General features: G+C 71.6%; 55 protein-coding genes and 1 tRNA gene (1 of these 56 only partly in view). 29 read left to right on the plus strand and 27 right to left on the minus strand.

The annotated features are described in order from the left end of the window. The first annotated feature begins 46 nt into the window (after positions 1–46). Positions 47–1,600: a dynamin family protein gene (locus tag DC432_RS09615; protein WP_116537710.1), complete on the plus strand. Its 1,554-nt coding sequence runs from the start codon at positions 47–49 to the stop codon at positions 1,598–1,600. Here DC432_RS09615 and DC432_RS09620 read toward each other — a convergent pair. The 4 genes from DC432_RS09620 to DC432_RS09635 form a co-directional block, all read right to left on the minus strand. Next, positions 1,532–2,227: a hypothetical protein gene (locus tag DC432_RS09620; RefSeq protein WP_133177913.1), complete on the minus strand. Its 696-nt coding sequence runs from the start codon at positions 2,225–2,227 to the stop codon at positions 1,532–1,534. The two genes, DC432_RS09615 and DC432_RS09620, sit on opposite strands and share 69 nt — an antisense overlap. Continuing rightward, entirely contained in the window at positions 2,214–2,957 is a 744-nt protein-coding gene (locus DC432_RS09625; RefSeq protein WP_116537712.1) for an IniB N-terminal domain-containing protein, read from the minus strand. Before DC432_RS09625 ends, DC432_RS09620 begins: the two co-directional genes overlap by 14 nt. 115 nt (positions 2,958–3,072) lie before the next feature. Then, positions 3,073–5,613: a helix-turn-helix transcriptional regulator gene (locus DC432_RS09630; RefSeq protein ID WP_116537713.1), complete on the minus strand. Its 2,541-nt coding sequence runs from the start codon at positions 5,611–5,613 to the stop codon at positions 3,073–3,075. A 31-nt stretch (positions 5,614–5,644) separates the two neighbouring features. Continuing rightward, a complete protein-coding gene (locus DC432_RS09635) occupies positions 5,645–7,594 on the minus strand; it encodes an Hsp70 family protein (protein WP_116537714.1) in 1,950 nt (649 codons plus the stop codon). A 373-nt stretch (positions 7,595–7,967) separates the two neighbouring features. Here DC432_RS09635 and groES point away from each other — a divergent pair, with 373 nt between their 5' ends. From groES to DC432_RS09650, 3 genes are all read left to right on the plus strand, one after another. Beyond that, positions 7,968–8,264: a co-chaperone GroES gene (gene groES / locus DC432_RS09640; protein WP_013583903.1), complete on the plus strand. Its 297-nt coding sequence runs from the start codon at positions 7,968–7,970 to the stop codon at positions 8,262–8,264. Between the two features lie 125 nt (positions 8,265–8,389). Next, entirely contained in the window at positions 8,390–9,331 is a 942-nt protein-coding gene (rarD, locus tag DC432_RS09645) for an EamA family transporter RarD (protein WP_116537715.1), read from the plus strand. A gap of 205 nt (positions 9,332–9,536) precedes the next feature. Continuing rightward, positions 9,537–10,820 (plus strand): ABC transporter substrate-binding protein, encoded by a 1,284-nt coding sequence (locus DC432_RS09650; protein WP_108319228.1) that lies wholly within the window; start codon positions 9,537–9,539, stop codon positions 10,818–10,820. An 82-nt stretch (positions 10,821–10,902) separates the two neighbouring features. On the opposite strand, the gene DC432_RS09655 is transcribed toward DC432_RS09650, so the two are convergent. The 5 genes from DC432_RS09655 to DC432_RS09675 all read right to left on the minus strand — a co-directional run bounded on the left by DC432_RS09655 (position 10,903) and on the right by DC432_RS09675 (position 15,733). Beyond that, positions 10,903–11,634 carry a hypothetical protein gene (locus DC432_RS09655; RefSeq protein WP_116537716.1) on the minus strand — a complete coding sequence of 244 codons (732 nt, stop codon included), beginning with the start codon at positions 11,632–11,634 and terminating at the stop codon, positions 10,903–10,905. A gap of 101 nt (positions 11,635–11,735) precedes the next feature. Beyond that, the gene (locus DC432_RS09660) at positions 11,736–12,518 is read right to left on the minus strand and encodes an ABC transporter ATP-binding protein (protein WP_108319224.1); all 783 of its coding nucleotides are present in this window, start codon (positions 12,516–12,518) and stop codon (positions 11,736–11,738) included. Next, positions 12,518–13,450, minus strand: a complete 933-nt coding sequence (locus DC432_RS09665) for an ABC transporter ATP-binding protein (protein ID WP_108319222.1) — start codon at positions 13,448–13,450, stop codon at positions 12,518–12,520. Before DC432_RS09665 ends, DC432_RS09660 begins: the two co-directional genes overlap by 1 nt. Then, entirely contained in the window at positions 13,443–14,423 is a 981-nt protein-coding gene (locus tag DC432_RS09670) for a branched-chain amino acid ABC transporter permease (RefSeq protein WP_116537717.1), read from the minus strand. Before DC432_RS09670 ends, DC432_RS09665 begins: the two co-directional genes overlap by 8 nt. A gap of 11 nt (positions 14,424–14,434) precedes the next feature. Beyond that, positions 14,435–15,733, minus strand: a complete 1,299-nt coding sequence (locus DC432_RS09675) for a branched-chain amino acid ABC transporter permease (RefSeq protein WP_116537718.1) — start codon at positions 15,731–15,733, stop codon at positions 14,435–14,437. Positions 15,734–16,035: 302 nt separating this feature from the next. Between DC432_RS09675 and guaB the strand changes: the two genes are divergently transcribed. From guaB to DC432_RS09710, 7 genes are all read left to right on the plus strand, one after another. After that, complete coding sequence (guaB, locus tag DC432_RS09680) at positions 16,036–17,538, plus strand: IMP dehydrogenase (protein ID WP_116537719.1); 1,503 nt, start codon at positions 16,036–16,038, stop codon at positions 17,536–17,538. Positions 17,539–17,635: 97 nt separating this feature from the next. Further along, positions 17,636–18,307, plus strand: a complete 672-nt coding sequence (locus DC432_RS09685; protein WP_116537752.1) for a TMEM175 family protein — start codon at positions 17,636–17,638, stop codon at positions 18,305–18,307. A gap of 15 nt (positions 18,308–18,322) precedes the next feature. Then, on the plus strand, positions 18,323–19,438 hold the full coding sequence (locus DC432_RS09690) for a GuaB3 family IMP dehydrogenase-related protein (protein WP_076673877.1): 1,116 nt from the start codon (positions 18,323–18,325) through the stop codon (positions 19,436–19,438). Positions 19,439–19,451: 13 nt separating this feature from the next. Continuing rightward, on the plus strand, positions 19,452–20,345 hold the full coding sequence (locus DC432_RS09695; RefSeq protein WP_116537720.1) for an SURF1 family protein: 894 nt from the start codon (positions 19,452–19,454) through the stop codon (positions 20,343–20,345). A gap of 10 nt (positions 20,346–20,355) precedes the next feature. Next, entirely contained in the window at positions 20,356–20,877 is a 522-nt protein-coding gene (locus DC432_RS09700) for a DUF3817 domain-containing protein (RefSeq protein ID WP_108319211.1), read from the plus strand. Next, complete coding sequence (guaA, locus tag DC432_RS09705) at positions 20,874–22,454, plus strand: glutamine-hydrolyzing GMP synthase (RefSeq protein WP_116537721.1); 1,581 nt, start codon at positions 20,874–20,876, stop codon at positions 22,452–22,454. Before DC432_RS09700 ends, guaA begins: the two co-directional genes overlap by 4 nt. Before the next feature lie 151 nt (positions 22,455–22,605). After that, complete coding sequence (locus tag DC432_RS09710) at positions 22,606–23,970, plus strand: glycosyltransferase (RefSeq protein ID WP_116537722.1); 1,365 nt, start codon at positions 22,606–22,608, stop codon at positions 23,968–23,970. A gap of 57 nt (positions 23,971–24,027) precedes the next feature. On the opposite strand, the gene DC432_RS09715 is transcribed toward DC432_RS09710, so the two are convergent. Then, the gene (locus DC432_RS09715; protein WP_116537723.1) at positions 24,028–24,741 is read right to left on the minus strand and encodes an MBL fold metallo-hydrolase; all 714 of its coding nucleotides are present in this window, start codon (positions 24,739–24,741) and stop codon (positions 24,028–24,030) included. A gap of 72 nt (positions 24,742–24,813) precedes the next feature. Between DC432_RS09715 and DC432_RS09720 the strand changes: the two genes are divergently transcribed. Beyond that, positions 24,814–25,368 (plus strand): TetR/AcrR family transcriptional regulator, encoded by a 555-nt coding sequence (locus tag DC432_RS09720; RefSeq protein ID WP_116537724.1) that lies wholly within the window; start codon positions 24,814–24,816, stop codon positions 25,366–25,368. Here DC432_RS09720 and ligD (DC432_RS09725) read toward each other — a convergent pair. Together ligD (DC432_RS09725) and DC432_RS09730 are read right to left on the minus strand one after the other, a co-directional pair. Beyond that, entirely contained in the window at positions 25,335–26,564 is a 1,230-nt protein-coding gene (gene ligD, locus DC432_RS09725; RefSeq protein WP_116537725.1) for a non-homologous end-joining DNA ligase, read from the minus strand. The genes DC432_RS09720 and ligD (DC432_RS09725) overlap by 34 nt on opposite strands. Positions 26,565–26,881: 317 nt before the next feature. Further along, positions 26,882–27,751: a Bax inhibitor-1/YccA family protein gene (locus tag DC432_RS09730; RefSeq protein ID WP_116537726.1), complete on the minus strand. Its 870-nt coding sequence runs from the start codon at positions 27,749–27,751 to the stop codon at positions 26,882–26,884. A 142-nt stretch (positions 27,752–27,893) separates the two neighbouring features. On the opposite strand from DC432_RS09730, the gene DC432_RS09735 reads away from it, so the two are divergent. The 4 genes from DC432_RS09735 (at position 27,894) to DC432_RS09750 (ending at position 32,133) form a co-directional block, all read left to right on the plus strand. Next, on the plus strand, positions 27,894–28,889 hold the full coding sequence (locus DC432_RS09735; RefSeq protein WP_116537727.1) for a glycerophosphodiester phosphodiesterase family protein: 996 nt from the start codon (positions 27,894–27,896) through the stop codon (positions 28,887–28,889). Positions 28,890–28,970: 81 nt separating this feature from the next. Then, positions 28,971–29,900: an NAD(P)/FAD-dependent oxidoreductase gene (locus DC432_RS09740; protein ID WP_116537728.1), complete on the plus strand. Its 930-nt coding sequence runs from the start codon at positions 28,971–28,973 to the stop codon at positions 29,898–29,900. A 161-nt stretch (positions 29,901–30,061) separates the two neighbouring features. Beyond that, entirely contained in the window at positions 30,062–31,045 is a 984-nt protein-coding gene (locus DC432_RS09745; RefSeq protein ID WP_116537729.1) for an ABC transporter ATP-binding protein, read from the plus strand. Then, positions 31,042–32,133: an ABC transporter permease gene (locus tag DC432_RS09750; protein ID WP_116537730.1), complete on the plus strand. Its 1,092-nt coding sequence runs from the start codon at positions 31,042–31,044 to the stop codon at positions 32,131–32,133. Before DC432_RS09745 ends, DC432_RS09750 begins: the two co-directional genes overlap by 4 nt. A gap of 152 nt (positions 32,134–32,285) precedes the next feature. Here DC432_RS09750 and DC432_RS09755 read toward each other — a convergent pair whose 3' ends face one another. Together DC432_RS09755 and DC432_RS09760 are read right to left on the minus strand one after the other, a co-directional pair. Beyond that, complete coding sequence (locus tag DC432_RS09755) at positions 32,286–32,504, minus strand: hypothetical protein (protein ID WP_116537731.1); 219 nt, start codon at positions 32,502–32,504, stop codon at positions 32,286–32,288. A 104-nt stretch (positions 32,505–32,608) separates the two neighbouring features. Further along, positions 32,609–33,604: a GTP-binding protein gene (locus tag DC432_RS09760; protein ID WP_116537732.1), complete on the minus strand. Its 996-nt coding sequence runs from the start codon at positions 33,602–33,604 to the stop codon at positions 32,609–32,611. A 79-nt stretch (positions 33,605–33,683) separates the two neighbouring features. Here DC432_RS09760 and ykgO point away from each other — a divergent pair, with 79 nt between their 5' ends. Together ykgO and DC432_RS09770 are read left to right on the plus strand one after the other, a co-directional pair. After that, positions 33,684–33,806: a type B 50S ribosomal protein L36 gene (gene ykgO, locus DC432_RS09765; protein WP_108317939.1), complete on the plus strand. Its 123-nt coding sequence runs from the start codon at positions 33,684–33,686 to the stop codon at positions 33,804–33,806. Between the two features lie 148 nt (positions 33,807–33,954). Beyond that, a complete protein-coding gene (locus DC432_RS09770) occupies positions 33,955–34,251 on the plus strand; it encodes a hypothetical protein (RefSeq protein WP_207770794.1) in 297 nt (98 codons plus the stop codon). Between the two features lie 69 nt (positions 34,252–34,320). Here the strand turns inward: DC432_RS09770 and DC432_RS16620 are convergent, their stop codons facing one another. The 4 genes from DC432_RS16620 to DC432_RS16400 form a co-directional block, all read right to left on the minus strand. Continuing rightward, positions 34,321–34,722, minus strand: coding sequence for an antitoxin (locus DC432_RS16620; protein WP_207770795.1), 402 nt, complete (start codon positions 34,720–34,722; stop codon positions 34,321–34,323). Further along, the gene (locus DC432_RS09780) at positions 34,719–35,189 is read right to left on the minus strand and encodes a helix-turn-helix domain-containing protein (protein ID WP_116537733.1); all 471 of its coding nucleotides are present in this window, start codon (positions 35,187–35,189) and stop codon (positions 34,719–34,721) included. The genes DC432_RS16620 and DC432_RS09780 overlap by 4 nt, the downstream gene beginning before the upstream one ends. Positions 35,190–35,235: 46 nt before the next feature. Next, on the minus strand, positions 35,236–35,460 hold the full coding sequence (locus DC432_RS09785) for an RNA-binding S4 domain-containing protein (protein ID WP_116537734.1): 225 nt from the start codon (positions 35,458–35,460) through the stop codon (positions 35,236–35,238). 51 nt (positions 35,461–35,511) lie between these two features. After that, positions 35,512–35,584, minus strand: a tRNA-Met gene (locus DC432_RS16400). Between the two features lie 161 nt (positions 35,585–35,745). Here DC432_RS16400 and DC432_RS09790 point away from each other — a divergent pair. Genes DC432_RS09790 through DC432_RS09810 form a run of 5 tightly spaced genes read left to right on the plus strand, consistent with a single transcriptional unit; the run spans position 35,746 to position 38,565 of the window. After that, positions 35,746–36,138 carry a YbaB/EbfC family nucleoid-associated protein gene (locus tag DC432_RS09790; protein WP_116537735.1) on the plus strand — a complete coding sequence of 131 codons (393 nt, stop codon included), beginning with the start codon at positions 35,746–35,748 and terminating at the stop codon, positions 36,136–36,138. Next, positions 36,135–36,452 carry a hypothetical protein gene (locus DC432_RS09795; RefSeq protein ID WP_116537736.1) on the plus strand — a complete coding sequence of 106 codons (318 nt, stop codon included), beginning with the start codon at positions 36,135–36,137 and terminating at the stop codon, positions 36,450–36,452. The genes DC432_RS09790 and DC432_RS09795 overlap by 4 nt, the downstream gene beginning before the upstream one ends. After that, positions 36,449–37,864, plus strand: coding sequence for a DNA/RNA non-specific endonuclease (locus DC432_RS09800; protein WP_116537737.1), 1,416 nt, complete (start codon positions 36,449–36,451; stop codon positions 37,862–37,864). The genes DC432_RS09795 and DC432_RS09800 overlap by 4 nt, the downstream gene beginning before the upstream one ends. Before the next feature lie 14 nt (positions 37,865–37,878). Next, the gene (locus tag DC432_RS09805) at positions 37,879–38,313 is read left to right on the plus strand and encodes a hypothetical protein (RefSeq protein WP_116537738.1); all 435 of its coding nucleotides are present in this window, start codon (positions 37,879–37,881) and stop codon (positions 38,311–38,313) included. Between the two features lie 18 nt (positions 38,314–38,331). Then, positions 38,332–38,565, plus strand: a complete 234-nt coding sequence (locus DC432_RS09810; RefSeq protein ID WP_116537739.1) for a hypothetical protein — start codon at positions 38,332–38,334, stop codon at positions 38,563–38,565. A gap of 202 nt (positions 38,566–38,767) precedes the next feature. Here the strand turns inward: DC432_RS09810 and DC432_RS09815 are convergent, their stop codons facing one another. Together DC432_RS09815 and DC432_RS09820 are read right to left on the minus strand one after the other, a co-directional pair. After that, positions 38,768–39,433 (minus strand): GntR family transcriptional regulator, encoded by a 666-nt coding sequence (locus DC432_RS09815; RefSeq protein ID WP_116537740.1) that lies wholly within the window; start codon positions 39,431–39,433, stop codon positions 38,768–38,770. Beyond that, positions 39,414–40,334 carry a DMT family transporter gene (locus DC432_RS09820; protein WP_116537741.1) on the minus strand — a complete coding sequence of 307 codons (921 nt, stop codon included), beginning with the start codon at positions 40,332–40,334 and terminating at the stop codon, positions 39,414–39,416. Before DC432_RS09820 ends, DC432_RS09815 begins: the two co-directional genes overlap by 20 nt. A 298-nt stretch (positions 40,335–40,632) precedes the next feature. Here DC432_RS09820 and DC432_RS09825 point away from each other — a divergent pair, with 298 nt between their 5' ends. The 4 genes from DC432_RS09825 (at position 40,633) to DC432_RS09840 (ending at position 46,163) form a co-directional block, all read left to right on the plus strand. Beyond that, the gene (locus DC432_RS09825) at positions 40,633–41,571 is read left to right on the plus strand and encodes a hypothetical protein (protein WP_133177914.1); all 939 of its coding nucleotides are present in this window, start codon (positions 40,633–40,635) and stop codon (positions 41,569–41,571) included. 107 nt (positions 41,572–41,678) lie between these two features. Beyond that, complete coding sequence (locus tag DC432_RS09830; protein ID WP_116537743.1) at positions 41,679–42,155, plus strand: general stress protein; 477 nt, start codon at positions 41,679–41,681, stop codon at positions 42,153–42,155. A 126-nt stretch (positions 42,156–42,281) separates the two neighbouring features. Beyond that, the gene (locus DC432_RS09835; RefSeq protein WP_116537744.1) at positions 42,282–44,711 is read left to right on the plus strand and encodes an ATP-dependent helicase; all 2,430 of its coding nucleotides are present in this window, start codon (positions 42,282–42,284) and stop codon (positions 44,709–44,711) included. 363 nt (positions 44,712–45,074) lie between these two features. Continuing rightward, a complete protein-coding gene (locus DC432_RS09840) occupies positions 45,075–46,163 on the plus strand; it encodes an SseB family protein (RefSeq protein WP_116537745.1) in 1,089 nt (362 codons plus the stop codon). A gap of 85 nt (positions 46,164–46,248) precedes the next feature. Here DC432_RS09840 and DC432_RS09845 read toward each other — a convergent pair whose 3' ends face one another. Next, positions 46,249–46,875: a DUF1684 domain-containing protein gene (locus tag DC432_RS09845; RefSeq protein WP_108317451.1), complete on the minus strand. Its 627-nt coding sequence runs from the start codon at positions 46,873–46,875 to the stop codon at positions 46,249–46,251. 327 nt (positions 46,876–47,202) lie between these two features. On the opposite strand from DC432_RS09845, the gene ligD (DC432_RS09850) reads away from it, so the two are divergent. After that, positions 47,203–48,228 carry a non-homologous end-joining DNA ligase gene (gene ligD, locus DC432_RS09850; protein ID WP_116537746.1) on the plus strand — a complete coding sequence of 342 codons (1,026 nt, stop codon included), beginning with the start codon at positions 47,203–47,205 and terminating at the stop codon, positions 48,226–48,228. A gap of 304 nt (positions 48,229–48,532) precedes the next feature. Here ligD (DC432_RS09850) and DC432_RS09855 read toward each other — a convergent pair whose 3' ends face one another. The 4 genes from DC432_RS09855 to DC432_RS09870 all read right to left on the minus strand — a co-directional run bounded on the left by DC432_RS09855 (position 48,533) and on the right by DC432_RS09870 (position 53,135). Then, a complete protein-coding gene (locus tag DC432_RS09855; RefSeq protein WP_243393090.1) occupies positions 48,533–49,576 on the minus strand; it encodes an ATP-dependent DNA ligase in 1,044 nt (347 codons plus the stop codon). 5 nt (positions 49,577–49,581) lie between these two features. After that, a complete protein-coding gene (locus DC432_RS09860; protein ID WP_116537747.1) occupies positions 49,582–50,754 on the minus strand; it encodes an AI-2E family transporter in 1,173 nt (390 codons plus the stop codon). 245 nt (positions 50,755–50,999) lie between these two features. After that, a complete protein-coding gene (locus tag DC432_RS09865) occupies positions 51,000–52,241 on the minus strand; it encodes an acyl-CoA dehydrogenase family protein (protein ID WP_116537748.1) in 1,242 nt (413 codons plus the stop codon). A 225-nt stretch (positions 52,242–52,466) separates the two neighbouring features. After that, positions 52,467–53,135: a TetR/AcrR family transcriptional regulator gene (locus tag DC432_RS09870; protein ID WP_108319754.1), complete on the minus strand. Its 669-nt coding sequence runs from the start codon at positions 53,133–53,135 to the stop codon at positions 52,467–52,469. Positions 53,136–53,254: 119 nt separating this feature from the next. Between DC432_RS09870 and DC432_RS09875 the strand changes: the two genes are divergently transcribed. Next, the gene (locus tag DC432_RS09875; RefSeq protein WP_116537749.1) at positions 53,255–54,730 is read left to right on the plus strand and encodes an FAD-dependent oxidoreductase; all 1,476 of its coding nucleotides are present in this window, start codon (positions 53,255–53,257) and stop codon (positions 54,728–54,730) included. 12 nt (positions 54,731–54,742) lie between these two features. On the opposite strand, the gene DC432_RS09880 is transcribed toward DC432_RS09875, so the two are convergent. Beyond that, on the minus strand, positions 54,743–55,375 hold the full coding sequence (locus DC432_RS09880) for a LysE family translocator (protein ID WP_116537750.1): 633 nt from the start codon (positions 55,373–55,375) through the stop codon (positions 54,743–54,745). Positions 55,376–55,422: 47 nt separating this feature from the next. Next, positions 55,423–56,166, minus strand: the 3' portion of a protein-coding gene (locus DC432_RS09885) for an FAD-dependent oxidoreductase (RefSeq protein WP_116537751.1). Its footprint extends 822 nt past the window's final position; the window shows 744 of its 1,566 coding nt (coding positions 823–1,566); its start codon lies beyond the right edge, outside the window — the gene reads right to left on this strand; the stop codon is at positions 55,423–55,425.

The following is a 56,166-nucleotide window of genomic DNA, read 5'->3' on the forward strand; positions in this document are numbered from 1 at the left end:
ACCCGCGCTCATCGGGTGACCGCCCCGCGCGCGCGGCGGTCACCCGATGAGCGCGGGTCTTCCCGAGGTCGCCCGCATCGTCGACGACGCCCTGGGCGTGTACGCCGACGACGCGGCTGCCGTCGAGGTGCTCGAGTCGTTCCGCGCGCGCCTGCGCGAGCCCCTGCGGCTCGCCGTGGCCGGCATCGTCAAGGCCGGCAAGTCGACGCTGCTGAACGCCCTGATCGGCGAACGCATCGCCCCCACCGACGCGGGGGAGTGCACCCGCACGATCACCTGGTACCGCTACGGCTCGACCGCCCGCGTCGACCTGCGGCTGCACGACGGGCGGCGCATCTCGCGCCCCGTCCGCCGTGACGAGGGGCGCCTCGTGCTCGACATGGGCGGCTACACCGCCGAAGAGGTGGCGTGGATCGACGTGGCGTGGCCGAGCGAGAGCCTGCGCTCCACCGTGCTCATCGACACGCCCGGCATCGCCTCGCTGACGGTCGAGAACTCCGCCCGGTCGACGGACTTCTTCATCCCGAAGGACACCCCCACGGCCGCGGATGCCATCATCTACCTGCTGCGTCACGTGCACGCCGAGGACCTCAAGTTCCTCGAGGCCTTCCGCGACACCGCCGCGGGCGAGTCGCAGACGGTCAACGCCCTCGCGGCGCTCTCGCGCGCCGACGAGATCGGCTCGGGCCGGATCGACTCGCTGCTGTCGGCCGCGAAGATCGCCGACCGCTACCGCCGCGACGGGGAGCTGCGCTCGCTCGCGCTCGACGTCGTCCCGGTCGCGGGGCTGCTCGCCGAGGGCGGCCGCACGCTCCGCGAGAGCGAGTTCATCGCCCTGCGCCACATCGCGATGATGGACCGCGCCGCTCGCGACCGTCTGATGCTCACGGTCGACCGCTTCACCCGCGCCAGCGACGACACCGCCCTCAGCGTCGACGTCCGGCGGGCCCTGCTGCGCCGGTTCGGCCTGTTCGGCGTGCGCCTGGCGGCGGCCCTCATCCGCGGCGGGGCGAGCACCTCGTCGGCGCTGTCGGACCGCCTCGTGCAGCAGAGCGGCCTGGTCGAGGTGCAGCGCTTCGTCGAGGACCAGTTCCGCGGCCGGGCCTTCGCGCTCAAGGCACGCGGCATCCTGCACAGCGTCGAGCGGCTCGTGCGCGAGCGCCCGCGTCCGAACACGGCGGGACTGCTGGCATCCATCGAGCGCCTCACGGCCCAGAGCCACGACCTGCGGGAGCTCTCGCTGCTGGCCGAGCTGCGCACGTCCCCGCCCGAGCTCGACGCCGCGGTCCTCGCCGAGGCCGAGCGCATCGTCGGGGGTGCGGGACTGGCGCCGGCGCGACGTCTGGGTCTCGGCGACGATGCCGAGCCGGCCGCCCAGCGCGAGCGTATCGACGGTCTGATGACCACGTGGCGCTCCCTGGCGGAGTCGCCCCTCACCGACCGCCACACGGCCGATCTGTGCCGCGGTGTCGTGCGCAGCGTCGAGGGGGCGGCATCCGACCTCTTCGGATCGGATGCCGCCCCCTCGAGTTCAGAGCTCGGCGGTGGTGCCGCTGGTGGTGCCGCGTCGGATGTCGTGCTTTCGGGCGGTCCAGCGTAGAGCCGCCGGGATCACCGAGAACAGCAGACCCAGGGCCGACAGACCCAGCTGGATCAGCAGCAGTCGGTCCAGGGGGACGCCGCGGTCGCCCACGGCCACGAACTGGCGCGCGGCCAGCACGGTGACGGCGAGGAAGACCAGGATGCCGAGCATCCACCACCGCGCGTTGTTGCGGCGGTTGTTGAACGACACCAGTGTCGTGATCTGCACCAGCAGGACCGTCACCATCGCGCCGAAGACGCACCAGAAGACGATGTCGGCCGCGGAGCTGATGGTCTCGGAGGGACGGGTGGTGTCGACCTCGCGCACGATCGCCTCGATGTCGGGGTCGATCGACTGCCGGATGATGAAGAGGTAGCCCACCGCGATCGCGCCGACCACCAGGCTCAGCACCCAGCTGATCTGCGCCAGCCGCACGGCCGCCGGGGGCGGCATCTTGACCATGACCGGGGCGGCGGCTTTGTCGTGCAGGGCCGGTCGCTCGGGCTTCGCGGCTTTGGGGGGCGGTTCGTACGGCGGGGGCGCGGGCGAGCGGCGCACCTGCGACTGCGGGGCGGACGCGCCGGAACGGCGGGTGAGCTCCTGGGAGCCCACCCGCCGTTCCGAGGGGGTGTCAGAACTGGTCATCCGACGTGTCTTCGATGACGGTCTCGTTGCCCGAGTCGAACACCACGGTGGTGTCCTCGTCGACGTCGGTGTCGATCGTCGTGTCGGTGGTGTCGTTGAACGAGTCGCCGACCGCGACGTCGGTGGACGAGTCGTTGGCCGAGTCGGTCAGGTCGATGTCCGTCGAGTTGTCCGTCGTCTCGGTGTTCTCGGTGTTCTCGTTGTACGAACCGTCGATGTCGGTGTTCGTCTCTTCGTTGCCGATGTTGACGTCGTTGCCGGCGCCGATGTTCGTCGAGTGGTCCAGGGTGGTGTCCTGGTCGACGTCGTTGCCCGCGGCGATCGACTTGTCGCCCGAGGCGACGACGGCCTCGTTGCCGAAGGTCTGGTTGACGTCGCCGTTGGCCCAGATGTTCTGGTTCACGGACTGGTCGATGATCGTGTCGCGATCGTCGATGTGGGTGTACTGCAGCGAGTTGGTGATCGTCTTGATCTCGCGCACGACCGGGTTGCTGTGCTCCGGGCGGTCGTAGTGGACCGGGGCCGGGGTCGGGTTGGGAGCGACCGACGGCTTGTCCGCGATGACCGGGGCCACCGAGCACACGTCCGCGTAGGAGACGTTGTTCAGCCCACGGGCCGCCATCGCGCCTTCCGGGTCCTCCTCGAACTCGGCCGCAGCCTGCGGGTCGCGCAGAAGGCTCAGGATGAATTCGATCAGCGCATCTGCCATGGTCGCCAGCGTGACGCTCATTGGGGTCTCCTCACGGTTGTTCCTTGGTTCGACGGTATGTCGAAGGGGTACGGATCCGCGTCGGGGGGAACCCCCATAGCGCGGGACGGGTCATAGGGGTTTGCCGAACGCATGGTCAGCCCACGCGTTCGGGCAGGGCGACGGGCGCGCGCACGTCGTCGTCGAGGGCCGTGCGCAGGCGCGCCATCAGGTCGGAGCGCGACGTCGCGCCCAGGCGTCGGCGGATGCGCGCGATGTGGTGCTCGGCGGTGCGCGGAGAGATGAAGATGGCCTCGCCGATCTCGGCGTAGGTCTTGCCCTGCAGCACCAGTGCCGCGACCTCGCGCTCGCGCTCGCTGAGGACGCCGTGGCTCTCGGCCGGCCGCGTCGGGGTGGTCACCGGTCCCGTCTCGGCGATCGCGGGGGCCGTGGGCACCGCCTCCGCGCGCTCGCGCGGGTGCAGCTGACGGGCGCACGCCAGCAGACGGGCGATGACGCGGCGATCGTCGGACTTGTTCGCCCCGTGGCTGGCCAGCCGAGCGCCGTCCCATGCGAAGCCGCAGGCCGCCAGTCCCGCCGCCGCCTCCTCGATCGCGTCGGCGTCGACCACCCCGGTGAGCACGTCGGTCCACACCCGACCCGCGCGGGCGAGGCGCGCCGCGAGGGGGGAGTGTTCCGCGGCCGCACGCAGGGCGCGCGCGTGCAGGGTGAGCTCCTCGGGGCTCCCGAGCAGGATGCTGGCGTGCAGGGCCGACCACTGCAGGCTCGCCGCCCACAGCGCCGGCTGCCCGAGGTCGGCGAGCAACCGCTCGGCCTGCTCCACCTGCGACCGGACCGCCGCGAACTCGCCGAGCTTCGCCGCCGAGACGGCGAACTCTCCCAGCGGCACGAGGGTGAAGAGGTCGATCTGCGCGCGCAGCAGCGATTGCTGCGCCCGCGCCCAGACCGGGCCGAGCTCGGAGGGCTGACCGTTGCGGCGCACCAGGCCCAGCTCGACGGCGTCGGCCAGCAGTCGGTCGCGCGCGGCCAGCGGACGACCGCTCGTGGTGGCGGTTCGCAGCGCGACCTCGGCCTCGGCGGCGTGCTCGCTCTGCACGGCGACCCAGGCGCGCCACAGCATCAGACGCGGCGCGGCCCAGGACCCTCCCTGCCCGCCGGCGATCGCGGCGTCCAGCACGCGTTGCGCCACCGCCGCTTCACCCAGGTGCAGCGCGACGAGGGCGGCGACGACGGCGGGCAGCTCGGGCAGGGGAGCGTCGGACCCGGATGCCGTGTACATCTCGCTCGCGCGGACGAGGTCCTGCAGCCCGTCGCGGTCCGTGGTGTCGAGCGAGGAACGCAGGCCGCGCGAGAGCAGTTCGAGCGAGACGCCGTGCGCGGTCGGGATCGACCGGGCGGCGGCGCCGACCGAAACGGTGGCGGGATCGGGGTGCCCGGAGCCGACGGCGGCGATCAACCATTTCGCGCGACTCTCCGCGGTCTGCGGCAGTCCGCCGGCGTAGACCTGCGCGCCGAGGCTCATGTCGCCGCGCAGGGCCCACACGGCCGCGGCCATGTCGAGCGCCTCATCGCCGGGTGCCTCGGGGGCCGAGAACATCCGATCGACGAAGGCGCCCGCGGCATCCACGTCTCCGACGGCCCACGCGGCGCGGGCGCGGCGCAGCGGCAGGTCGTCCGCCGAGGCGCCGGCGCGGTCGGCGGCGTCGTACAGCTCCGCGGCCCGGCGGGGATCGCGAGTCAGCTCGCGATCGCCGTCGGCGAGCAGGGCGGCGGCCACGCGGTCATCGGTCGCTCCGCCGAGAAGGGCCTGCACGGTCGAGGCGTCCTTGACCAGGCGGGCCGAGTAGAGGTCGAGCAGACGGTCGGGCGTGAGGCGAGCCCGCACCGCCTCGCGCACGACGGGGACGGTGCGTCCGCCGCGCTGCAGCAGACCCGCGTCGTAGCCCGCGGCGCACGCCGCGCCCGCGTTGGCGTCCAGGGCGGACCGCTCGTCGAGGCACAGGGCCTCGACCGCGAGTCGCAGAGCGGGATCGAGGGAGTCGATGCGGTGCGAGATGAGGTCGTGCAGCGACCGCGCGATCTCGTCGCGGTCGCAGCGTCCGTCGCACATCGCCTCGCCGTGCAGGACGAGCGCCTCGGAGGTCAGCCAGGCCAGGCCGCCCGTGGCCTCGAACAGCGTCGACACGCAGTCGCGGCCGGCCCCGGTCGGCGTGGTGCCCAGGTGCGCGAGCGCGTCGGGGATCGAGACGTGCCCGAGCAGCACCGGGGGCTGGTGGCGCTCGATGTCGTCGATGAGGGAGCGCAGGACGACGGATGCCGGGTCGGGTCGCGTCGACAGCAGCACCGTCGCGGTCCCTTCGCGCAGGCGTCCGGCGACCCGGCTCAGCAGCGCGTCGTCGAGCAGGTGCGCGTCGTCGATGAGGACGACCGCCCCCTCGGCAGCGGGCAGGTCCGAGGGGTGCGCGAGCGCGACGGGCGCCGCGCCCGCCTCGCGCAGAGCCGCGAAGACATGGCGGAGCACCCGGGACTTGCCCGAACCCGCCGTGCCGATCACCGCGAGGGGGAGCGGGACGGCCGTGCTGGTGTAGGCGTCGAGGAGCGTGCGCGCGACGCGGGGCAGCAGCAGTGACTCGAGGTCACCGTGCGTCGTATCCGTGGACGTGTGCGAGATCGACATCGGTGTGTGCTCTCGTTCCGGCGGCCGCGGGTCAGATCTCGCCGCCCGAGGTGGTCGAGGGATCGGGTGTCGAGCTCTCCGCGGGCGGAGCCGAGGTCTCGGCCGGCTGTTCGGAAGACGGGGGAGTGGTCTCGGTGGGGGTGGTCTCGCTCGGCGCCGGGTCCTGGGTGGGCTCCTGCGTCGGCTCCTGCGTGGCGGGCGGCTGCGTCGACGGCGCGGTCGTGGCGGTCTCCGAGGGGGACGGGTCGACCGGGGCCGGGGCGCTCGTCGACGGCTCGGTCGATGCCGAGGGCGCCGAACTCGACGGCTGCTGCGCGGGCTGCTGGGCGGGCTGAGCGGGCGCCGGGTTCGACTGGCCGCCGCCTCCGCCCCCGCCGCCACCCTGCTGCTGCGGAGCCATCGACGGGGTGCGCTCCTCCGCGGTGCGCGGAGTCAGGCGCTGCGGGGTGCGCTGACGCGGCTCGCTCTTGGCCGAGGGCTGGGTCTCGTCCGGCACCGCGGCCTGCGGGGCGGCCGGCTGCTCGACGGCGGGCGTCACGCCCGGTGCGGCGATGCTGGCGGGAGGAGAGGAGGGCAGGTCGAGGGGCTCGAACATCAGCAGCTCCTCGTCGGCGGCGAGGGGCTGCGAGGTGATGCCCACACCGGAGCGGGCGAGGATGCCGACACCCATCGCCGGGACGCTCACGACGCCCACGCCGACGGCCAGCGCCGTCACGCCCGCGGCGACATAAGCCGTCGCCGGCACGCGGCGGAACCACGGTGCGCGCTTCTCGGCGCGGGTCGCGGTGAAGCCCGGCCCGTCCATCGCGTCGTCATCGTCGTCATCGTCGTCGAGGTCCGTATCGTCGTCGGTGCCCACGGCATCCAGGGTCACGGGGACGAAATCGCCCGCCGCCACGCCGGCCGCTGTGCGCGCGGCGCCGAGGGCGATGATGGCCTTGGGGTCGGCGTCGACGGCGATGGGCCGGTCGAACCGCTCGGAGAGCAGCTGCGCGACACGGGGGATGCGCGAGGTACCACCCGTGAGCAGGATGGCGTCGAGGTCCTCGGGCGTCAGGCCGGACTGCTCGAGGGCGATCTCGAGGACCTCGACGGTGCGCTCGATCTCGGGCTCGATCATGTCCTCGAACTCGGCGCGCGTCAGGCGCACCGCGCCGTGGCCCTCGCCGACCAGGACGGGCACCACGGCCTCGCCGTCGAACGACAGCGATTCCTTCGCCTCCACGCACTCGCGGCGCAGCGACGCCAGGGCCATGCGCATGCCGGGGTCGCCGGCGGCCGAGGTCAGGGCCGAGGCGGGGATGCCCGCGGCCTTGACGGTGTGTCGCAGGACGATGTCGTCGAAGTCGGCGCCACCCAGATCCGGGATGCCGACGGGCGCGCCGACGAAGTCGACGCGGCCGTCGATGGTCTTCTGCAGGATGACGGTGTCGAAGGTGCCGCCACCGAAGTCGTAGACCGCGAGCGCGCGGCCGATGTCGAGCGGGTGCGTCGACTCGTAGTGGCGCGCGGCCGCCTCGGGCTCGGTGATGACCTGGACGTCGTTCCAGCCCAGGCGGCCGACCGCGTCCTGCACCAGCCGCGTGCGGTATTCGCCCCAGGTGACGGGGACCGAGACGGCGATGCCGGCGGGGTGCTGGCCCTCGCGTTCGACCGCGGTCCCGATGACCCAGCCGACCATGAGCGCGTAGAGATCCTGCGGAGAGAACCGGCGGTCGCCGGCCACGATGGGCACGTCGTCGCCGATGCGGCGCTTGAACTCGCGGACGAGTCGCTCGGGCTGGGCGGTGCCGCGTCGCTCCGCGGCATCGCCGAACAGCAGGCCGCTGTCCGAGACGAAGACCGTGGTCGGCGTGTTGTCGGCGTTGCGCCCCAGGGGCAGCGAGGCCGCCACCAGAGCACCGTCAGGAGCGGTGCGCGCGATCGCGGCCGCCGTCCTGCTCGTTCCGACATCGATCGCCAAGAAGTACGGCGTTGCCATGTGATTCGACCCCCCGAAGGCATGCAGGAACGCCGAAACGCCCCTGAATCCCCCGATTCCTCGGGCTCGACGACGAGCCCCATTTTCGTTCCGCCCGCAGGTACCCCCTGTACCCGACCGGCGCTGGTGCCACGAGTGTGTCACACCTGGGAACCGGATGAAAGAGTGGGTGACGCCGCATTGCGCTCTGTGATAGTGCCCCTTCGCCCGGCAGGTGATGTGCTCGAGGCGATTCCCGCTCGACCGGAGGGCGTGGTGCGGGTTGTGCTGGCACTCGCGTTGCGGGAGTGCCAGCGCTTCTCTACACTCGCATTAGCACTCTCCCCGCGTGAGTGCTGAAAAGTCTTCTGTAACGAGAAAGAAGAGGTAGACCGTGTCGGTTTCCATCAAGCCGCTCGAGGACCGCATCGTCATCAAGCAGGTCGAGGCTGAGCAGACCACCGCGAGTGGTCTCGTCATCCCCGACACCGCCAAGGAGAAGCCGCAGGAGGGCGAAGTCGTCGCCGTCGGCCCCGGCCGCATCGACGACAACGGCAACCGTGTCCCCCTCGACGTCGCCGTCGGCGACCGCGTGCTCTACAGCAAGTACGGCGGCACCGAGGTCAAGTTCGGCGCCGAAGAGTACCTCGTGCTCTCGGCCCGCGACGTCCTGGCGGTCGTCGTCCGCTGATCGCGACTCCACGCAGACCCCGGATGCCCTGGCATCCGGGGTCTTCGTCTTTTCTCCGCCGCATCGTGGCAGGAAAGAGCGGTCCCGGGCCGCCCCGTGTCGAAGGGCGCGCGTAGGCTGAATCGGTGACCCCGTCTCCTGCCGCTACGACCGGCGGGACCACCCGCGGCGCGCTCTACGCCCTCGGGGCCTATCTGCTGTGGGGCGTGCTGCCCGTCTACTTCCTGCAGCTCAAGCCGACCGGCGCGTTCGAGGTCGTGGCGTGGCGCATCGTCTTCGCGTTCGTCTTCTGCCTGCTCCTGCTCACCGTGCTGCGCGCCTGGCCCGCCTTCCTGCGCATCGTCCGGCAACCCCGACTGATGGGCCTCACGGCGCTCGCGGGCGTCCTCATCTACGTCAACTGGCAGACCTACCTTTACGGGGCGCTCAACGAGCACGTCATCGAGACGAGCCTGGGCTACTTCATCAACCCGATCGTGACCGTGCTGCTCGGCGTGATCGTTCTGCGCGAACGCCTGCGCGTGCTGCCCTGGGTCGCGGTGGGCATCGCCGTGCTGGCGGTCGTGATCATCGTGGTTGGGTACGGGTCCTTCCCCTGGATCGCCCTGACGCTGGCCTTCTCGTTCGGCTTCTACGGTCTGGTCAAGAAGCAGATCGGACCCTCGGTGGATGCCGTCAGCGGACTGACCCTGGAATCCTTCTGGCTGCTGCCGGTCGCCGGCATCCAACTCGCCGTGGTCGCGAGCACCACCGGCATCACGCTCGGCACCGCGGGTCCCGTGCACACGATCCTGCTGCTGCTCGCGGGTGCGGTGACGGCCGTCCCGCTGCTGATGTTCGCCTCGGGCGCTCGCCGCGTCCCGCTCACGGTGATCGGTCTGCTGCAGTTCATCGCGCCGATCCTGCAGTTCATCATCGGTGTCTGGGTGCTGCACGAACCGATGACGACCGAGAGGTGGATCGGTTTCGGTCTGGTCTGGGTGGCCCTGGTCGTCCTGAGCGTCGATTCGCTCGTCGCCGCGCGCCGTCACCGTCCCGTCGTCGAGGACGTCGCCGAACCGGTCTGAGCGGCCCGAGGCTGCGCTTCGCGGCCGTCACGCCGTCGCGCCCTACCGTGTCCGGGACCGCCGCGGGAGAACCGTTATGGGGCCGTGATCGCGGCGACGCACATCGTTAACGAACGGCAACATGCGCAAAACCTGCACCCGATTAGGTTGGGGACACCAGGTGACCCGATGGGTCGCCCAACGTTCATTCACAGCAAGGAGCACTATGAACGTCTTCCCGCGCACGCGCAGCGCCCGCATCCTGGGCGGCATCGCCCTGGTCGGCGCCAGCGCGCTCGTCCTCGCCGGCTGCTCCGGCGGCGGCAGCGACGCCGCCGCCCCCAGCGCCTCCTCCGGCGGGGGCGCCACGTCCACGGCCGACGGTACGTTCCACGTCGGCACGATCCTCCCGGCCACGGGTAACCTCGCCTTCCTCGGCCCGCCCGAGGTCGCGGGTGTCAAGCTCGCAATCCAGGACATCGAGGCGACGGGCGACGCGTTCCCCTTCACGACCGAACTGACCGAGCGCGACTCCGGTGACACCACCACCGACATCGCCACCCAGTCGGCCACCGAGCTCGTCGACGCCGGTGCCGACGTCGTCATCGGTGCGGCCTCCTCGGGCGTGTCGTTCACGTTCATCGACCAGCTGGTGAACGCGGGCATCGTCCAGATCTCGCCCGCCAACACCTCGCCCGACTTCACCACCTACGCCGACGACGGGTACTACTGGCGCACCGCCCCCTCCGACGTGCTGCAGGGTCGTGTGCTCGGCAACCTGATGGTCGGTGACGGTGCCGCCAACGTCGGCATCATCTACATCAACGACCCGTACGGCATCGGCCTCAAGGACAACGCGACCACGGCCATCGAGGCCGCCGGTGGCGAGGTCTCGGCCGCCGTGCCGTACAACCCGGGCGACACCGTCTTCACGTCGCAGGTGGACCAGGTCCTCGCGTCGCAGCCCGACGCGATCGCCGTCATCGCCTTCGAGGAGACGTCGTCGATCATCCCGCAGCTCGTCAGCACGCAGGGCTACGCCGCGTCGAAGGTGTACTTCGTCGATGGCAACCTGTCGAACTCGTACGAGTTCCCCGCCGGCACGCTGCAGGGCGCCAAGGGCACGCTTCCCGGCAACCCCGCCGACACCGACTTCCAGAGCCGTCTCAAGCAGGTCGACCCCGCGCTGACCGACTTCAGCTACGCTCCCGAGTCCTACGACGCGGTCATCGTGGCTGCTCTCGCCGCGGCTCAGGCCAAGGACGACTCGGGCACGGCCATCCGTGACAACCTGCAGTCGGTCTCGGAGGAGGGCGAGAAGTGCACCACCTTCGCGGACTGCCTCGCGCTCATCAACGAGGGCAAGGACATCGACTACGACGGTGTCTCGGGCCCGATCACCTTCGACGCCAACGGTGACCCCACCGAGGCGTACATCGGTATCTACCAGTACGGCGCCGACAACAAGTACACGCTCCTGAACACGGAGTTCGGTTCGCTCAACGAGTGACCTGAGAACGCGGAAGGCCCGGATCCTCGGATCCGGGCCTTCCGTCGTGTCCGGCGCGCCCCCGCCCCCGGTGCCCGCAGCTCTACGGCGTCAGGCCGCAGGTCCTCGCGGTGAAGGCGAGCAGGGCCTCGGCGACGGCGCGCGGACGCTCCAGAGGGACGACGACCTTGCGGCCGTCCACGCGGGCGACGAGATCGAAGAGCGTCCCGACCTTGTCCTCGGCGATCGCGTGGGCGTCGCAGCGCAGCGGCGTCACGGCCACGCGGACGGTGGACGGCGCGTCATCCGGGCCCACCGACACCCCGAGAGCGCTGCTCGCGCCGTCCGCGAACCGCAGCAGGGGAGTGCCCCGCAACGCGACGAGCTCGAGCCGACCCGCCTCGGCGACGCCGGTGGGATGGATCGAGACGACCAGCTCCGCGGTCCCGTCCGCTCCGGGCGACAGGTCCGACGCCGATACCCGCGCCACGGATGCCACCGCCTCGACGTCGCAGCGCTCGGCGGTCAGCCGCGCGACGACGTCCAGCGGGTCGTCGAGCGGGTGGACGGTCTCGACCCGGACGCCGCCGTCGCGCAGCAGGAGCCGTACGGTGGGGGAGCCGTCGGCATCCGTGCACTGCAGCCCCGTCAGGGGAACGGGCACGTCGGTGGTCTGACCCGGGCCGATACGAAGCGGGCGGGCAGTGTCGCCACCCGCGGGCGCGGTGAGCGCGGCGGACTCGACGATCGCCGAGACGAGGGTGACGGGGACGTCCGACGTGTTGGTGACCCGCACCTGAGCGCGTTGCACGGCGATGTCGCCGCGCTGCTGCACCAGGACGGTTTCGAGCGCGGGCGGCGGGGGTGGGGCCGAACACGACGCGAGTGCGACGCCCACCACGGTGAGCGCCGCACTCGCGACGTACGGCAGGCGGATCAGGCCTCGGGCTCCTTGCGGTCCCGCTTGGCGTCCTCATCGGCGGCCAGGGTTCCGAGGTACAGCTCGATCACGCGGGGATCGGTCAGCAGCTCGCGACCGGTGCCGGTGTACGCGTCCTTGCCCTGGTCGAGCACGTACGCGCGGTGGCAGATCTGCAGGCACCGACGGGCGTTCTGCTCGACCATGATGATGGTCACACCGGCGCGGTTGATCTCGGCCACGCGCAGGAACGTCTCGTCCTGGCGGACGGGCGACAGGCCGGCCGACGGCTCGTCGAGCAGCAGCACGGACGGGTCCATCATGAGGGCGCGACCCATCGCGACCATCTGACGCTCACCGCCCGAGAGCGACCCGGCACGCTGCTTGCGGCGCTTGGCGAGCTCGGGGAACAGCCCTGAGACGAAGTCGAAGCGCTCGGCGAACACCTTCGGCCGCTGGAACAGACCCATCTGCAGGTTCTCTTCGATCGACAGGCTCGGGAACACGTTGTTGTTCTGCGGGACCATGCCGACGCCCTTGGCGACGAGCTTGTCCGCCTTCAGCGAGGTGATGTCTTCGCCGTTGAGCAGAACGGCTCCGCCGCGGATCTTGACCTGACCGAAGATCGCCTTGAGCAGCGTCGACTTACCCGCGCCGTTGGGGCCGATGATGCCGATCAGATCGCCCTGGTAGGCGTCGACGGTGCACCCGTTCAGGATGTTGACGCCCGGGAGGTAGCCGGCGACGAGGTCGTCGGTGCGCAGCACCGGGGTGCGCGTGGCGGTGGCGGTGTCGGTCATCAGAGCTTCCCGTCCTTCTCGTCGGCGATGAGCTCCGCCTCCGCCTCGGCGGCGGCTTCGGCCTGAATGGTCTCCAGCTGCGAGGTGGTCATGTCGCCCAGGTCGGTGTCGTGGTGCGCACCGAGGTACGCGTCGATCACGGCCTGGTCGGTCATGACCGTCTCGGGCGGTCCCTCGGCGACGACCCGGCCCTCGGCCATGACGACGACCCAGTCGGAGATGTGGCGCACCATGTGCATGTCGTGCTCGACGAAGAGGACGCTCATCCCCTCCTTCTTCAGGTCGAGGATGTGCCCGAGCAGGCTCTGCGTGAGCGCCGGGTTGACGCCGGCCATGGGCTCGTCGAGCATCACCAGCTTCGGGTCGCTCATGAGCGCCCGCGCCATCTCGAGCAGCTTGCGCTGTCCACCGGACAGCGACGCGGCGAAGTCCTCGCGCTTGGCATCCAGCTTGAACCGGCGCAGCAGGTCGTCGGCGCGCTCGGTGTTCGCCTTCTCCTGCGAGCCCCAGATCGAGGGGATCAGGGCGCGGAAGATGTTCTCGCCCTTCTGCCCGCGCGCGCCCAGGAGCATGTTCTGCAGCACGGTCAGGCGACCCAGCGACTTCGTCAGCTGGAAGGTGCGGACCATTCCCTTGCGCGACACCTTGAACGCCGGGACGTTCGCGAGGTTGTCGCCCTCGAAGCTCCAGCGGCCCGTGTTGGGCTTGTCGAAACCGGTGAGCAGGTTGAACAGGGTGGTCTTGCCCGCACCGTTCGGTCCGATGAGCGCCGTGATCTGGCCGCGGGGGATCTCGAGGTGCTCGACGTCGACGGCTTTGAGGCCGCCGAACTGGCGGGTGACGCCGTCGGCGACGACGATCGGGTCGACCTTGGCGCAACCGGGTCGGACGTCGCCCTTGACGAGCGGGTGGGTGACGGTCGTGTCAGACATTGAACGACAGCTCCTTCTTGTTGCCGAAGATGCCCTGTGGCCGGAAGATCACCAGGAGCATGAGGCCGATGCCGACGAGGATGAAGCGGACCTGACCGGTCTGCGTGCTGGACATGAAGCCCAGGATGCCGACATCGCGCAGTCCCACGATGATGCCGTTCGACAGCGACAGCAGCACCCAGAACAGCATGGCGCCGACGATCGGTCCGAGCAGGGTGGCCGCTCCGCCCAGCAGCAGGGCGGTCCAGATGAAGAACGTCAGCGCCGTCCCGTAGTTACCGGGCTGCACGGCGCGGGGAAGGATGAACACGACGCCCGCGAGGCCGCCCATGACGCCGCCGAGGACGAGCGCCTGCATCTTGTACGAGTAGACGTTCTTGCCGAGGCTGCGCACGGCATCCTCGTCCTCGCGGATGCCCTTGACGACGCGGCCCCAGGGGCTGCGCATGAGCAGGAACACGAGCAGGGTGGCGATGATGACCAGGCCCCAGCCGAAGACGCGCACCCACCAGTCGTTCGCCGAGTAGGTCCACGGCCCGATGCCGTAGGTGCCGGCCGGCAGGGGGTTGATCGCCTGGAACTCGCGGTTGTAGCCGTTCAGGCCCTGCGAGCCGCCGGTGACGTCGGTCAGGCCGACGGTCGAGACCACGTACCGCACGATCTCGGCCGCGGCGATCGTCACGATCGCCAGGTAGTCCGCCCGCAGGCGCAGGGTCGGGATGCCGAGCAGGAACGCGAACAGCACCGAGGCGACGATCGCGACGAGGATCGCCAGCCACACGGGCGCCGCGAACGACAGGGTCGCGATGGCGAAGGCGTAGGCGCCGACGGCCATGAAGCCCGCCTGGCCGAAGTTGAGCAGTCCCGCGTAGCCGAAGTGCACGCTGAGGCCGATCGCGGCCAGGGCGTAGGCCGCGGTGGTCGGGCTGATGAGCTCGCCCGCAGCGTTGTTGAAGATCGAAAGCCAGTCCATGTCGTCTTTCCTCAGCCGATCCGCTCTTTACGACCGAGCACACCCTGCGGCCGGAAGAGCAGCACGCCGATGAGCACGATCAGGGCCACCGCGTACCGGAGATCCGGCGGGATGACGATGGTGGACAGTTCCGTGATGATGCCGATGATGAGCGAGCCCACCAGTGCGCCGAACGCGCTGCCGAGGCCACCCAGGGTGACGGCGGCGAACAGCAGCAGCAGGATCGCGAAGCCCATGTCCCACGTGACACCGCGGTAGAGGCCGTAGAGCACGCCCGAGAGTCCCGTGAGGGCACCGGCGAGCACCCACACGATGCGGATGACGCGGTCGACGTTGATGCCCGAGGCCGCGGCGAGCGAGGCGTTGTCGCTCACGGCGCGCGTCGCCTTGCCGATGCGGGTGCGCGTGAGGAAGTAGGCCACGAAGGCGAGCATGACGATGCTCACCCCCATGCTGATGATCGAGGTCAGCGTGACGGTCACCGGGCCGATGGTCACGTTGTCGGTGATGCCGGTGTCGATGTTGCGCGTGCCGCCGTCGAAGAAGTACAGGTACAGGTAGCGCAGCACGATCGACAGGCCGATGGTGACGATCAGGACCTGGACCAGACCGACGCCGCGCTTTCGCAGCGGTTTGAACAGCACGGCATCCTGTGTCCAGCCGAGGGCGGCGGACAGTGCCACGGTGAGCAGGATCGCCAGCAGGATGTTCCACCCCATCGCCGTGAAGACGTAGAAGATGATCGCGCCGAAGGTGAGCATCTCGCCGTGGGCGAAGTTGTTGACGCCCGTGGTGCCGAAGATCAGCGAGATGCCGATCGCGGCGAGGGCGAGCAGCAGACCGAAGTTCAGGCCGTAGAAGAAGCGCGAGAAGAGCGTGTCCCAGATCGATCCGGACGCGGCCGTGCCCTCACCCGTCGGGAACAGCACGTTCACCGTGTTGGTGGTGCCGATCGTCACGTCGCGGGTGACGTTGTCGGGGTCGCGCGGGGCGACGCCGTCCGGCAGGGTGTCGACCTGCAGGGTGGCCGTGTAGGCACCGGGACCCGGGACCGCGACGGCCCAGCGTCCGTCGGCGCCGGTCGTGCCGACCTCGGAGAAGCCGGAGCCCTCGACCGAGATCTGCACGCCCTCGACCGGCTCGTCACCGGCGCGGATGATGCCGCCGATCGAGTACTGGGTCGAGACGTCCCCCGTCCCCGCGGAAGTCGCGGGGGTGGGGGCCGGCGTGGTCTGCGCGTTCGCGGGTGTCGCGAACAGCAGGCTGAGGACGGCGATCGCGGTCGCGAGCAACGACACGATGACGGCCATGCGGGGAAGGGTGCGCGATCGTATCGCGGTGGGGGAGGAATGACCCACGGAGTCTCCAGTTCGGCAGCGCTGACGAAGTCGTCCCGTCAGCTTCGACGGTCGACGCTACGAGCGTAATGTGTCGCGAGTGTTTCGCAGACCCCGTCGTTAGCGAACCGTGTCCCGGCGACTGCGCATCGGGGCCGTCGCCCGCGGGGAACAAACCCGGGCGCTCGACGCTTAGAATTCATGTCGGAGCGCTCCGCGCGCTCCGGCCGACGTCGTCCTTTACCCGAACAGGCGCCGCGCGCGCAGGAGGATCCATGGAACAGCACGACCCCTTCGGTTTCATCGGACTGACCTACGACGACGTTCTGCTGCTGCCCGGGCACACCGACGTCATCCCGAGCGAGGCCGACACCTCGTCGCGCCTCACCCGGCGAATCACCGTGGCGACGCCGCTGCTCTCGAGCGCGATGGACACCGTCACCGAGGCGCGCATGGCGATCGCGATCGCACGCCAGGGCGGCATCGGCATCGTCCACCGCAACCTCTCGATCGAGGACCAGGCCGGCATCGTCGATCAGGTCAAGCGCAGCGAGTCGGGCATGGTGTCGAACCCGATCACCACGAACCCGGATGCCACCGTGGCCGAGGTGGACGCGATGTGCGCGCAGTACCGCATCTCGGGTCTGCCCGTGGTCGACCCCGACGGGGTCCTCGTCGGCATCGTCACCAACCGCGACATGCGGTTCGTGTCGGGCTTCGAGCGTCAGACCACGAAGGTCAAGGACGTCATGACCAAGGACGGGCTGATCACCGGGCACGTCGGCATCCACGCCAACGACGTCATCGCCACCTTCGCCAAGCACCGCGTCGAGAAGCTCCCTCTCGTGGACGACGAGGGCAAGCTCGCCGGTCTCATCACCATCAAGGACTTCGACAAGAGCGAGAAGTACCCCCTCGCCACCAAGGACGACCAGGGTCGACTGCGCGTCGGCGCGGCCATCGGCTTCTTCGGCGACGCGTGGCAGCGCGCCGAGGCCCTGCGCGACGCGGGGGTCGACGTCCTCGTCGTCGACACTGCGAACGGCCAGTCGGCCGGTGTCATCGACATCGTGCGCCGGCTCAAGGCCGACGCCTCGTTCGACCACATCGACGTCATCGGCGGCAACGTCGCGACCCGCGACGGCGCCCAGGCGCTGATCGACGCGGGCGTGGATGCCGTCAAGGTCGGCGTCGGACCGGGCTCGATCTGCACCACGCGCGTCGTCGCCGGCGTCGGCGTCCCGCAGGTCACCGCGATCTACGAGGCCTCGCTCGCCGCGGTCCCCGCCGGGGTGCCGGTGATCGCCGACGGCGGATTGCAGTACTCGGGCGACATCGCCAAGGCCCTCGTCGCCGGTGCCGACACCGTCATGCTCGGATCGCTCCTCGCCGGGACCGACGAGTCGCCGGGCGAGATCGTCTTCCAGGGCGGCAAGCAGTTCAAGCAGTACCGCGGCATGGGCTCGCTCGGCGCTCTGCAGACCCGCGGCAAGAAGACGTCCTACTCGAAGGACCGCTACTTCCAGGCGGATGTGCCGAGCGACGACAAGCTCATCCCCGAGGGCATCGAGGGTCAGGTCCCGTACCGCGGTCCCGTGGCGGCGGTGGCCTATCAGCTGATCGGCGGCTTGCGGCAGTCGATGTTCTACGTCGGCGCCCGCACCGTCGAGGAGCTCAAGGCCAAGGGCAAGTTCGTCCGCATCACCTCGGCGGGGCTCAAGGAGTCGCACCCGCACGACGTGCAGATCGTCGTCGAGGCGCCGAACTACAAGAAGTAAGCGCTCTCCGAGGGGCCGGGCCGCATCGGTCCGGCCCCTCGTCGTTCCCGGATGCCGGGCCCTGCCCCGCGCCGGATCCCGCCGCTACGCTGTGCGCATGCTCGGTCGGCGCAGTCACCCCGACGCGTCGCTGTCGGCGCGTCGCACCGAGGCGTTCACCGATGCGGTCTTCGCGATCGCGGCGACCCTGCTGGTGCTCGGCCTGACCGACCAGTCGCTCGGCTCGGTGCGGACGGACGCCGACCTCGCCGCGGGGCTGGTTTCGCTCGCGCACCCGGTGTTCTCGTTCGTCATCAGCTTCCTCATCCTGTGCGTGATGTGGATGACGCACGTGCGGCAGTTCGAGTGGATCGTGCGCATCGACGACACGGGGATGTGGATCAACAACGTCCGCCTGCTGCTCGTGGTGCTGGTGCCCTTCACCTCGTCGCTCGACACGCTGCACGCCGATCTGCTGCTGGGACGCGTGCTGCTGCCGATCAACTTCTTCCTGGCGATCGTCATGGGGTGGCTGCAGTGGGGGTGGGCGGTGCGCTCGGGCGCGATCGCCGATCTGACCGCGGACGACGCGCGCCGGCTCGGCCGGGCGGGCCTGAGCGCCGTCATCCTGAGCGGGGCGGCGATGCTGGCGAGTCCGCTGGTCGGGTCGCTCGGCTTTCTGCTGCTCGCGTTCGACGGTGCCCTCACCCGGTTGCTGCGCGGGGCGGACGCCCCCGCATCACCCGTTCGGGAACCCCGCGCCGGCGGGGATGTCGGAGGGCGCGGGTAGGCTGGTCGGGTGACCATGGAGATCGATCTCGGCCGAGCCAAGCGTGCCCGCCGCGCGTACACCTTCGACGACATCGCGGTCGTGCCGTCGCGGCGCACGCGCAATCCCGAAGACGTCTCGACGGCGTGGACGATCGACGCGTTCCCGTTCGAGATCCCGGTGCTGGGTGCACCCATGGACTCCGTGGTCAGCCCGCGCACCGCGATCGAGCTCGGTCGCCTCGGCGGCCTCGGCGTGCTCGACCTCGAGGGGCTCTGGACCCGGTACGACGACCCCGAGCCGCTGCTGGCCGAGATCGCGACGCTGCCCGAGGCCGATGCCACGCGTCGCATGCAGCAGCTGTACTCCGAGCCCATCAAGCCAGAGCTCGTCCGCGACCGCCTCGCCGAGGTGCGCGCGGCGGGGGTCACCGTGGCGGGCGCCCTCACGCCGCAGCGCACGCACGATCTGTACGAGACCGTCGTCGCCGCGGGCGTCGACCTCTTCGTCATCCGGGGTACCACCGTGTCGGCCGAGCATGTCTCGAGCGTCGCCGAGCCCCTGAACCTCAAGAAGTTCATCTACGACCTCGACGTCCCCGTCATCGTGGGCGGTGCCGCCACCTACACCGCGGCGCTGCACCTCATGCGGACGGGCGCCGCCGGCGTCCTCGTCGGATTCGGCGGGGGGGCGGCATCCACCACGCGTGCGACGCTGGGCCTGCACGCGCCGATGGCCACCGCCGTCGCCGACGTCGCCGGTGCCCGCCGCGACTACCTCGATGAGTCGGGCGGTCGCTACGTCCACGTCATCGCCGACGGCGGAGTGGGCACCTCGGGCGACATCGTCAAGGCGCTCGCCATGGGCGCCGACGCCGTCATGCTCGGCGTCGCCCTGGCACGTGCCACCGACGCGCCCGGCCGCGGGTTCCACTGGGGCCCCGAGGCGCACCACGCGAAGCTGCCGCGCGGCCGCCGCGTCGCGGTCGACCGCGTCGGCCCGCTCGAGCAGATCCTGTACGGTCCGGCGCCCGTCGCCGACGGCACGGCGAACCTCATCGGCGCGCTCAAGAAGTCGATGGCCACGACCGGGTACTCCGACCTCAAGGAGTTCCAGCGCGTCGAGGTCGTCGTCGCCCCCTACGGGCACTGACTCCCGCAACCCGATGACGTCCGCCCCCGTGACCCAGCCGCTGCCCCCGCAGGTCTTCCCGCCGACGCTGCGCGAGGTCATGCTGCGGCCGCGGTGGATCGCGCTGCTGGCGTTCTCGCTCGTCGTGGCCGGTGTGCTCGCCTGGCTCGGCCAGTGGCAGCTCGGGCGCGCCGTCGACACATCTCCGCCCGAGCCGGGTCTCACCGAGGTGGTGCAGCCCCTCGATCAGGTCGTGCAGCCCGGCGACTATCTGCCCGAGCCGCTCGTCGGCCAGCGGGTCGAGGTGAGCGGCACGTGGGTGGCATCCGACTTCATCGTGGTGTCGTCGCGTTTCAACGACGACGTCGAGGGGTACTGGGTCACCGGTCAGCTCCGGGTCGCGGGCGCCGCCGCACCGACGTCGATCGCCGTCGCGGCGGGCTGGACGTCCTCGCTCGACGCGGCGAACGCTGCCGCCGACGAGCTCGAGCGCCAGGTCTCGGCCGACCCCACCGCGGTGGTCCAGGTCACGGGCCGCCTGATCTCCGACGAAGGCCCCTCGGTGCCGCCGTCGGGCGCCGACCCCCTCACGATCACGCGCATGTCGCCGCCGATGCTGCTCGGCCGCTGGCACGACACCGCCGAGCTGAACGTCTATCGGCAGTACATCGCGTCGCAGACCGCGATCGGCCCGCTCGACGACATCTCCTCCCCGGCACCCGACGAGCGTTCGCGGGTCAACTGGCTCAACATCTTCTACGCGGCCGAGTGGGCGATCTTCGCCGGCTTCGCGCTCTACCTCTGGTATCGCCTGGCCCGCGACGCGTGGGAGAAAGAGGTCGAAGACCTCGAAGACGAGCAGGCCGAGGCTCTGGCCGAAAGCTCCACGTCGAGCAGTGCGACGGGTGCCGCGGAATCCCGCGGGTAGACTGGCATCCATGCCCCGCGCCCCCAAGCTCGCCTCGTTCCCGGCGATCCGCGGAGCCCTGAAGTTCTACCAGATCTGCTCGATCATCACCGGTATCGGCCTGCTGCTGCTGGTCGCCGAGATGATCCTGAAGTACACGCCCATTCACGTGGAGCTGTTCCTGGGCGGATCGGGCGGCTTCCTGTGGTTCGCGGATGCCGTGCCCGGCCCCGACTGCCAGTGGTTCTCGCTGTTCGTGCCCGGCGGCAACGGCTGCGAGATCCTCTCGACCGGTGACGGCGTGAACGTCTCACTCGCGATCCTCGTCGCGCACGGCTGGTTCTACGTCGTCTACCTGATCTCGTGCTTCCGCGTGTGGAGCCTGATGCGGTGGCCGTTCCGTCGGTTCGTGTTCCTCGCCCTCGGTGGTGTCGTGCCCTTCCTGTCCTTCATCCTCGAGGTGCGCACCGCCCGTGGCGTGCGCGCCTACCTCGCCGAGCGCGAGGCCGCCCAGGCCTCGGCTCCCGTCCCCGCCCCGGAAGGCAACCGGTGACCGAACAGACCGAAACGTCCCAGCGCCCCGTCCTCGTCGTCGATTTCGGCGCGCAGTACGCGCAGCTGATCGCCCGCCGTGTCCGTGAGGCCGGCGTGTACAGCGAGATCGTGCCGCACACCGCCTCGGCGGATGAGATCGCGGCGAAGAACCCCGTCGGCATCATCCTGTCGGGCGGACCGTCGTCGGTGTACGAAGACGGCGCGCCCAGCCTCGACACGGGCGTCTTCGACCTCGACGTGCCCACGCTCGGCATCTGCTACGGCTTCCAGGTCATGGCCAAGGCGCTGGGCGGAGAGGTCGCCAACACGGGTCTCCGCGAGTACGGGGCGACGGATGCCACGGTCGTCACCGAGGGAACGCTGCTGCAGGGGCAGCCCGCCGAGCAGAACGTGTGGATGAGCCATGGCGACCAGGTGTCGCGCGCGCCCGAGGGCTTCGACGTGCTCGCCCGCACGGCGCACACGCCCGTCGCCGCCTTCGCGAACGACGCCCGTCGCATGTACGGCGTTCAGTGGCATCCCGAGGTCAAGCACTCCGACCACGGGCAGAACGTGCTCGAGAACTTCCTCCACAAGGCCGCGGGCCTGCCCGCCGACTGGAACAGCGGCAACGTCATCGCCGAGCAGGTGGAGCGCATCCGCCAGCAGGTCGGAACCGGCCGCGTCATCTCGGCGCTCTCGGGCGGCGTCGACTCCGCGGTGTCGACCGCCCTCGTGCACGAGGCCGTCGGCGACCAGCTCATCGCGGTGTTCGTCGACCACGGACTGCTGCGCAAGGGCGAGCGCGAGCAGGTCGAGAACGACTACGTGGCCTCGACCGGCGTGAAGCTCATCACCGTCGACGCGCGCGAGACGTTCCTCAACGCCCTGGCCGGTGTGAGCGACCCCGAGCAGAAGCGCAAGATCATCGGTCGCGAGTTCATCCGCGCGTTCGAGCAGGTTCAGGCCAACCTGGTCGCCGAGGCGAAGGCCGAGGGCGAGCAGGTGCGTTTCCTCGTCCAGGGCACGCTCTACCCCGACGTCGTGGAGTCGGGTGGCGGCGCGGGCACGGCCAACATCAAGAGCCACCACAACGTCGGCGGCCTGCCCGAGGACCTGCAGTTCGAGCTCGTCGAGCCGCTGCGCACCCTGTTCAAGGACGAGGTGCGCGCGATCGGTCGGGAGCTCGGCCTGCCCGAGGCCATCGTGGGGCGCCAGCCCTTTCCGGGGCCCGGTCTTGGCATCCGCATCGTGGGCGAGGTCACCGCTGACCGTCTCGAGATCCTGCGTGAGGCCGACGCCATCGCCCGTGCCGAGCTGACCAAGGCCGGCCTCGACGACGAGATCTGGCAGTGCCCCGTCGTGCTTCTCGCCGACGTGCGCTCGGTGGGTGTGCAGGGCGACGGACGCACCTACGGCCACCCCATCGTGCTGCGTCCCGTCTCGTCCGAGGACGCGATGACCGCCGACTGGACGCGCCTGCCGTACGACGTGCTGTCGAAGATCTCGAACCGCATCACCAACGAGGTGCGCGACGTCAACCGCGTGGTGCTCGACGTGACGTCGAAGCCCCCGGGGACCATCGAATGGGAGTGACCCGCGGCTGACTTCTCGCGGTGACCGGCGCCGCCGTCCGATTTCGGGCGGCGGCGCCGTCGTTCCGCCACCGGGCCCGCGAGACCGCAGCTGTTTCCCCGGGGCGTTCGCCGCGCGGGTGGGGACGGCGCGGGTGGGGGAGGATGGGGGCGTGACTTCGGCCGACTTCCCCGACGCGTGGTACCTCATCCTGTCGAGCCGGCTCGTGCCCGACCTCGACGGCGGCTACACCATCTCGACGCTCGCCCGCGCGCGGCAGATGCGCGCCGCCGGCGCCGATGCGCTTCTGCTGACCGTCGACCCCGCCGAGGCCGACGCGCACGCCGCTCACCGGGCGACCTTCGAGGAGCGGGGGGTGGCGGCATCCGAGAGCTTCCTCAACCTGTTCGACGAGGCGGTCGACGCCGACGGAGGGGCCGCACCGTGGGTGCGCGCGGCCGCACGAGCCGGAACCGCGGACGCGTCGCTGGAGTACCGCCGCGTCGCCGGCGGCGCCGTCGACCTGCCGGTCGTGATCGACCCGGACTGGCACCTCAGCACGGCGCCGATCGTCGTGCGCGATGCCGCGAGCCAGCCCGTCGGCGTGGTCGACGGCTTCGGCGCGCTCTACCGGGCGTGGCTCACGCACGTGTCGGCGCGGCTGCGCACGCGGCGCGACCGTCCCATCGTCGTGGTGTGCGAGTCGCGGCAGCTGGGCGAGCTCATCGTCGGGTGGGGCGACGACGACACGCGGATCCTGCACACGATCCACACGATCCACCTCGACGCGCCCTACACCGCCGAGGCTCCGCTCAACGGCCTGTGGACGAGGTGGTTCGCCCTCGCCGACCGGTTCGACGCGGTGCTCTGGCCGACCGCCCACCAGCGCGACGACGTGCGCGCACGCTTCGGGCGCGCCGCGAACGACATCGTCGCCCCGCACGCGGTCGAGGGGCCGGATGCCGTGGTGCCCCCGTCGGCGCGCGAACCCGGACTGATCGTCGCGGTGGGGCGGCTGGCCCCCGGGAAGCGGCTGGATCGCGCCATCCGCGCCTTCGCCCGGGTGCGCGCCGACGTGCCGTCCGCTCGGCTCGAGCTGTGGGGAGCCGGGGCGCGGCGCGAGGCGCTCGAGGCCCTGGTCGTCGAGCTCGGCCTCGACGGGGCGGTCGCGCTACGCGGTCTGACGAGCGACCCCGGGGCGGTTCTCGACCGGGCCGCGGTCTACCTCACCACCTCGGCGTTCGAGGGGCAGGGGCTGGCGCTCGCCGAAGCCCTCGCGCACGGGACGCCCGTCGTGGCGTGGGATATCCGCTACGGCCCCCGCGACATGCTCGCGGCGGGGGGTGGCATCCTCGTTCCGGACGACGACGACGAGGCGCTCGTCGCGGCGCTGCGGAACGTGCTGACGGATGAGGCGTTGCGCGAGCGGCTCGCCCGAGAAGCGCGGGATGCCGCGCACACCCTGACTCCGGAACGAGCGATGCGGACGCTGGCCGACGTCAGCCGCGGGGTGTTGGAGCGTCCGCGACGGCGCTGATCCCCGGGGCCCTGCCTCAGGCCCTCGCGGCCGCGCTAACGGCGGAGGGGCCCTGCCTCAGGCCCTCGCCGCTGCCCGCACGGCGGAGACCGCGGCCGACGGTGACCCGCGGAAGGCCGGACCGTGCCCGGGGAGCACCCAGTCGGCATCCAGGTCCTCGATGCGCGCGAGCGAGGCGAGGGCCTCGGCGGGATCGTCGGTGAACGGGGCGGGCGCCGGTCCGCGGCGACCCGTCAGCACGTGCCGTGTCGTCAGGGCGTTCCCGACGAAGACCGCGCGCACGGCGGGCGAGAACACGGCGATGCTGCCGGGGGAGTGGCCGGGCATGCCGATCACGCGCGGGCGGCCCGGCAGATCGAGCTCGTCGCCGTCGGCGACCTCGTGCACCTCGGTGAGCCATTGCGGTCGCATCCCCTTGCGGATGGCATAGGCGGCGAAGCCGAGCAGGGGTCCGGGGCGCATCGGGCCGACGGGCGTCTTCGGCTTGTCCCCGCCGCGCGCGCGATCCGCGTCGGCCGCGTGCACGTAGACGGGGATGCCGAGCTCGCGGCGCAGCCGTTCCGAGCAGCCGACGTGATCGACGTCGCCGTGGGTCAGCACGACGCCGCGGATGTCGGTGAGGGGGCGGCCGATGGCATCCATCTCACGGACGAGGTCGGCGTAGAAGCCGGGAAGGCCCGCGTCGACGAGGGTGATGCCGTCGGGGGTGACGATGAGGTGCGCGGCGACGAGGTCGTTGCCGAGGCGGTGGAGGGCGGGGGCGAGACGCATGGGCCTGCCTTTCTCGGGGATAGCTACGGAGTGTAGCCATGATAGCTTATGCCTGTAGCCATGGGAGGGGTCATGCCGACACCGGTCAGAACGACGCTCGACGAGATCGTCGCCGCCGCCGCACGCCTGCTCGATGCCGGCGGGATCGCCGCGGTCACCATGCAGGCGGTCGCGGTCGAGGTCGGAGTCCGAGCGCCCTCGCTGTACAAGCGCGTCCGCGACCGCGACGCGTTGCTCGCCCTCGTCGGGGGCGACGCGGCGCGCGACCTCACGAGCCGGCTCGAGGCCGCGACCGATCTCGACGGGCAGCTGCACGCCTTCCGCTCCTTCGGGCACGCGCGGCCCGAGGCGTTCCGGTTGCTCTTCGCCTCGGTCGTGGATGCCGACACCCTGGCGCAGACCAGCGCCCCGGTGCTGCGCGCGACGACGGACATCGTGGGTGAGGGGCGTGCGCTGGACGCGGCCCGTCTTCTCACGGCGTGGGCGACCGGCTTCGTGACCATGGAGCTCGCCGGAGCCTTCCGCCTCGGCGGCGACCTCGACGAGGCGTACCGCTACGGCTGCGCCCACCTCGTGCGCTCGCTCGTGGATGGTCAGGACGGGGAGCGGCCGGCCCAGGGATCGTAGTTGGCGACCAGATCCTCTTGCGCGGGGCGCTCGGCATCCGGGATGTGCTGCAGGTTCACGCGTACGCGGTACCAGAGCGAGCTCGAGCCGCGCATGCCGTCGACGAGGACGTCCGCGGGGTGCAGGTGGGACGTGGCCTGGGGATGCCGGGTCTTCCACGTCTCGAGCGCGTCCAGCGCCTCGGGCTTCGTCTTCGTCCGTGCGACCTCGATCAGCGGCATGGTCGACGTGCGGCGGCCCGAGCCGTCGGAGCCGCGCGGAGGCTTCTCGGCCGGACCCAAGCGCTCGGCCAGGGCGAGCAACGCATCGAGCGACCCGGCGGCGTCGTCGATCCCGGCGTGGGGGTCGCCGATCGCGCGGAACCGCTCGGGCACCGTCAGGACGGTGAACTCCTCGGGGCGGCGGCTGCGCACCTCATCCCAGGTGAGCGGCGTCGACACGCGCGCGTCGGGAAGCGGACGGATCGAATAGGCCGAGGCGACCGTGCGGTCCTTGGCGTTCTGATTGAAGTCGACGAACACGCTCTCGCCGCGCTCCTCCTTCCACCACCGTGCCGTCGCCAATCCCGGGGCGCGGTTCTCGACCTCGCGGGCGAGGGCCTCGGCGGCGAGGCGCACGGCCGCGTAATCCCACTCGGGGCGGATCCGGACGAGGATGTGCAGGCCGCGCGAGCCCGACGTCTTGGGCCAACCGGTCAGACCGTGATCCTGCAGCACGTCGCGTGCGATGAAGGCCACGTCCACGATCTGCGCCCAGTCCACGCCGGGCATGGGGTCGAGGTCAACCCGCAGCTCGTCGGGGTGATCCAGATCCTCGGCGCGGACGGGGTGGGGGTTGAGGTCGAGACAGCCCAGGTTGACCACCCAGGCCAGGCCCGCGGCATCCCGGATCACCGCTTCTTCGGCGGAGGTGCCCGAGGCGTAGCGCAGGATCGCGGTGTCGACGAAGTCGGGGTGGTTCTCGGGGACGCGCTTCTGGAAGAAGGGTTCCTGATCGAGGCCCTTCGAGAAGCGCTTCAGCACCATGGGGCGTCCGCCGGCCCCGCGGAGGGCTCCCTCGGCGACGGCGAGGTAGTACCGCACGAGGTCCAGCTTGGTCAGTCCCGGCTCGGCGAAGACCACGCGGTCGGGGCTGGTGACGCGCACCTCGTGCCCGTCGACGTCGAGGATCTCGGGCGGCGTCTTCGCGGGGCTCATGGCGCGAGGCTAGCGGCGGGCCGGGCGGACGCGGCACCCCTTGCGGTGCGCCCCCGGCGGCGTCGCGACGCGCTCGTGCCGGCGCGCGCGGGCGCTCGGCGTGTCGAGTGTCCAGGACGCGCCGCCGCGTGTGGGACCCGCGCGGCGTGTCGAGTGTCCAGGACGCGCCGCCGCGTGTGGGACCCGCGCGGCGTGTCTTGGACACTCAACGGGGTTGGGCGCGGCGGGGGCGCGCGGCGGGGGCGGGGAGGGGCGCGGGCGCGCGCAACGACGAAGGGCCGCCCCGGAACGGGACGGCCCTTCGTGCGGAACTCGCGTCAGTTGTTGCCGCGGAGGATCGCGATGAGGCGCAGGATCTCGACGTACAGCCACACGACGGTGACCATGATGCCGAAGGCGCCGACCCAGCCGTAGACCCGGGCGGCACCGTTACGGACGCCGCGCTGGATCTGGTCGAAGTCGAGCACCAGCGAGTACGCGGCCATGATGACCACGAGGACGCCGATGATCAGGCCGAGCGGGATGCCGGCGACCGTCATGCTGTACAGGCCGAAGGGGCCACCCGCGATGGGGGCGTTGAACAGCATGAGGCCCAGGTTGACCAGCGCGAAGACCATGTAGCCGACCATGGCGATCATGAAGATCTTGGTCGCGCGGGCCGAGGCGCGCACCTTGCCGCTCGCGAAGAGCGCCAGGGTCACACCGACGACCGACAGCGTGGCCAGCGTCGCCTGCAGGACGATGCCGGGAAACATGAACTCGAAGAACGCCGAGATGCCACCGACGAACAGACCCTCGAACGCCGCGTAGGCGATGAAGACCGGAACGGAGGGCTTCTTCTTGAACGTCGCGACCATCGCCAGCACGAAGCCGACGAGACCACCGACGATCATCGGGGCGGCGCTCGGGTTGGGGTTGGCGACGCTGACGCCGGCCATCGACCAGATCCAGCCGACGACGGCCGTGACGACGAGGATGCCGAACAGGGCCAGCGTCTTCATGACGGTGTCTTCGACCGTCATGCGGCCGGTGTCGACGGCGCTCGCCGAGGGGGCGGCGTACGCGCCTTCGATGGTGGCGGCGGCGGCGGGGTCGACGGCCGGGGGCGGGCTGTAGCGCGTCTGAGCGCCACCGGCTCGAGGGTCCTGGAACGCCGGGGTATTGAAAGCCGGGTTGTTGAGGGCCACGGGAACTCACACTCCAAAGATGGTGATCACAGCACCGTGCTGTCAGACAACACTAGCCGAGCGTGCCGCGAGAATCCCGGTGCTGACTGGGATTCCGCTTTGAGCGCACCCCGATTTCACCCGTCCTCGGTACGGTGTCGCCGTGCCCCTGATCATCGGTCATCGCGGGGCTCCGGGGTACCTGCCGGAGCACTCGCGCGGTTCCTACCTGCGAGCCATACGGGCGGGAGTGGATGCCGTCGAGCCCGACGTCGTGCCGTCGAAGGACGGGGTGCTGGTGGTGCGGCACGAGAACGAGATCGGCTCCACCACCGACGTCTCGCGCCGACCGGAGTTCGCCGCGCGCCGCACGACCAGGGCCGTCGACGGCGAGGAGCTGACCGGCTGGTTCACCGAGGACTTCACCGCCGAGGAGCTGCAGACGCTCCGGTGCCGCGAACGCCTCTCCGCGCTCCGACCGGACAGCGCCACGCACGACGACACCGAGCCCGTCCTGCTGCTGCGCGACGTGCTGGAGCTCGCGCGGGACGGCGGTGCGGGCGTGGTGCTCGAGATCAAGCACGCGGCGTACTTCGCGCGCCGCGGCTTCGACATGGCCGAGCTGGTGCGGGCCGAGCTGGCGGACGCAGGATGGGGGGATGCCGAGCGGCCCCTCGTCATCGAGTCCTTCGAGCCGCTGGTGCTCGCGCGGCTGCGGGACAGTGGCATCCCTCACCCTCTCGTCCAGCTCGTCGAGGCCGAGGGGGCGCCGTGGGACCTGCGCGAGAGGGACGGGGACGACGCCGCCCGGTACGCCGCGATGCTCACGCCCGCGGGGCTGGACGCGCTCGCAGAGGAGGTCGGGGGGATCAGTACCGACAAGCGGCTGATCCTCGACCCCGACGCGCGGGGGCGGGCGCGCGGGCCCGCCCGGTTCGTCGAGGAGGCGCGCGACCGCGGGTTGCGGGTGTTCGCGTGGACCTGCCGGCCCGAGAACGCGTTCCTGCTGCCGGGGTTCCGCGGCGACGGCGGTCCGGCGGATCCGGGGGACTATCGCGGCGAATGGGGGGTGCTGCGCGCCGCGGGACTGGACGGCGTGTTCGTCGACCACCCCGACCTGGGCGTCGAGTTCTTCCGCGGGGGCGGAGCGGGATCCTGACGCCGGCCCCCCGCGTTCCCAGGAGTGCGCCCCGACCGCAACCCCGGGCCGGGGCCGCGCGGGTCGGGACAGGATGTCGGCATGACGGTGGACGTGACGGTGGTCGGCGGCGGTATCTCGGGTCTCGCGTGCGCACGGGCGGTGCAGGATGCCGGCGGCTCGGTGCGCGTGCTGGACCGCGGCCGCCGCGTCGGGGGGCGCCTGTCCAGCCGCACCATCGACGGGCGTCCGGTCGACCTCGGCGCGTCGTACTTCGTGGTCGGCGAGGCCGAGGGGTTCGGCCACGTCGTCGCGGACTGGGAGGAGCGCGGCCTGGCGCGCCCGTGGACCGACACCTTCCAGGTGCTCGACGCCGACGGCGGGCAGACCCCCAAGCCGGGGCCGATGCGCTGGGCGGCGCCGTCCGGTCTGCGCTCGCTCGCGCTCGATCTGGCCGACGGGCTCGACGTCGTCTCGGAGCGCGTCGTCGACCGGGTGGAGCCCTACCAGGTCGATGGCGAGGACGCGGGCGAGGTGGTGCTCGCGATGCCCGCGCCCCAGGCGCAGCGTCTGACCGACGCGGCCCCCGGCGGGGATCAGGAATGGGAGCCGGTCATCGCGGTCGTGCTGCGCTGGCCGGAGCGGATGTGGGATGCCGATCTGCACGGCGCCTTCACCGACGGGGACGCCGACGTGTCGTTCATCGCGGACGACGGTGATCGCCGTGGCGACGGCGCCCCGGTGCTGGTCGTGCACACGACCGGGGACCGCGCGCGCCGTCATCTGGACGACCCCGAGGGGGCGGTCGGTCCGGTGCTCGCCGCGACGCGGCGGTTGCTGCGCATCGACGCCGATCCGATCGCGACGTACGCGCACCGGTGGACCTTCGCCCGTCCGGGGCAGACCACCGGACAGCCCTTCTCCCGCTCGCCCGGTCTCTCGGCCTGCGGCGACGCGTGGGGCCGCAGCGCGGCGGTGCGCACGGCGTGGACGTCGGGCGATGCGCTGGGGCGGGCGCTGACGGCATCCTGAGGCCGAGGCCGCTTCGTCCGTTCGGCTGAAATCGTGCCGCGACACGCGCGGGCGGCCGCGGGGGTCGGATCGGCGGACGGCCGCGAATCCCGTCCGCCGTGACGGCGGTACGCCCCCGGGGCCGCCCGATCGATGTCGGGGCCCCGCCCTAGGGTGGGGCCATGGATGCCGGTATCGACGCCACGGGGGTCAGACGGTCGTTCGGCGCGGTCCACGCGGTGCAGCAGGTGACGTTCACCGCCGCTCCGGGACGCGTCACGGGACTGGTCGGGCCCAACGGATCGGGCAAGACGACGCTCTTGCTCATGCTCGCCTCGCTGCTGCGACCGGACGCCGGTGAGATGCGCATCGGCGGTGTCGACCCGGTGGCGGATCCCGCCGGGGTGCGGCGGATCCTGGGATGGATGCCGGACTCCCTGGGCGCCTGGCCGAGCCTGACGTCCCGCGAGGTGCTGGTCGCGACCGCGCAGCTGTACGACCTGCCGCGAGAAGCCGCGCGCGCCCGCGCGGACGAGCTCCTCGACCTCGTGGACCTGCGCGCGCTCGCCGGTTCACCGGCGCGCGTGCTGTCGCGGGGACAGAAGCAGAGGCTCGCCCTCGCGCGCGCCCTCGTGCACGACCCTCGGGTGCTGCTGCTCGACGAGCCGGCCTCGGGCCTGGACCCCCAAGCGCGGATCGCCCTGCGCGTGCTGCTGCGGCGACTGGCGGCCGAGGGGCGCACGATCCTCATCTCGAGCCACGTCCTGTCCGAGCTCGAAGAGGTGGTCGATGACGCCGTCTTCCTGCTCGAGGGGCGCACCGTGGGCGGCGATCGCGTCGCCGCGGCGGCCACGCGCGTCCGCCCCTGGCGCGTCCGTCTGCTCGCCGACGCGACCGGCTCGACCGAGGCGGCTCGCGCCGACATCGCCGCGGCGCTCGGTCGCGGAGTCGACGAGGTCGGGATCGACCGTCGCGACGTGCTCGTGCCGTTCGCCGACGAGGCCGCGGCCCTCGCGGGCCTGCGCGCGCTGGTGAGCGCGGGCGTCGCCGTGGTCGAGTTCGCTCCCGCGGTCGGCGATCTCGAGCACGCGTTCCTCGACCTGCGGTCCGAGGCGCCGCCCGCACCGCCCTCGGCCGATCACCACGACGACGGGAGCCGCTCGTGAACCTCCTCCGCTTGCGCACGATCGTCGGGATCGAGCTGCGTCAGCGCGTGCGCTCGGTCGCCTGGTACGTGCTGCTCGGCGTCTTCGCCGTGATCCTCATCGGCCTGCTGGCGCTGTCGTTCGCGTCGTTCGCTCTGTGGGAGGGCGGCAACGAGCTGTTCTTCTCGCTCGTCATCATGCTCGTGCTGCTACTGGTGCTGCTGGTCTCGCCGACCCTGAGCGGCAGCGCCGTCAACGGCGATCGGGATGCCGCGACTCTCGCCCCGGTGCAGGTCACCCTGGCGACGACGGCCGAGATCGTGGTCGGCAAGTTCCTGGCCGCGTGGATCTCGGGGCTGGCGTTCCTGGTCGTCGCCCTGCCCTTCCTTCTCGTCGCCGTGCTCGCGGGCTCGCTCAACCCCCTCGTGATCTTCAGTTCACTGCTCATCCTCGTCGTCGAGGTGGCCGTGGTCGCGGCGATCGGGGTGGGGCTGAGCGCGGTCCTCGCGCGTCCGCTGTTCTCGGTCGCCAGCACGTACCTCATCGTCGCCGCGCTGACCGTCGGAACGCTGCTGGTCTTCGGACTCGGGGGCGCGGCACTGCGCTCGCCGCAAGAGGCCGTGACCCGCGAGGTGGACTACGCGGCCATCCCTCCGGGCTGCGATCCGTACGCGCCCGAACAGTCCGACGGCTGTCCCTCGCTCGGAGAGGTCGGATGCGTCGAGACCAGCACCGTGAACGAGATCCCGCGCTTCGATCGCGTGTGGGGAGTGCTGGCGGCCAACCCGTTCGTCATCCTCGCCGATGCGACCCCGCCCACGTACGACGAGGAGTACGGCTGGCCGCGCGACCTGTTCTCGCAGATCGCCTACGGCGTGCGCCTCGCCCAGATCCCGCCGGAACCCCGGATCGAGTACAACGGGTGCGTCACGTACTCGCAGCAGCAGCAGCAAGACCCTGCGCCCGCGGAGCGGATCGCCGGAACGGCGCCCAGCTGGTTCGTGGGACTCATCGTGCAGTTCGCGCTGGCGGGCGGGCTGATGGCCTGGGGCATCGCCCGGACGCGGACGCCCGCGCGGCGTCTTCCGCCCGGGACGCGCATCGCCTGAGCGCGGACGGGCCCGCGGGCTGGGGCGGCACGGGTCGGGGGTGGGTGCTCGAGCTCGGCGCCCGCGGGCGCCCCGAGACCGGCGCGCACCACGACCGCGAACTCACTCCCGGGCCGGGGCACCCCGCCCGGGGGTGCCCCGCTCGAGCTGGTTCAGGCGTGTCCCTCGGCGGCAGGGAACCCCGGGTCGTCGGCCGGGGCGCCGGCATCGGCGGAGCCGTCGACCGCGTCACCGGTGCGGTCGTCGAGGTCGACGTGCTCCTCGGCCTCGGCGGCGTCCTCGCGGACCTCGTCGGTCACGGCGTCGGTGGGGGCGGCCGAGTCGGCGTGCGCGTCGTCGGAGTGGCGGGTGGGGATGTCAGGAGTGCTCATGTGTCCACGGTGCTCCTGACGGCATCCGACCCGAACCGGCTTGACACGACGCCCTCGCGCGCGGACGGTCGTTCGTCACGGTGCACGTCGGCTCGCCGGTGGCCTCAGTCGCCGGCATCCGGGATCGACGGCGCGTTCGCGGGCCAGGCGGGAAGCGGATCGTCGAACGATGCCCACGCCGCGGGACCGGCGGCGAGCTCGTCGTCGGTGAGAGCGGCGCGGTCGAGGATGTGCGCGAGGCGCGGCGCCGAGAGGTCGAGGCCCGTGAAGACGAGCTCCTGCCCCAAGCCCATGCGTCCGTCGTCCGCACCGAGCGGTTCGATCCACATCGCCGAGCCCACGTGCTCCCATCGGGCGAGGATGCCGGGTCTCGAGGCGAGGCGACAGAAACCGGCGGAGCGCACGAGGCGGCCGGCGGCTCCGTCGTCGAGCTGGTCGAGGGCGGTCGAGAGTCGGCCGGCGTGGAACGGGCGCACCTGGTCGTAACGGATCGTCGCGACGCGGTTGTCGCGCATGTAGGGGTCGTGGTCGTCGTTCAGGGCGCGAACCCACCCGGCGCGCTCGAGCAGCTCGCCGTCGTGCGTGGCGGGGGACTGCAGGTCGCCCAGCGGATCGCGTGAGAGGCGCACGGTCGCGGTGGGATTGAGGTGCGAGGCGAGGGACATCTGCACGGCCAGGGCCGCGGTGGGCACGAGCTCCCAGTTGACCCAGACGATGCGCGTCGCCAGCTCCAGCGCCAGGGCGGCCTGGCGCGCGCGGGCGCCGATGTCCGCGCGAGGGTCTCCCGCGCGCGCCGAGGGGACGAGGGGAGCATCGTCGAGCAGGTCGCCGATCATGTGCCGGGCATCGACGATGCACACGGCGTCGACCTCGGCGCCGCCCCGAGCGACGAGAGCGTGGATCAGATCGACGTCGGCGGAGAGGTCGACGACGGCGGGGTCCTCGTTCATCCGCGGCCGAGGGTGCGGCAGCGCGTGGGCGGAGCGCAGATCAGCGGTGCGCAGCAGGTGCAGGGGACGGCCGAGGGCGACGGCGATGCGCTCGGCGTAGGCCCGGCGCTCCGGGGCGCAGACGCCCATGACGGCGATCCTGCGGGGCATGGCATCCACCTTCCGTTTGTCGAGGAGTGGTGTTCACCTTACTCTGTTGTTGAGAACCATTATCAACAAGGAGGATGCCATGAAGGTCCGCGCGTCGATCAGATCGCTCGCGAAACAGCCCGGTGCGCAGGTCGTGCGCCGCCGCGGCAAGGTGTTCGTGATCAACAAGCAGAACCCCCGGTTCAAGGGGCGGCAGGGGTGACGGGCCGCGCCGGTCGATAACGCGAACGAGAACCGTTCCCGAAGTCCGGCGAAGGGTTGATCGGGCTCGCGGCGCATGATGTCGTGGGGTCGTCGTGGACGGTGCGCGCGCGTGCTGTCCGGAAACCGAAACACCACGGGAGAACCTCATGAGCATCGCCGAGACCCACGCCGAGCACTCCGTCGACGAACACGCCCACGGCGACGACTGCGGTCACGAGAAGGTCGAGCACGGCGACCACATCGATTACGTGCACGGCACGCACCGTCACGCCCTGCACGGCGACCACTACGACGAGCACGAGTCGCACGCCGAGCACTCGATCGACGAGCACCGGCACGGAGACGACTGCGGTCACGAGAAGGTCGTGCACGACGACCACGCCGACTACGTCCATGACGGTCACCGTCACGCGCTGCACACGGACCACTACGACGAGCACTGATCGTCGCTCATCCCGCCGCCCGGTATCCGCCTTTCGAAGGGATGCCGGGCGGTCGGCGTTCCGGCCGGGTCAGTCGAAGGCGGCACGTCGCCACGAAGCGACGTGGGGCGGCAGGTCTCGAGTGAGTGTCACCCAGAGGATGTCGTCATCCATGCTGCGATAGCCGGAGCGCGAGGCGATGTTTCGGAGGGTGCGCAGAGCCTGGCGCACATCCGCGGGGGTCTCGGTGAGCAGGTCGTCGAACTCGCCGGTCTCGAAGAGGGCGGCCGCCCGGATCACGGCCATCGAGCCAGAGGCGTAGGCGGGGGAGTTGCGACGGAATGCGTCGCGTCCCGAGGCCACCGCGTGGTGCAGGAACGCCTCGATGGCCTGCACGCTGTCGCGGAGCTTGGCGCGGACATCGACCCCGGGGCTCCCGCTGGTGCGGGGGATCCGGGTGAACTTCCCCGATCCGGGCGGGACGTCGGTCACAGGGCCACCAGCTGCGCGTCGTCGAGGAACGCGGGGCGGTTCTCGGTGTCCACGACGACGTCGACCGGGAACCCGGTGAGATTCTCGACGGCGTTCTGGAACATCGCGATGTCGAGATACGAGCGCCCCGGCGCGACCCGCGCGAGCAGGTCGATGTCGGACGAGAAGTGATCCGCTCCCGAGGCGACGGACCCGAACACGCGAAGGTCCGTCAGTCCGTGGCGCGCGCCGAGAGAGACGATCGAACCCGCGTGTTCCTCGACGGCCATGCCCGGGCGGTAGTCGGCGGCGTGCAGGAGACGCTCCAGGATGTTCTCGCTCACGCCACGGACGCCCGTCTCGATGGCGGCGATGTGGGGTTGGCTCATTCCGGCGGCCTTCGCCAGTGCCGCCTGTGACAACCCGCTGTCGAGGCGCGCGGCGCGCACGAGCGTCGCCGCGCGGCTGGTGTCGAAGCGACCCGGCATCCTCTATACCTCCGTGGTATATCGTACGCCGACTTCCACGGCGGCGTCAGGCCTGCACGCGGAACGAGCGCCCCTCGAGCGACACGACGTCGCCGATCCGCAGCTGGCGACCGCGACGGCGCTCGACCTCGCCGTTGACCTTCACGTAGCCGTCGATGATCGCCTCCTTGGCGTCACCGCCCGAGTCGAGGGCGCCGGCGAACTTGAGGAAGGATCCGAGACGGATGCCGTCGCTGCCGACGGGGACGTCGAGGGGAGCGGATGCGGTCATCCATCCAGCATGACAGGCCGCGCGGCGGTCGGTGCGGGCTCTCGGGGATCGACGCGACGGCGGGAGTCGAACCCGCTACGCCTCCGGTTATGAACCGAGGCCCGGGACCGCCCGGATCGCCGCGATGTGTACGAGCACCACGCTAACCCGCCCCGCCGCCGACGCGAGCGGGCGTTGCGCGGCATGACGACGTGTGTCGCCCCGTGGCGCGCTCGGGTGAGAGAACTCTCATCCTGCGCCCCGGCCCGCCGACCTATCCTCGTAAAGGCTGAAGGGAGCACGGCCATGTGGGGAGCCGACGAGGCGATCGCGCGCGTCGAGGACGATGTCCGCCGCGCACAGCAGCGAGCGGAACTCTATCCGGCGCTGCAGGCATCGATCGATGCGGTCCGCGGGTCGGCGGTGTCGATCCGTCGTGACCTCTCCGTCGAGGTCGACGCCGGGGGAGTGCTGCGCGACCTTCGCATCGCGGACGCGGCGCTGGACCGGGGTGGGGAGCGGGTGGCATCCGAAATCCTCGAACTCGTCGCGAAGGCCACGCGCACCGCCCGGGCCAAGACGCTCGAGGCGACGACGGAGATCATGGGCGCCGACGATCCCATCGTGACGACGATCGCGCAGCAGCTCGACGCGCGGAACGCCGCCGACGACGCTCCCGCGGGGGGACCGCGCCCATGAGCGACATCGCCATCGACACCGACACGCTGCGACAGCACGCATCGGGGGTGGAGCAACTCGCAGCCGACGCCGTCGAGGCGTTGTCGGCCGTGCAGTCGATCAACCTCTCCGGCGGGGCCTTCGGCGTCCTCTGCAGCTTCTTCGTTCCCCCCGTCGGGATCGTCTCGGCCGCGGTCGGGGCGGCCATCGACGCGGGAGAGGGCGCGATCGAACGGACGGGCCGTGAGATCCGCGCGGTGGCCGATGACTTCCAGACGTACGAGGACTCCGTCGTCGACACCGTCCGATCACTCGACCGGGAGCTCGGCCGATGAGCGACAACGCACTGGTCGCCGCCCCCGTCGATGCGGGACCCTCCGCGTTCGGAGGCGCCTATCTGCTGCAGGACGGCGCGGACCTCGCGCACGCCTTCCAAACGGGCAACTGGGTCGAGGGAGGTGTCGCCGCCTTCAGCACCGTTCTCGACGGCATCGGCGCCGTCATCGATCCGATCGGCACGCTCATCGCCAACGGACTCGGCTGGGTCATCGACCACATCGAGCCGCTGCGCGGCTGGCTGCAGGACCTCACCGGTAACGCCGCCGAGGTGCAGGCCTTCGCGCAGACGTGGACCAACGTCTCGGGTCGGCTGCGGCAGGTCGGGGGCGACCTGCAGCATCGGCTGTCCGACCTCGAGGGGATGAGCGGCGCGACCGTCGACGCCTATCGCGCCCACGTGCAGGAACTCGCCGATTCCGTCGCGTCGACCGGGACGTGGGCGGGTGCCGTGAGCGGCGGTCTCGACATCGCCGCCATGCTGGTTCAGGCCGTCTACGAACTGGTGAGGGATGCCATCTCGCAGGTCGTGGGCGTCGCCATCAGTGCCGCGATCACCACCGCCGCCACCGTCGGGTTCGGTGCGCCGCTGGCCATCGGCCAGATCGTGACGAAGGTGTCGTCCCTGGCGGCGCGCGTGGGGTCGTTCGTGACCAAGCTGCTGCGCTCGCTCAACGAGGCGATCCCCCTGCTCCGTCGCCTCAGCGGTGTCGTTGAAGAGGTCGCCGCGCGCCTGCGGGGTCGCGTCCCGGGCCACGGCGCCACCCCCGACGTGCCCACGCCGCACGGGTCGACCCCCGACGCGCCGGCGGCCAGGGCGCCCGAAGCGGATGCGCCCGCGGCATCCTTCCCTCGTAACGATCCCGCGCCGGCCGGTGGCGGACGGCTCGGCGGCGGCTCGTCGGTCCCCGAGGGGCACCGGCCGTTGACACAGGCGGACATCGACGAGCTTCCGGTCGTCCGCGACGGCACCCACATGGGTCCCGACGGGCGGCCCCTGCCCGACACCTGGTACCAGACGGGCGAACACGATTACGTCTACCACACCGATGCGAACGGCCACATCGACCGCTTCCATGCGGAAGAGCTGCAGATCAAGACGCACGAGGGGCGTCTGTCGCACGACCCCGACACCCCCGGCAAGCTCGAGGGCGACCACGCCGGACACCTCGCGGGCGACCTGTTCGGCGGGTCCCCGAAGCTCGACAATCTCGTGAGCCAACTGTCGTCGATCAACCTCAGCGACTACCGCAAGCTCGAGATCCAGTGGGCCGACGCACTGCGCGCCGAACCGCCGGGTAGCGTGTCGGTCGACGTTCGGCTGATGACCGACGCGAATGGACGGCCGACGAGTTTCGACGTGCAATCCCTCGTGAACGGTCGCCCCCTCGACCGCTTCTTCACGCAGTGACCAGAATGGATTCCATGACCGAGCAGCAGATCCTCGACGACCTCGTCTCGAGCTGGGTGTCACTGGCGCTCGAATACGCCCAGGGAGCGCCCGACCTCACCACGATCTACATCTACGTCTCGTCCGAGCGTGGATCGGTCTACCCCGAGATGTTCTTCGAGCAGGGCGGCGAGATCCGGTATCCCAGTGATGTGGTCGGCGTCGACACCGGCGTGGAGCGGGTGCGCAGTGTCCACCGCTTCCAGTTCGAGGATCTCCGTGCCGCCGAGGCGAGATTCAGCGAGATCGGCGTGCCGCAACCGACGGAGTACCGCATCACCTTCGACGTGGCGACCCGCCGCACGGACATGACCCTGTCGCGAGAGCTGATCTACGCGAACGACCCGGTCAAGGTTCCCGAGCGCGGTCTGCAGTACTGGCTGGGGGATCGTGCTCCGCAGCCGTTCTGACCGAGCGGGGCAGTCGTCGTGAGTGCTGGATCCGACATCCTGGCCGGTCTCTTCGCCGCGTGGACCGCGCTCGCGGAGGAGTTCGTGGCGGGTGCCCCGGATGTGCGGGCTCTCTACATCTACGCCTCGTCCGAGCGGGGCATGACCGTCGCCAACCTGTACGTCGACCAGCGGGGCTCCGTGCGGCATCCCGGCCGGGTCGACGGCATCCCCGGCGATACCGCGCGGGTCTCGCGCCTGCAGATCTGCTGACCGAAGATCTCTTCGACGCCGAGGATGCTCTCGCCGCAGCCGGGATTCCGCGACCGACCGAGTACCGGCTCCTCTTCGACCCCGTCACGCGCGCACTCGACGTTCAGCTCTCCCACGACGAGCAATACGCCGGCAACGATCGGCGTTCGCCCATCCGCGGCGTCGAGTACTGGTTGGGCGATCGGGCTCCGACGCTCTGACGTCAGGCGCGGCGACGGCCGTCCAGGATCGCGCGCGTCGAGTGCGCGAGGTGCGCGCGCACGGCTCGCTCGGGGTCGCGCAGGGCCTCGACGACGTAGGCGCGGTGCTCGCGCGTCAACGCGCCGGGCGCGTAGGCGGGTCGCACGTGCGTGAGCAGCAGGTGCATCTCGCCGTCCAGCCGGCGGTACTCCTCGGCGATGCGGGGGCTGCCCGCGGCATCCACGAGGGCGAGATGCACCCGCGCGTGCGCGGCGAGCGTGGCCGGCCAGTCCAGGGCCGTCTCGGCGCGATCCAGGTCGTCGAGGGCGTCGTCGACCCCGGGAGGATGGATGCCGCGCTCCCGCACGATGCGCACCGCTTCGGTCTCGAGGGCGCACCGCAGCTGCTGCAGGGCGATCAGGGCGTCGTCGTCGAGCAGCGAGACGCGCACCCCGCGGTACGGCTCGGCGGTGGCGAGACGCTCGGCGGTGAGGGCGGCCAGGGCGGTGCGCGCCGTGTGGCGCGAGACCCCGTGCGCCGCGCTCAGCTCCTCTTCGCGGAGAGGTGTGCCGGGGGCGAGCTCGCCCGAGAGGATGCGGGCGCGCAGGGCGTCGGCGAGGACGTCGGCGGCGCGGGGCCCGGGGGCGGCGGTGCCCCGGACCGACCCGTCACGCGGGGGCCGTGGCATCCGGAACCTCCTTCGTCCGACGCGCGGGAGCGGACACCACGGCGAGACCCACCGCGATGAGCGCGAGGCCGATGCCGCTCACGAGCGTCAGCTGCTCGCGCAGCACGAAAAGCCCCAGCAGGGTCGCCGCCAAGGGCTCGGCGAGGGTCAGGGTCGACACGGTGACCGCGCTGAGGCGTGCCAGGCCCCAGCCGAACAAGAGGTACGCCACCGCCGTGGTGACCACGCCCAGCCACAGGGCCAGGGCGAGTCCTGCAGGGGTCGCGAGCCACGCCGTGCCGGCGGCGAGGAGCACGGGCACGCTCGCGAGGGCGGCCACGCCGAACACCGTGCCCATGACGCGCGTGGAGTTCCACCCCCTCTCGATCAGCGCCTTGCCGCACACCGTATAGAGGGCGTACGACATCCCCGCCCCCGCCGAGGCGAGCAGGCCGCCGGGGGCGAGGGCGATCGCCCCACCGGTGACGCCCGAGACGAGCACCACACCGGCCAGCGCGATGGCGGTGGCGAGCATCCACCGCGGTGAGGGGGCGCGGCGCCGGCGCACGGCATCCACGATCCCCGTCGCGATGGGGGCGGAGCCCAGGGCGACGACCGTGCCGATGGCGACGCCGTTCTCTCGCGTGCCGAGGAAGAACAGGGGCTGATACGCCAGGACGCCGACGGCGCCCAACGCGATGAGGACCGCCGTGCGGGCCGTGCCGCCGGGGACGCGCACGGGCGAGAGGGGGCGGGTGCGGCGGAGCTGTGCGAGGGCGAGGAGGCCCAGGATGCCGCCGCCCACGACGATCCGCGCGGCCCCGACCGCGACGGGGGAGGCGTCGACGTCGGCGAGGGCCTGGGCGGTGCCGGTGGTCGAGAAGCACAGCGCCGCGGCGAGGATCGCGAGGGCGGGAAGCATGGATGGATTGTTACACAATCCAGTCGACGGATGGGCACCCGCGGATGGGCCGTGCCCCCGCGGACGGCCGTGCCCCCGCGGACAGCCGTGCCCCGGACAGCCGTGCCCCCGCGGGCGGGCCGTGCACAGGAGCGGGCGGTTGGGCCGACACTCCGGACAGGATGCCGACACCTCGGCGTGTCGCGGCATCCGTCCGCCGTTGTGCTCGGGGTGGGCCGCGGCGGAGGCCGCCGTCATCGACCGCCTGACCGGGCCGAGCACCGGCGGACCCTCAGCTTGCGGCCGGTAACGTAGGCGCATGGCGACCACGGCGGGGCGAGGCATGGTGGCGCTCGGCATCAGCGGCATCCTGCTGGCCTCCGGTGCCGTCATCGCGGTGCTGGTCGATCCCTTCACGCGCGTGCCCATGATGGTCGACGCCACCACCGAGTGGCTCGCGCGCCTGCTGCTGCTCCTCGGCGTCGCGTGGCTGGTCATCGGCATGCTCGCCGCCCGCACGAGCCTGGTCCGCCGCCCCGGCGCCGCCGCGGCCCGCGCCACCTGGATCGCCTCGACGCGTCCATGGCGCGCACGCGAGTCCACCCTCGGCGTGCTGCCGCTGGACCGCTGGCTGATGATCCTCGTGCCCGGCGGCCTGCTCGTGACGACGCGCATCGTGCAGACGCCGCGCGACGGGCTGTGGGGCGTCGCGGTGGCCATCGCGGGATGGCTGCTCTTCGCGTTCGCCGTGCGCCTGCTGCTGGGCAGGCGTTCCCCGTGGCCGATCATCGCCGCCGTCGGCGGCGCGCTGGTGCTGCGCTGCGTCGTCGCCCTGGTGGCGGTGGCCCTGTCGGGGCCCGAGGGGGTCTGGCCCGACCTCTGGGCTCTCCCGGCCGTGCGCATCCTCTACCTGATGATCGCCTTCGCCCTCGTGGCGTGGGTGTTCGTCGCCGCCGGATGGGCGCTCTCTGCGCAGCTCGGCCGCCGTCGCGCCGGGGGTGTCGCCCTGGCCGGCATGGGCATCGGCTACGCGCTGCCCGCCGCCACGATCGCGCTGATGGGCGCGCGCGACGCGCTGCGGTCGTGGAACGAGCAGATCGGCATCCTGCCGTGGGACCTCGCGCGACTGACCGGGATGCGCGACGGCGCGTTCCCTATCGAGGTCGTCGCGGTGACGGCGGTGATCGGCGCCGTGGCGACCATCGTGGGGATGGCGCTCGCCCTGCCTGATCGCGTCTACGCCCGTCGGGTGCGCTGACCCCGGCATCCCTCGTCCGACTACCCGGGCATCCGGCCGCGCGCAAGCGCCCCGTGCACCGCGCCCGGCTGTCCTAGCGTGAGGATCCCGAGGGAAGGAACCCCACCATGACTGACGTCACCCGCGCCACGCCGGAACGCCGCGTGCTGTCGAGCTTCACCGACTACACCGGGGCGCAGGCCGCCGTCGACCGCCTCTCGGACGCGGGCTTCCCCGTCGAGCACACGGCCATCGTCGGACACGGCGTGCGCATCGTCGAGCAGGTGACCGGGCGGCTGACGAAGGGCCGCGCCGCCGGCCTGGGCGCCGCCTCGGGAGCATGGTTCGGCCTGATGATCGGTGTGATCGTCGGACTGCTGAGCCCGGGCGGGTTCCTCGGTTTGCTGCTGCTGGGCCTCGTGCTGGGTGCCGTGTGGGGCGCGGTCTTCGGCTTCGCCGGGCACGCGTTCACCGGCGGACGCCGTGACTTCTCGTCGGTGCAGGGTTTCGAGGCCGAGCGCTGGGACGTGACGGTGGATGCCGAGCACCTGGCGCGCGCGCAGTCGCTGCTGTCGGCGGGGGCGGCGGGCGAAGACCGGATGTGACCCGGGCGCCCGCGCGGGGCGGGCTGCGCGCGGCGGCGGCTGCGCGCGGCGGCGGGCTGCGCGCGGCGGCGGCGGTCGGGGTCGGCGGGGCCGATGTCGGAGGCCCCGCTTAGACTTGACCCCGCCATGACCGACGCCTCCACGCCTCTCATCGTCGGCGGTCCCGCACCGTCGGACGCCCGCCCCGACGCCGACCTCCTGCAGGGGCTGAACGGCCCCCAGCGCGAGGCCGTCACCTATCGCGGGCAGGCGTTGCTCATCGTCGCCGGTGCCGGGTCGGGCAAGACCAGCGTGCTCACGCGCCGCATCGCCTCGCTGCTGCGTACGCGCGAGGCCTACCCCAGCCAGATCCTCGCGATCACCTTCACCAACAAGGCCGCGGGCGAGATGCGCGAGCGCGTGCACCAGCTGATCGGGCAGAAGGCCGATGGCATGTGGATCTCGACCTTCCACTCCGCGTGCGTGCGCATCCTGCGGCGCGAGGCCGAGCAGTTCGGCTTCACCAAGTCGTTCACGATCTACGACTCGGGCGACTCCCGCGCGCTCATCAAGCGGCTGGTCAAAGAGCACGAGGGCGACTCGTTCGGCCTCACGCCGGCCGGAACGCAGAGTCGCATCTCCAAGCTCAAGAACGAGCTCGCCGATGCCGAGTCCTACGCGCGGTCCGCCAATATGAGCGACCCGGCCGAGCGCGTCTTCGTCGAGATCTTCTCGTCCTACCAGCGCGAGCTGCAGCGGGCGAACGCCTTCGACTTCGACGACCTCATCGCGCAGACCGTGTATCTGTTCCGCGCCTTCCCGCAGGTGGCCGACGTATACCGCAGGCGGTTCCGGCACATCCTCGTCGACGAGTACCAGGACACCAACCACGCGCAGTACGCGCTCATCCACGAGCTCACGCGGCCCGTCGGATCCGACGCCGAACCCTTCTCGTCGGGCGGGATGATGATCTTCGAGGCGGAGCCCACGGGCGACGACGCCGCGTCGCTCACCGTCGTCGGCGACTCCGACCAGTCGATCTACGCGTTCCGCGGCGCCGACATCCGCAACATCAGCGAGTTCGAACGCGACTACCCCGGCGCCAAGGTTGTGCTGCTCGAGCAGAACTACCGCTCGACGCAGAACATCCTGTCGGCCGCCAACGCGGTCATCGCCAACAACTTCGACCGCAAAGACAAGAAGCTCTGGACCGACGTCGGCGCGGGCGACCCGATCATCGGCTTCACCGGCTACTCGCAGCACGACGAGGCGCAATTCGTCGCCGACGAGATCGAGTCGCTGCACAAGAAGGGCCTGCCGTACTCAGGCGTTGCGGTGTTCTACCGCACCAACTCGCAGTCCCGTGCGCTCGAAGAGATCTTCATCCGCTCGGCGGTGCCCTACAAGATCATGGGCGGCACCAAGTTCTACGAGCGCGCCGAGATCAAGGACGCCCTCGCGTACCTGATCGCCGTCGCCAACCCCGCCGACGGCATGGCGGTGCGCCGCATCCTCAACCGTCCCCGTCGGGGCATCGGCGACGTCACCGAGACCGCGATCGCGCGCTACGCGGCCGAGCACGACATCACCTTCCGCGATGCGCTCGCCAACTCCGCGCAGATCGGCGTGGGACCCAAGCTGCAGAAGGCCATCGATCAGCTCGACGCCGTGCTCACCGAGGCGACGGCGATCATGCTGCCGGCATCCGGAGAACTCGCTCCCTCCACCTCGGTGACCGAGGGGCTCACCCTCCTGCTGAACAAGAGCGGCTACTTCGACGCGTTGCGGGCGAGCAAGGACCCGCAGGACGAAGCGCGCCTCGAGAACCTCGACGAACTCGTCGCCGTCACCCGCGAGTTCGCGCGCAACAACCCCGAGGGCACGATCATCGACTTCCTCACCGAGGTGACCCTCGTGGCCGATGCCGACGACCTCGACGACGCGTCCGGGTCGGTGTCGCTCATGACCCTGCACACCGCCAAGGGCCTCGAGTACGACGCCGTGTTCCTCACCGGCGTCGAAGAAGACCTGCTGCCGCACCGCATCTCGGCCAACGAGCCCGGCGGACCGCAAGAGGAACGACGTCTGTTCTACGTCGGCATCACCCGTGCGCGAAAGCGCCTGCACGTGTCGCTCGCGATGACCCGCGCGCAGTTCGGCGAGGTCACCGTCGCCATGCCGAGCCGGTTCCTGCAAGAGATCCCCGCCGATCTGATCGACTGGCGTCAATCGCCGGGTGACGTCAACGGACGCGGGGGCTCGCAATCCCGAGCGCTCAACGCGCGGGGACGCCGGCCCGGCCAGCCGGGCGGCAACCGCTACGGCGACGACCTCGTGCCGCTGCCCAAGCGCGCCCCGGCCGACCCCAGCAAATTCCCCAACCGCATCCCGGCCAAGGTCCGCGACAACGGCGACATGCAGCTCGCCGCCGGCGACCGCATCCGGCACGACGACTTCGGTGAAGGACGCGTCGACGCCGTCACCGGCGAGGGCGCGAAGCGCGTCGCCCACGTGCGCTTCGACACGGTCGGGCCCAAGAAGCTGCTCGTCAAGATCGCGCCCATCAGCAAGGTGTAGCTCGCAGGCGCGCTGGGTCTGGGGCGCGTTCCTCGCTTTGGGGCGCGGATTCTGCGCCCGAACGGCAAGGCGCGTCGCCCGCGTGCGCTTCGACACGGTCGGGCCCAAGAAGCTGCTCGTCAAGATCGCGCCCATCAGCAAGGTGTAGCTCGCAGGCGCGCGCTCGGTTTGGGGCGCATTTCTCGTTTCGGGGCGCGAATTCTGCGCCCCGAACGGAAAAGCGCGCCCCGAACCACCGCCGCGCCCCGCACCGCCGCGCATCGCCGCGCCGCACCGCGCGCGCGGCGCCGCGCCGCGCGCGCGGCGCCCGGCCGCTGTCACCGTCCGGGCCGGCGGCCCGACCTGCCCGGATAGGCTTGTCCAATGGCTCTCTTCTCGCGCCGCAAGAATTCCGACTCCGACGACGCATCGGTCTCCCGGCCCGACTCCACGATCGAACCGGGTGAACAGCCCGTCGACCCCTCGGGTCCGAGCGACGCCGCCCCGGCGCCCGCGGCGGCCGAGACGACTCCGACGGTCGGCATCTCGATGTCGTCCTTCCGTGGCGTCGGCGCCGGCCCCGACACCCCGGCCGCCGAGTCCACCCCCGGCGTCTCGGCGCGCCCCTCGGCTCGTCAGCCCGGTGCCATGGAAGCCCCCGAGGCTCCCGAGACCGTGCCCGGCCTGCGCGACAACGTCCTGCTCGGCAACGCCCTGGCCGAGATCTCGGGACCGGCCGAGCCCGCTCAGCTGCTGAACGTGGCCCGGCAGCTGCTGCAGGGCCACGTCTTTCTGCGCGTCAAGGGCGATGCCCGCGCTCTGCTGGCCGAGGGCAAGGACCTCCCCCTCGCCGTGGCGAACAACGGAGACGAGCAGCTCGTCCTCGCCTACAGCGGTGGCATGGCCCTGCGCGCGAGCGTCGAGGCCGACGGCGACCGCGACACGTCCGCGATGGGCCAGCCCATCATGGCGCTCCTGCGCCACGTGCTCAGCGGCCCCTACGGCGGCGTCGTCCTCAACCCGGCCGCGGCCGATGGTCGCGCCGTCCTGCCCAAGGCGCTGCTCGAGCGGATGATGGCCGAGGCCGACCCCGAGCTGCGGATCAAGACCGCCCTGTGCGAGACGCGCACCGACGAGACGGCCGGCGTGGTCGTCGACGCCATCGTCGCCGACGCCCCCATGTGGATCGCCGTCGCGCGCACCGAAGAGGGCGGACCCGTGGGTGTCGCCGAATCGCGATCGGCCGCGGGCGAGCGCTTCCTCGAGGTGTTCACACACCCGCTCGAACTCCTGGCCCTCGGGCGCGGCGACCAGCCGCTGCCCATCGCCAAGGCGCAGCTCGCGAAGGCCCTGGCGGTGGATGCCGGGCTGACCGGCATCCTGATCGATCCGGCCGGACCCTGGATCCGCCTCACGCGCGAGGAGCTCGCGCCCGTGATCGCCCTGGCCGACGCCCCCGCGCCGAGCGCCTGACCTCGACCCGTGTAGCGGCCGTCGCGATCTCGCGGCGGCCGCTGTCGTATGGGCGGGGTGCGAGGCGGGGCCGTACGGCAGAGCGTCAGACGCCGTACAGCTCGCCGACCGGCACGGCGACCGGCAGCACATTGCCCGCCGGCGCGAGCGGGCACGCCCACATCGGGTCGTAGGCGCACGAGGGGTTGTAGGCGAAGTTGAAGTCGATGACCAGCGAGTTCGGCGTCGAGCCGCGTCCCAGGTCGGCGCCCTTGATCGTGTCGAGCAGGTAGCGGCCCCCGCCGTAGGTGCCGCCCGGGCGTCCGGCCGCTGCGTCGCGCACGGGGACGAACAGTCCGCCCCCGTACGACGTGAGGCGCCACACGTCGAGGGAGCCCGTGTCGGGCAGTTCGACGCGACCGATGCGCTCGAAGCCGACCTCGCCGTCGGTGCCGGTCGTGGCGACGAACGACGCCTCGTCCGCGTCGAGGAGTTCGACCTCGAATCGCCAGGCCGCGTCGTACGGTGCGAGCGGCAGCCCGACGAAACCGTCGCGCTGCTCGGGCAGCAGGGGCGTCGCCGGGTGGTCCGCGAAGAGGGCGTCCCGCTCGATGCGCCACAGCTCGTGGGCGTCTTCGGGGTCGTCGGCCTCGCGGACGGCGTCGTAGAGCGCGAAGACGCGGCGACGCCAGTCGGCGATGTCCAGGGCGGTGCGGGCGGCAGCGGTGGTCATTCCTCCACCGTACGAGGCGCGGGGGTGCGGCGGCCGGGGCTGGACACGACGGGCGTCGCGCGCCCGGCCTCGGGGGCGCGGCCGAACCGTGCTGGACACGGCGGCGGGGCATCTGCCTACGGCTTCGGCCGGCACGGCCCCCGCGCGGCAGGGTGCAGACGCACGCGACGGATCGTCGCACAGGGCCCCGCAGGGTGCAGGCGCACGCGACGGATCGTCGCGCAGTGCCCCGCAGGGTGCAGACGGGCGCGAATCGACGCATGAGCCCCCGGCGTGCGCGGCGCAACGGGGGCAGACATGGCGGCGGGGGAGCGTTAGCGTCGGGGCATGGCATCCCCTCGCATCACGCTGACCGTGCCGGGCCCCGAGGGCGAGCGCGAGGTGGGCATCTCGAACCCCGACCGCGTGCTGTGGCCCGAGGTGGGCATCACCAAGCGCGAGCTCGCCGAATATCTCATCGCCGTCGCCGACCCCTTCATCGCCGCGAACGGGCATCGGCCGGTCTCGCTCGAGCGGTTTCCCGAGGGCGTCGGGGGTGAGGCGTTCTTCTCGAAGAACCCGCCGAAGGGCGCGCCGGCCTTCGTCGAGGCGGTGACGGTCACGTACAACAGCGGGCGGCGGCATCCGCAGCTCTTTCTGGGCGAGATCGCGTCGGCGGTGTGGGCCGCGCAGATGAACACGATCGTGTTCCACCCGTGGGCCTCTCTCGCGACGGATGCCGACCACCCCGTCGAGCTGCGCATCGACCTCGATCCTCAGCCTGGCACCGGCGTCGCCGAGGCCGTGACCGCGGCGCACGAGCTGCGGACCGTGCTGCGCCAGGCGGGCCTGGAGGCGTGGATCAAGACCAGCGGCAACCGCGGCCTGCACGTGTTCAGCCCGATCGAGCCGACGCATGAGTTCCTCGACGTCCGGCACGCGGTGATCGCCGCGGCGCGCGAGCTCGAGAGGCGGATGCCGGATGCCGTCACCACCAACTGGTGGAAGGAGGAGCGCGGGCAGCGCATCTTCGTCGACTTCAATCAGGCGAATCGCGACCGCACCATGGCGGGGGCGTATTCGCCGCGGGCACTTCCGACCGCGACGGTGTCGACGCCGCTCGCGTGGGACGAACTCGACGGCGTCGACCCGCTCGCCTTCACAGTGCGCTCGGTGCCCGAGCGGTTGGCATCCGTCGGTGATCCGTGGCAGGGGTTCGCCGCCCAGCCGGGGCGCATCGACACGTTGCTGGAGTGGTGGCAGCGCGACGTCGAGAACGGGCTGGGGGAGCTGCCGTTCCCGCCCGAGTTCCCGAAGATGCCGGGGGAACCGCCGCGGGTGCAGCCCTCGCGGGCGAAGAACCCGGCGTCGTAGGCGCGGGTGACGGGGCGCGGCGCGGGCGCGGAGCGCGGCGGTGCGCGGGGCGCGGGCGCGGGTGCGCGCTCGGTCGCGAGGTGGCGCGGGCGCGAGTCCGGTCGCGAAGTGGAGCGGCGTCACAAGAACAGGGGCTGCCGCGAGGACAGGGGATTTCGGTGCGGAATGTCCTGTTCTCGACGACGTGGCCTGTTTTGGTGGCGAAGGAGCGAGGCGTCGGTCGGCCCGGCGCCACCGCGTGGCGGCGACCCGGCGCCGGCCGTGCAACGGCGACCGAATCGACCACCCCCGAGCGAGACGGACCTCAGTCCAGAACGTCGCCGAGGTCGTACGACGCCACCGCGTCGAGCTGCGAGAAGGTGCACGAGCGGGGCTCGCGGTCGGGGCGCCACCGGTCGAACTGCACCGTGTGGCGGAAGCGCATGCCCTCGAGCTGGTCGTACCGCACCTCGAGTACGCGCTCGGGCCGGAGACGGACGAACGACACGTCCTTCGACGCCGAGAAGCGCGAGCGGTCGGTCTCGCCGGTCACGGCGGCGCCGTCGTCGTCGCGCTCGACGTACGGCTCGAGCTCGTCGATCAGCTCGCGGCGGCGCTTGTCGGTGAAGGCGGACGCGCCGCCGACGCCGTGCAGTCGGCCGTCGTCGTCGTAGAGCCCGAGAAGCAGTGAACCCACGCCGTCGCCGGACTTGTGGATGCGGTATCCGAGCAGGACGACGTCGGCCGTACGGGCGTGCTTGATCTTGAACATCGTGCGCTTGTTCGGCGCGTACGGCTGCGCGAGGGGCTTGGCGATCACGCCGTCGAGCCCGGCGCCCTCGAACTCGGCTAGCCAGCGACGGGCGAGGTCGGGATCGTCGGTCGTGCGGGTGACGTGCACGGGGTGGGGGACATCGCCGAGCAGGTCGACGAGCTGTGCCCGTCTCTCGGCGAAGGGCTCACCTTGCAGGTCGCGCTCGCCTCGGGCGAGCAGGTCGAAGGCGATGAACATCGCCGGCGTTTCTTCGGCCAGCATGTTGACCCGGGATGCCGCGGGGTGGATGCGCTGCGACAGCGACTCCCAGTCGAGCCGCTGAGCGCCCGCCTCCCCGCGTGCCACGACGACCTCGCCGTCGATGAGACAGGGTTCGGGCAGCAGTCGGGCGAACGCCTCGACGAGCTCGGGGAAGTACCGGGTGAGGGGCTTGGCGCCCCGGCTGCCGATCTCGACGTCGGTGCCGTCCCACGACACCAGGGCGCGGAAGCCGTCCCACTTGGGCTCGTAGCTGAAACCGCCGGCGACCTTGGCGTGGTCGGGCACCTCGGGCACCGACTTCGCCAGCATCGGCGCGGGGATGTCGTGCGGCACGGTCGTCAGCCCTCGTCGCCCGAGAGGGGCACGGGGTTCGAGCGCTTCTTGCGTCGCGCCCACTCGGCGGGCTTGTCGTCGCCGTTCCACACCGTGATGATGCCCCACACGACCGCGGTGAGCGGCACCGCCAGAAGGGTGCCCAGGATGCCGCCGATCGCCGTACCGCCGGCGAGCACGACCAGGACGACGAACGAGTGCAGCTTCATCGAGCGGCCCATGAGCACCGGCTGCAGGAAGTTGCCCTCGAGCTGGTTCACGAGAACGACAATGCCGACGACGATCAGCGCCACGACCCACCCGTTGGTGACGAGCGCCACCAGGGCGGCCAGGATGCCGGCGGTGACCGCTCCGACGATCGGGATGAACGCGAGCAGGAACACCAGCACCGCGAGCGGCAGCGCCAGCGGCACCTGCAGGATCGCGAGGCCGATGCCGATGCCGATGGCGTCGACGGCGGCGACCGAGGCGGTGCCGCGGATGTACGCGCCGAGGACGGTCACCGTCTTGTCGCCGATGCGGCGACCGCGCTCGTAGTCGCTGCCGCGAAGGGGCCGCAGGACGAACTCCCACATGCGGGGGCCGTCCTTGAGGAAGAAGAAGAGGATGACGACCATCAGCACGAAGCCGGTCAGGAACGACGCGACGGCGCTGACCCCGGCGAGGGCGCCGCTGCCGAACTGCGCGCTCGTGACGAAGTCGGTGACGCCCTGCACGGCCTGGTCGATCTGGTCGGGAGAGATCGCGAACGGCAGGGTGTGGTACCAGTCCTGGGCCTTCTGGAAGCCCTCGACGGCCTGCGTGCTCAGGGTGTCCCACTGGTTGATCACGGCGTTGACGACGAGCCACCCGAGCGCACTCAGCACCAGGACGACCGCGAGCAGCGTCAGCACGGTCGCGAGCACGGCGGGCACGCCCTTGCGGCGCATCCACATGGTGAACGGACCGAATGCCGACGCGAAGATCAGCGCGAGGACGAGGGGGATGATGACGAGCGAGACCTGACGGATGCCCCAGATCAGTCCCGCGACGAGCACCACGACGATGAGGATCTGCACGGCGCGGATGGCCAGTCGACCGAAACCGTCGGCCCACAGGCTCTTCGGCGGCGGTTGGATGGCCTCGGCGACCGAAGCGATGGCGTCGCGCGGCGCGGGATGACGAGAGAACAGGCCCATGCGCTCACCGTATCGGCAGCGTCCGACATCGTCCGCGCGGGTTGCGCCCCTGGCTCCCGCGGATTAGCCCCCGGGCGGAGCCGCCTGCCCCCGAGACCGCACACCGATGCCGAAACCGCACGCTCTCGTCGTCGATCGCGTGCGGTCTCGGCTATCGCGTGCGGTCTGAGCACGAGGTGCGCCCCCGCGCCGGGAGCCACCCCGCGCCGGGACCCGCCCCGCGCCGGCGCGCATGGCATCCGGGATCAGACGAAGGCGCTCATGCCCGTGATGTCACGACCGAGCAGGAGCGCCTGAACGCTCTCGGTGCCCTCGTACGTGTGGATCGCCTCGATGTCGGCCATGTGCTGCATGACGCCGTTCTCGAGCAGGATGCCGTTGCCGCCGAGCAGGTCGCGCGCGATCTGCGCCACGCGGCGTGCGGCGCGGGTGTTGTGGTACTTCGCGAGAGACGCCTGCGTGGGTCGCAGTCCGCCGGCGGTCTCGAGGTCGGCGAGGCGGCGGCAGTACAGCTGCATCGCGGTCAGCTCGTCGAGCATCTGCGTGAGCCGCTCCTGCACCATCTGGAACTTCGCGAGCGGCTTGCCGAACTGCGTGCGCTCGGTGGCGTAGGTGCGGGCGATCTCGTAGCAGGCGGTCGCGTGACCGAGCGCCGACCAGGCGACACCGGAGCGTGTGGCGAACAGGACGACCGAGGCGTCCTTGAAGGTGTGCGTCCCCGGCAGGACGGCGTCCTCGGGCAGGCGCACGTCGTCCATCGCGATGTGAGCCTGGTGGATGCCGCGCAGCGACACCTTTCCGGTGATGACGGTGCCCACGTAGCCCGGGGTGTCCTGCTCGACCAGGAAGCAGCGGACGTTGTCGTGGTCGTCGGCGCCCTCGTCGTCGACGCGCGCCCACACGAAGGTGATGCCGCCGGACGCGCCGTTGCCGATCCACTTCTTCGTCCCGCTCAGCGACCACCCGTCGGCGGTGCGCGTCGCGGTGGTCTCGAGCGAGACGGAGTCCGAGCCGTGGTCGGGTTCGGTCAGCGCGAAGGCCCCGGGGACGGTGCCGTCGGCGAGCGGCTTCAGCCACCGCTGCTGCTGCGCGGGTGAGCCGTAGAAGGCGAGCGTGCGCAGCGCGAGTCCGCCCTGCACGGCGAGGGCCGTGGCGAGCGAGCCGTCGTGTCGCGAGATCTCCATGTTGACCAGGCCCGCGGCCAGGGGTGAGGTGTGCGGGAGTTCGTCGTGCTCGATGCCGTCGGTGAACAGCTCGAGCTCCCCCATGCGCTGCAGCAGCTCGACGGGGTAGGTCGCGGCATCCCATTCGCCCTGCATGCGGGTGCCGACCTCGTCGGCGAACGCCTTGGCGCGGTCCCAGATCGCGCGGTCGGCGTCGGGAATGTCGGCGAACACCGCGTAGTAGTCGGTGTCGCGGCGGCCCAGCAGGTCGTAGTGGGCGATGCGCTCGCCGGGGAGCGCGCGGGCATCGGCGTCGATGGTCATGGTCCCCAGTATCGCGCATAGTGGTACTCGGTGTCACGCCCCCGGGATGCGTCGGGGCGGATTCCCGGATGCCGCTCGCGGACGCGGCCCGGCGGGCGCGACCCCCGGCGCTCGAGCGTCCACGACACGCCGCCCGCACCCCCCTCCGCGGCGTGTCATGGACACTCGACCCAGGGTGGGGCGGGATGAGGCGGGCCCGACGACGCGCGCGCAGGCGCGCCGGGGCTACTCGCCGAGCGAAGCGCGCAGGCGGCGCGTGACCTCGGCGGCCGGCATCCGCCGCGGAAAGGCCGCCACGATCAGGTCGTCTCCGGCCGCGGCGTCTCCGCCGGGGTGCACCCCGTAACGACGCAGGGCGTCGTCGAGCGCGCGCCGCAGAACGGATGCCGGCACCCGGGCGCCGCGCATCAGTCGGCGCAGCACGTGGTTGTGCACCGCGGTGACGAGGGCGGCGAAGCCGACGGCATCCAGGGGATCCAGACCGGGAAGAGCCTCGCGAAGGTACTCGTCGAAGAGGCGTTCGTAGCGGAACACCGTGACGATCTCGCGGTCGCGCAGGCCCGGGATCTCGCGCACGATCTTGTACCGCCGGCGGGCGAGTTCGGGGTCGGCGGCGAAGTGGCGGAACACCCGCACCGACGCCTCGCACACCGCGGCCCACGGGTCGTCGTGCGGCTGCGACAGGAACGCGCGCGTCTCTGCGAGGAGCACCTCGTGGTCGGCGAAGACGACGTCTTCTTTACCGCCGAACTGCCGGAAGAACGTCGAACGCGACACCCCCGCGGCCTGCGCGATCTGCTCGACCGAGGTCTGGTCGTAGCCGTGCTGAACGAACAGGTCGATCGCGGCGGCCACCACCGCCGTGCGGCTGGAGGGGGCGGCGCTGTCGGTCACGAGCAGAGCCTATCGACGCGGACACCCGCGACGAGGGCGATCCGCGCGCTCCGGTAGACGATCGTGACCGACGGGGCAAGCGGATGCCACGGCGTCGACGCCCGCGGTGGGATGGACGCATGACCTCCTCGCTGTGGACCCGCGACCACCCGTCCGTCGACACCACCCCGTTCGAGGCGGGCGCGCACCACGACGTCGTCATCGTGGGGGCCGGCCTGACGGGACTGTCGACCGCGGTGATGCTCGCCGAGGCGGGCGTCGACGTCGCCGTGGTCGAGGCCGGCGAGGTGGGCAGCGGGGCATCCGGAGCGTCGGTGGGGATGGCATCCCTCCTGCAGGGGACGACCCTGGCGTCCCTGCGCCGTCACCACCCCGCCGCCCTGGTGCGCGCATACGTGGATGCCAACCGCGCCGGTCTCGACTGGCTCGTCGAGCGCGCGGGGGCGACGGCCGACCGTCGCACGGCGTTCACCTTCGGTCGGGGCCTGGCCTCGGATCCCGCGCTCGACGCCGTCCGCGACGCCGCGCGCGAGGCCGGACTCGACGTCCGCACCGACGACCCGGGCGACCTGGGCGGACGCACCCCGGTCCGCGCGATCGCCCTCGACGACCAGCTGGCCCTCGACCCGGCCGCGCTGGTGTCGACGCTCGCGAAGGCCGCCGTCGCCGCGGGGGCGGTGCTGCACACCGGCGTCCGCGTCACCGACGTGCATTCGCTGCCCACCGGTCGCGTCGAGACGACCCACGGCCCGCTGCGCGGCGACACGGTCGTGCTCGCCACCGGCACGCCGATCACCCGCCGCGGCCTGTACGACCTCAAGACCCGCGCTCTGCGCTCGTGGGCGATCGCCTTCGAGCTGGAGGGGGATGCCGAGGCCCCCGGCGGCATGTGGAGCGAGGTCGGCGCCGAGGGGCGCAGCGTCGTCGCCGCGCCGTCGTCGCTTGTGCGTCCGGCGTTGATCGTGACCGGGGCACGGCATCCCGTCGGATCGGCGCGATCCGAGGTCGCGCTCGCCGAGGGACTGGCCGCGTGGGCGCGCCGAACGCTGCCCGTGGGGGCCGAGATCGCGCGGTGGTCGGGGCAGGACTACCAGTCGCACAACCTGGTCCCCTTCGTCGGGGGGATGCCGCGGGGCCTCGGCCGCCTGCGCTTCGCGACCGGGTACGCCGGCTGGGGCATGACGAACGCGCCGGCCGCGGCGATGCGCCTGAGCGACGAGATCCGCGGCGTCGCGCGGGCGAAGCGACCGGGATGGATGCGCACGATCGGCACGCGGCTGACGGTGCCCGCCGACCTCGGCCGGGGGATCGGCGAGGCGACCCGGCGGGCCGGGGTGGCCGCGGGTGCGCTCGCCGCCGCGGCTCCGGCACCGGTGAAGCGCCCCGCCGAGGGCGCCGGTGTCGTCTCGCGCCGGGGGCTGCGGACGGCGGCGGTGTCGACGATCGACGGGCGCACCCGCGCGATCGTTGCCCCCGCGCCGCTGACGTGGAACGACGCCGAGCGGTCGTGGGACAGCCCCGTCGACGGTTCGCGCTTCGCGCCCGACGGCACGCGGCTCGAGGGCGCGGCATCCGCCGATCTGGGCGTGCGCTGACCCGCGCGCCGGTCAGCTCTTCGCGCCGGTGAGCGCGAGCGCGCCGCCCAGGCCGATCATCATCAGCCCGCCCGTACCCGACAGGGTCGACAGGCGCTTCGGCGACCCGGCGAACCACGTGCGCGCGGTCCCCGCGGCGAGGGCCCAGACCGAGTCGCAGATCACGGCGAGCACCTGGAAGATCAGGCCCAGCATCAGCAGCTGCACCCAGACGGCTCCCGCGTGCGGGTCGACGAACTGGGGCAGCACGGCGACGAAGAACGCGATCGTCTTGGGGTTGGTCACACCGACCACGAAGCCCTGGCGCAGCAGCGTCCACCGCGAGGCGGGCGCGCGTGAGGGCCCGGCCGCGTGGTCGCGGCGGTGACGGATGGCCTGGATGCCGAGCCACACGAGGTACGCGGCCCCGACGACCTTGAGCACGGTGAACGCGACGATCGACGACGCCACGAGGGCGCCGACGCCGAAGGCCGTGGCGAGGATCGCGGGGATGTTGCCGATCGAGTTGCCCAGCACGCTCAGCAGCCCGGCGCGGCGCCCGAGCGCGATGGAGCGACCGATCACGAACAGCACGCCCGGTCCCGGGATGACGATCAGCACGATCGACGCGGCGACGAACGCCAAAAGGGACTCGAGGGGAGGCACGCGTGAACTGTACAGCCGCGGCGGCATGGCCGGGGAGCCCCGCCGCCTCAGGCCGGGACGACCTCGCGCGCGAGCAGCTCGGCGATCCGGCCGACGCACCCGCCGCAGCCGGTGCCGGCGCGGGTGGCCGCTTTCACACAGGCGACGGTGGGTTCTGCGGCCGAGGCGGCCTCGCGGATCGCCCCGGCGCTCACGCCGTTGCACCAGCAGACGGTGGCGTCCGCGGCGAAGGGGTCGGCGACGACGGCCATACCCGCGTCGGGCGCGTCGAGCCGCAGCAGCGACGAGCGGTCGGCGGGCAGCTCCGAGCCGCGCTCGAACAGCAGGGTCAGCTCCGCGCCGGTGCGCGGCATCCCGACCGAGACGAAACCGGTCAGCACGCCGTCGACGGTCGAGAGCTTGACGTACGCGCCGCGGGCCGGGTCGGCCCAGACCGTGACCTGGGGGCCGGGGCATCCGGGGGCGTGCGAGAAGGGGTCGGCGTCGACGTCTCCCGCGGCGACCACGTCGATGCCCTCGGCCTTGAGCATGACCACACCGGGGCGTTCGACGGGCGCCGGCCCGTCGACCCCGGACGACAGCAGCGCCGCGAGGCGGTCGGCCTGCCGCCAGCCCGGTCCGACGAGTCCGCTCGGTCCGCCCGGCACCCGCCCGTCGGGGTCGGCGTCGGCGGGGTCGGCGACGTGCGCGCAGTCGCCGATGGCGAAGACGTCGGGGTCGGTCCATGAGCGCGACGCCGCGTCGACGAGGACGCCGGTCGAGGTCGCCAACCCGCAGAGGGATGCCACCTC

Source organism: Microbacterium testaceum (assembly GCF_003075375.1).
In the GTDB taxonomy this organism is placed as follows: domain Bacteria; phylum Actinomycetota; class Actinomycetes; order Actinomycetales; family Microbacteriaceae; genus Microbacterium; species Microbacterium testaceum_E.

Coding starts and splice junctions, on each gene's coding strand:
- DC432_RS09615 (WP_116537710.1), top strand. CDS start 47: ATGAGCGCGGGTCTTCCCGAGGTCGCCCGCATCGTCGACGACGCCCTG.
- DC432_RS09620 (WP_133177913.1), bottom strand. CDS start 2,227: ATGACCAGTTCTGACACCCCCTCGGAACGGCGGGTGGGCTCCCAGGAG.
- DC432_RS09625 (WP_116537712.1), bottom strand. CDS start 2,957: ATGAGCGTCACGCTGGCGACCATGGCAGATGCGCTGATCGAATTCATC.
- DC432_RS09630 (WP_116537713.1), bottom strand. CDS start 5,613: ATGTCGATCTCGCACACGTCCACGGATACGACGCACGGTGACCTCGAG.
- DC432_RS09635 (WP_116537714.1), bottom strand. CDS start 7,594: ATGGCAACGCCGTACTTCTTGGCGATCGATGTCGGAACGAGCAGGACG.
- DC432_RS09650 (WP_108319228.1), top strand. CDS start 9,537: ATGAACGTCTTCCCGCGCACGCGCAGCGCCCGCATCCTGGGCGGCATC.
- DC432_RS09660 (WP_108319224.1), bottom strand. CDS start 12,518: ATGACCGACACCGCCACCGCCACGCGCACCCCGGTGCTGCGCACCGAC.
- DC432_RS09665 (WP_108319222.1), bottom strand. CDS start 13,450: ATGTCTGACACGACCGTCACCCACCCGCTCGTCAAGGGCGACGTCCGA.
- DC432_RS09670 (WP_116537717.1), bottom strand. CDS start 14,423: ATGGACTGGCTTTCGATCTTCAACAACGCTGCGGGCGAGCTCATCAGC.
- DC432_RS09675 (WP_116537718.1), bottom strand. CDS start 15,733: ATGGCCGTCATCGTGTCGTTGCTCGCGACCGCGATCGCCGTCCTCAGC.
- guaB (WP_116537719.1), top strand. CDS start 16,036: ATGGAACAGCACGACCCCTTCGGTTTCATCGGACTGACCTACGACGAC.
- DC432_RS09685 (WP_116537752.1), top strand. CDS start 17,636: ATGCTCGGTCGGCGCAGTCACCCCGACGCGTCGCTGTCGGCGCGTCGC.
- DC432_RS09690 (WP_076673877.1), top strand. CDS start 18,323: ATGGAGATCGATCTCGGCCGAGCCAAGCGTGCCCGCCGCGCGTACACC.
- DC432_RS09695 (WP_116537720.1), top strand. CDS start 19,452: ATGACGTCCGCCCCCGTGACCCAGCCGCTGCCCCCGCAGGTCTTCCCG.
- DC432_RS09700 (WP_108319211.1), top strand. CDS start 20,356: ATGCCCCGCGCCCCCAAGCTCGCCTCGTTCCCGGCGATCCGCGGAGCC.
- DC432_RS09715 (WP_116537723.1), bottom strand. CDS start 24,741: ATGCGTCTCGCCCCCGCCCTCCACCGCCTCGGCAACGACCTCGTCGCC.
- DC432_RS09720 (WP_116537724.1), top strand. CDS start 24,814: ATGCCGACACCGGTCAGAACGACGCTCGACGAGATCGTCGCCGCCGCC.
- ligD (WP_116537725.1), bottom strand. CDS start 26,564: ATGAGCCCCGCGAAGACGCCGCCCGAGATCCTCGACGTCGACGGGCAC.
- DC432_RS09740 (WP_116537728.1), top strand. CDS start 28,971: ATGACGGTGGACGTGACGGTGGTCGGCGGCGGTATCTCGGGTCTCGCG.
- DC432_RS09745 (WP_116537729.1), top strand. CDS start 30,062: ATGGATGCCGGTATCGACGCCACGGGGGTCAGACGGTCGTTCGGCGCG.
- DC432_RS09755 (WP_116537731.1), bottom strand. CDS start 32,504: ATGAGCACTCCTGACATCCCCACCCGCCACTCCGACGACGCGCACGCC.
- DC432_RS09760 (WP_116537732.1), bottom strand. CDS start 33,604: ATGCCCCGCAGGATCGCCGTCATGGGCGTCTGCGCCCCGGAGCGCCGG.
- ykgO (WP_108317939.1), top strand. CDS start 33,684: ATGAAGGTCCGCGCGTCGATCAGATCGCTCGCGAAACAGCCCGGTGCG.
- DC432_RS09770 (WP_207770794.1), top strand. CDS start 33,955: ATGAGCATCGCCGAGACCCACGCCGAGCACTCCGTCGACGAACACGCC.
- DC432_RS09780 (WP_116537733.1), bottom strand. CDS start 35,189: ATGCCGGGTCGCTTCGACACCAGCCGCGCGGCGACGCTCGTGCGCGCC.
- DC432_RS09785 (WP_116537734.1), bottom strand. CDS start 35,460: ATGACCGCATCCGCTCCCCTCGACGTCCCCGTCGGCAGCGACGGCATC.
- DC432_RS09790 (WP_116537735.1), top strand. CDS start 35,746: ATGTGGGGAGCCGACGAGGCGATCGCGCGCGTCGAGGACGATGTCCGC.
- DC432_RS09795 (WP_116537736.1), top strand. CDS start 36,135: ATGAGCGACATCGCCATCGACACCGACACGCTGCGACAGCACGCATCG.
- DC432_RS09800 (WP_116537737.1), top strand. CDS start 36,449: ATGAGCGACAACGCACTGGTCGCCGCCCCCGTCGATGCGGGACCCTCC.
- DC432_RS09805 (WP_116537738.1), top strand. CDS start 37,879: ATGACCGAGCAGCAGATCCTCGACGACCTCGTCTCGAGCTGGGTGTCA.
- DC432_RS09815 (WP_116537740.1), bottom strand. CDS start 39,433: ATGCCACGGCCCCCGCGTGACGGGTCGGTCCGGGGCACCGCCGCCCCC.
- DC432_RS09820 (WP_116537741.1), bottom strand. CDS start 40,334: ATGCTTCCCGCCCTCGCGATCCTCGCCGCGGCGCTGTGCTTCTCGACC.
- DC432_RS09825 (WP_133177914.1), top strand. CDS start 40,633: ATGGCGACCACGGCGGGGCGAGGCATGGTGGCGCTCGGCATCAGCGGC.
- DC432_RS09830 (WP_116537743.1), top strand. CDS start 41,679: ATGACTGACGTCACCCGCGCCACGCCGGAACGCCGCGTGCTGTCGAGC.
- DC432_RS09835 (WP_116537744.1), top strand. CDS start 42,282: ATGACCGACGCCTCCACGCCTCTCATCGTCGGCGGTCCCGCACCGTCG.
- DC432_RS09840 (WP_116537745.1), top strand. CDS start 45,075: ATGGCTCTCTTCTCGCGCCGCAAGAATTCCGACTCCGACGACGCATCG.
- DC432_RS09845 (WP_108317451.1), bottom strand. CDS start 46,875: ATGACCACCGCTGCCGCCCGCACCGCCCTGGACATCGCCGACTGGCGT.
- ligD (WP_116537746.1), top strand. CDS start 47,203: ATGGCATCCCCTCGCATCACGCTGACCGTGCCGGGCCCCGAGGGCGAG.
- DC432_RS09860 (WP_116537747.1), bottom strand. CDS start 50,754: ATGGGCCTGTTCTCTCGTCATCCCGCGCCGCGCGACGCCATCGCTTCG.
- DC432_RS09865 (WP_116537748.1), bottom strand. CDS start 52,241: ATGACCATCGACGCCGATGCCCGCGCGCTCCCCGGCGAGCGCATCGCC.
- DC432_RS09875 (WP_116537749.1), top strand. CDS start 53,255: ATGACCTCCTCGCTGTGGACCCGCGACCACCCGTCCGTCGACACCACC.